The organism is Paraburkholderia sp. BR10882, from assembly GCF_040948855.1.
GTDB classification, from domain to species: Bacteria; Pseudomonadota; Gammaproteobacteria; order Burkholderiales; family Burkholderiaceae; genus Paraburkholderia; species Paraburkholderia nodosa_A.
Map to the genome: position 1 here is coordinate 223,432 of NZ_JBFPKP010000008.1, position 55,693 is coordinate 279,124.

Sequence of the window (55,693 nt, forward strand, 5' to 3'; positions counted from 1 at the left end):
AGCGCCGCATCGACGTGAACGGCACGCCGATGCGCATGCGCGTGCAGACGGCCGAAGTCGCCGGCGACGTGTTCGTGGTCGGCACGCTCGATCTGCCCGACGCGCAGCCCGCAACGCAGCAAAAGGCACTCGACTTCCTGCGCGCGGGCCTCGCGCGCAACGTGGGCGCGGCTGCCGAGACACACGCGGTGGGGGTGCCGCTCGCAATGGGCGGCTCGGTCGAGGGCGTCGAAATGCGCATGGCCGGCGAGGCGGGCGCCAACGGCGAGACGCGCACGATCCACGCGCGGCTCGTTGCAAAGGGCGCACGCGCCTATCAGGTGGCGATCGTCGGCCGTACCGAGCCGCCGGTCGAGCAGGTCGATCAGTTCTTCGGATCTTTCAAGCTGTACTGAGTTTTGGGAGTCCGCAGTACGCCTTCCGTCGCGATGTTTTGGTCACACAGCGGCGGGCGCTTGCGGGCCGAAGTGAAAGTTGCGCTGCAGGTAAACACGCTAATTATCGGATTTGATTGACGGTTTACTGGTTACCCACAGGAGCTGTGGGTAACTTTGTGGAAAACAACGCCCCGTTGGCCGGAAAGGGCCGTCCTGTGGGCTTTCTGTTAGTTTTGGCCGCTTTTCTGTAAATTCAGAAGAGTAGAAGAATCAATGGGTTACGAAAGCGATCGTGGCGTAATGCGAACCATGCTCAGATCCAGGGGCAGCATGACGAAATGTGCATAAGTCAAGTCTTGACTTCGACTTATTGGCGCTATTCACATTCCCTGCGGCGCAAAGCGGCAGCGCTCTCCGGCGAAACCGGCACTGCGGGTTACCGCTCGGTGAACACGCGCCGGTACTGCACGGCCTCCGCCACGTGGGCGGCTTCGGGCATCGCGGCGCCCGCGAGATCGGCGATCGTGCGCGCGACCTTGAGCACCCGGTAATGGGCGCGTGCCGACCAGCCAAAGCGCTCGCCCGCTTCGCGCAGCAGCGCTTCCCCGGCGGCGTCCGGCTGGCAGACTGCGTCGGTTTCGCGGCCGTTCAATTCGCGATTGGTTTTACTCTGGCGCGCCAGCTGGCGCTCGCGTGCCGCCTGGACGCGAGCGGCGATCGCGGCGCTCGATTCGGCGTTCGTGCTCGCGCGAGCGGCCAGTTCGGCGGGCGGCAGCGCTGGAATCTCGATCTGGATGTCGATGCGGTCCAGGAGCGGCCCCGACAGCTTGCGCAAATAGCGCGCGGCGCTTTCGGGCGTGCAGCGGCAGCGACCAGCGGGGTCGCCGCGCCAGCCGCACGGGCAGGGATTCATCGCGGCAATGAGTTGGCAGGCGGCCGGAAAGTCGGTTTGCCACGCGGCGCGTGAAATGGTGATCGCGCCCACTTCGAGCGGCTCGCGCAGGGTCTCCAGCACGTGGCGGTCGAATTCGGGCAGCTCGTCCAGAAATAGCACCCCTAAATGCGCGAGCGTGATCTCGCCCGGCTGCGGCGGATTGCGCCCGCCGATCAGCGCGGCGGCACTCGACGAGTGATGCGGCGCGCGAAACGGCCGCTTGCGCCACTGCTGCGGCGTGAAACCGACCGCGCTGGCGGAGAGCAGGGCGGCGGAGGCTAACGCCTCGTCGTCCGTCATGGGTGGCAGGAGCCCGGGCAGGCGTGCGGCGAGCATCGACTTGCCGGCGCCTGGCGGCCCGACCATCAACAGATGGTGCCCGCCGGCCGCCGCGACTTCGAGCGCCCGGCGCGCCCCGCGCTGGCCGACGACGTCGGCCATGTCAGGGGGCGTGGCGATGGGTCCAGTGTCGAGGGCGCTCGCGCGCACGGGGGCGAGGCGCGCTTCGGGATCGCCGCCCGCCAGATGGGCGCACAGGGAGCGCAGGTCTTCCGCGCCGTACACCGCGACATCTGGCACGAGCGCCGCTTCGGCAGCGTTTTGCGCAGGCAGATAAAGCTCGGGCATGCCGGAGCGCGCTGCTTCGCCGGGTTCAGTATCGGGAATCCGAAGGATGGCGCTTTCGCCTATGGGCTCGCGGCTGAACGCTGCCGCTTCGTCGAAATGCGCTGCGCGCGCTCTGTGCGCGCGTGCCGTGCCGCACGCCATGGCAAACGCGCCGCGCATGGGCCGCACGGCGCCGGTGAGCGAAAGCTCGCCCGCGAACTCCCGGTGTTCGAGCGCAGCAACCGGAAGCTGACCGCTCGCCGCGAGAATGCCGAGCGCGATGGGCAGATCGAAGCGGCCGGATTCCTTGGGTAGATCGGCGGGCGCCAGGTTGACGGTAATGCGCCTCACCGGGAAATCGAAGCCGCAGTTCGAGAGCGCGGCGCGCACGCGCTCGCGGCTTTCGCGCACTTCGAGGTCGGGCAGCCCGACGATGGAAAACGACGGCAGACCGTTGGCGAGATGGACTTCGACGGTGACTTCGGGCGCGCGGCCAGCAGCCGGCGCGCGGCTGCGCACCACGGCAAGCGACATGGGATTCTCCGGAAGGCTCGCATGCGGAAGTGGCGCGCGGTGTACGAAGCTTCGGACCGGGCTTCGTATGTGTTTCGCGCGCCGTGCATGCGCCAGGCTGGTGAGGCGTATGCCCCTTTACGGTTCCATTGCGACCACGCTACGGATCGCTTGCGGCGGGGCGGCAGCGGTGCTGCACTCAATTGCGCACAGGAGTGCGCAAGGAAATGATCAGGAGGACTGGCTAGTCACCGGCAGCTTCTGCTCGAGCTCGGCCACGCGGCGCTCGAGTTCTTCGAGGCGCTGGCGCGTGCGCACGAGCACCTGCGTTTGCGCGTCGAATTCCTCGCGCGTGACGAGGTCCAGCTTCGAAAAGCCTTGCGACAACATTGCGCGAACATTGCGTTCGACATCGCGCGCCGGCGAGTTCTTGAGCAGATCGCTCATGCGCGACTGCAGATCATTGAATACATCGTTAGGCTTCATTCGATTCCCCTTCGCTGCACAAAAAATGTGCAAGTTTTGTTTCGCCTGTGCCCCGCGGCGGACCGTGATCGATCTTGGTGCGAACTCGCAGGGCCACGGCCAGTGTGCGCGCAAGTGGTGCGCACCGCGGGCCCGTGTGCTTCGCGCTGTGGCGCGGCGGGCCATTTCCCGCCGCCATGCGGCGCCCGGCGCGGCAGCAATGCCTGAGAACACTGTAGCAACGTTCCCCGCGCCACGCCACCGCGCGCGCGCCACGCTGGCCGTTCGGCCAGGGCCTTGCGCGCCGCGCCCCTCAAGGCGCGGACCGCATTGTCCACGGCTTTGAGCGCGCTTGCATCGAAGTTCATCACACCGCCTTTACGCACGGAGTGCAGCAAATTGGCACGGGTGTTGCTAATACTGCCCCGCGCACCGAACGACAGGTTGGCTCACGGTGTGCCAGCGACGCGGCGAAGCATCACGCGCCGTTCGCCGGGCGCCCGTTGCAGAAGCAGACAAAGGAATGAAGCAAACCACAGCGAGGACTACATGAAACTCATTACAGCAATCATCAAGCCGTTCAAGCTCGATGAGGCGCGCGAAGCCCTTTCGGCGATCGGCGTTTCGGGGATCACGGTGACGGAGGTGAAAGGCTTCGGTCGCCAGAAGGGGCACACCGAGCTGTACCGCGGCGCGGAGTATGTCGTCGACTTCCTGCCAAAGGTGAAGATCGAAGCCGCCGTGGCCGACGATATCGTCGAGCAGGCCATCGAGGCAGTCGAACGCGCGGCCCGCACGGGCAAGATCGGCGACGGCAAGATTTTCGTCACCCCGATCGAACAAGTGATCCGCATCCGCACCGGCGAGACCGGCGCCGACGCGCTGTAAAGCCTAAAGAGACCGAGACAAGAGGAAAGAGGAAACCGAGATGCGCAAACTTTTGATGTCCCTGATGATGGCCGGCTCGCTGCTGGCCGGCGGCGTCGGCGCCGCGCTGGCGGACGACGCATCCGCGCCCGCCGCGGCCTCCGCGCCGGCCACCACCGCTTCGGCGCCCGATGCGTCCGCAGCCGCCCCGGCTTCGGCGCCCGCAGCCGACGCGGCTTCGGCCCCGGCAGCAGCAGCCAGCGCCCCGGCCGCCGCCGCAAGCGCCCCGGCCGACGCATCGGCTGCCGCCGCAGCCGCGGCGCCCGCCGCACCGACCGCGCCGTTCTCGGTCGATTCGTCGAAGATCAACTCCGGCGACACCGCGTGGATGCTGACCTCCACCGCGCTCGTGCTGTTCATGACGATCCCGGGCCTCGCGCTCTTCTACGGCGGCATGGTCCGCAAGAAGAACGTGCTCTCGACGCTCATGCAGAGCTTCGCGATCACCTGCGTCGTCACGGTGATCTGGACGGTGGTCGGCTACTCGATCGCGTTCACGCCGGGCGGCTCGTTCATCGGCGGCTTCTCGCGCATCTTCCTTGAGGGCATGAACTACATCAAGGGCGACAAGGCGACGACGCTTACCGTGAGCCACCTCGCGCCGACCATCCCCGAGACCGTGTACTTCGTCTATCAGATGACGTTCGCGATCATCACGCCGGCGCTCATTACCGGTGCGTTTGCCGATCGCATGAAGTTCTCGGCGATGCTCGTGTTCATGTCGCTGTGGTCGGTCATCGTCTACTCGCCGATCGCGCACATGGTGTGGGAGCCGACGGGCTGGCTCGCCAGCGCCGGCATCCTCGACTTCGCGGGCGGCACGGTCGTGCACATCAACGCCGGTATCGCGGGCCTCGTGTGCTGTCTCGTGCTCGGCAAGCGGGTTGGCTATGGCCGCGAAGTGATGGCTCCGCACAATCTCACGCTCACGCTGATGGGTGCGGCCATGCTGTGGGTGGGCTGGTTCGGCTTCAACGCGGGTTCGGCAGTCGCGGCTGACGGCCGTGCCGGCTTCGCGATGCTCACGACGCAAATCGCTACCGCCTGCGCCGCGCTCGGCTGGATGTTCGCGGAGTGGATCGCGAAGGGCAAGCCGTCGGTGCTCGGTATCGCTTCGGGCGCCGTTGCAGGTCTCGTGGCCATTACGCCGGCTTCGGGTTTCGTCGGCGTGCTGGGCGCAATCGTGATCGGTGTGGTGGCGGGCGTGGTCTGCTTCTGGTCGGCGACGTGGCTCAAGCACAAGTTCAACTATGACGACTCGCTCGACGCGTTCGGCGTGCACGGCATCGGCGGCATCATCGGTGCGCTGCTGACCGGCGTGTTCGCGGTGAAGGACATCGGCGGCGCGGATGGCAGCCTCATCCTGCAAGCCAAGGGCGTGCTCACGACCCTCATCTATAGCGGCGTGGTGAGCTTCGTCCTGCTGAAGGTGATCGACATGGTGATGGGCCTGCGCGTTTCGGAAGAAGAAGAGCGCGAAGGTCTCGACGTGGTGCTGCATGGCGAACGCGTGGAATAAGCGCGCCGCGTTAGACGGTTTGATCTAGCAGGGCAGTAAGCAGCGACCTGGGCCCGCCTTTTCGGCGGGCCCTTTTCTTTTGCGCGCTGCGGCGCCGGGTGTGGGCTTTGCTCCCGCGGAAGGGGGAATAAGCGCCGCGCACGCGCGTTCGCATAGTGCCCCTTCAATCCGTGTGCCCAATTGCGCCGGGCGGCGCGGGCGGTCCAGAATGGATATCCGGCTTGAATATCCGCGCGCGCGAAACGCTCGATTGACCCTACCGCGCCCAGGGAATTCATGACGGGGATTCACGAGGGCAATCCCGTCTTGCAACTGGCGCAATCGTCCCCAGATAAACGACCGGTTTCCCTACAATCAAAGCATTTCGTCCGCGAGTCACCCCTTATGGTCCCGCATCTGGTTACGGCGTTGAATGGCCCGCTCCTCGAACTGGAGCAGCGCATCCTCGACGCGACGCCGGCCATCGAGCGCTGGTTCCGCCTCGAATGGCAGGAGCACACGCCGCCGTTCTACGCCTCGGTCGACCTGCGCAACGCCGGCTTCAAGCTCGCGCCCGTCGACACCAACCTTTTTCCCGGCGCCTTCCACTGCCTGCCGCAGGAAGTGCTGCCGCTCGCCGTGCAAGCGGCCATGGCCGCCATCGAAAAGATCTGCCCGGACGCCAAGAACCTGCTGGTGATTCCGGAGATGCACACGCGCAACGCGTTTTATCTGGAGAATGTCGCGCGGCTCGCCACGATCATGCGCCAGGCGGGCCTGAACGTGCGTTTCGGCACCCTCGACGACACGATCGCCGGGCCGGTCACGATCTCGCTCGCGGACGGCCAGAAGATCGTGCTCGAACCGCTCGAGCGCTCGCAGCGGCGCCTCGGCCTGAAGAACTTCGACCCGTGCTCGATCCTGCTGAACAACGATCTTTCGGCCGGCATTCCGCCCGTGCTCGAAAACCTGCACGAGCAGTACGTGCTGCCGCCGCTGCACGCCGCCTGGGCGGTGCGCCGCAAGTCCACGCACTTCTCCTGCTATGACGACGTGGCGAAGAAGTTCGCGAAGATGGTGGGCGTGGACCCGTGGATGATCAATCCGTACTTCGCGCACGTGGAAGGCGTGGACTTCGAGGCGCGCACGGGCGAGGAGCCGCTCGCGACCGCCATCGACGCCGTGCTCAAGAAGATCGCGAAGAAGTACCGCGAGTACGGCATCACCGAAAAGCCCTATGTCGTCATCAAGTCCGATGCCGGCACGGACGGCCGCGGTGTGATGACGGTGCACGATGCCTCGGAGGTCGCCGCACTCACGAAGCGCGAACGTGCGAAGATGTCGGCCACGAAGGACGGGCTGGAAGTGCACGACGTGATCGTGCAGGAAGGCGTCTATACGTTCGAGCATATCGGCGACGAAGTGGCCGAGCCGGTCGTGTACATGATCGACCGCTATGTGGTGGGCGGCTTCTACCGCGCGCACGGCAGCCGCGAGCGCGACCAGAACCTGAACGCGCCGGGCATGCATTTCGTGCCGCTCGGCTTCGAGCACACGGCGCTGCCCGACACGCGCGCGAAAGCGGGGGCGGCGCCGCCGAACCGCTTTTACATGTACGGCGTGGTGGCGCGGCTCGGCTTGCTGGCGGCCTCGGTCGAGCTGGAGAAGACCGACCCCGAAGCGATCCAGGTCTGATCCAGCCGTCATCCTTCACACAATCGAACGCAGCGCCCGCCACCGTGCGGGCGTTGCCGTCATGAAAGCAGGCACCACACCAGGCGCCATGCCAGGCGTCAAGCAGCGACAGGACAGGGACAAGGCAGAGACGATATGGACATTCTCTTCATCGCCGATCCGCTCGAGCGGTTCAAGATCTACAAGGACTCGACCTACGCGATGATGGCCGAGGCCGCGAAGCGCGGCCACCGGCTCTTCGCGTGCGAGCCTCGGCACCTCGCATGGGTGAACGGCCAGGTGGAGGCCGACGTGCGGCGCTTCACGATCATCGGCGATACGGCGGACCTGCATCGCGAAACGTGGTTCGAAGCCACGGCCGATGCGCGCGCGCTCACCGGCTTCGACGCCGTCGTCATGCGCAAGGACCCGCCGTTCGACATGGAGTACGTCACGTCGACGTGGCTGCTGGAGATCGCCGAGCGCGCGGGCGCGAAGATCTTCAACAAGCCGCAGTCGATTCGCGATCACTCGGAGAAGCTCGCCATCGGCGAATTTCCGCAGTTCGTCGCGCCGACGCTCGTCACGCGCAGCGCGGCGCGCCTGCGCAAGTTCCATGAGGAGCACCAGGACGTGATCCTCAAGCCGCTCGACGGCATGGGCGGCATGGGCGTGTTCCGCGTGAAGGCGGACGGCATGAACCTCGGCTCGATCATCGAGATGCTGAGTCACGACGGGGCGCGCAGCGTGATGGCGCAGAAGTTCATCCCCGAAATCAAGGCCGGCGACAAGCGTATCCTGCTTATCGGCGGCGAGCCGGTGCCGTTTTCGCTCGCGCGTATTCCTCAGGGCAATGAAGTGCGCGGCAATCTGGCGGCGGGTGGGCTCGGCGTCGCGCAGCCGCTCACCGGGCGCGACATGGAGATCGCCAAAGCGCTCGGCCCGACGCTCGCGGCACGCGGCCTGCTGCTTGTCGGGCTCGACGCCATCGGCGACTGGCTCACCGAGGTCAATGTCACGAGCCCGACGTGTTTCCGCGAAATCATGGAGCAGACGGGCTTCGACGTGGCCGCGATGTTCATCGACGCGCTGGAGCGCGCGGCGGCCTGAATCTGCTTTCGAAACGGGGACCGGGCGCATTTGAAGCCCGCACCTGGAGCGCGGACTTGAAAGCCTCGCGTATGGCTGCATTTGCCGATTGTGGACGCCTTGCAGGGCAGGCGCCCCCTCCAGACCTTGACTGGCGGGCAGTTTTGGACCACGAAAGGTCGAGCGCGTACGCGGAGCCTGTGAATCGCGCGCGATATCTGTCGCCGCTGTGAGCAGAACCGCCTCGCGTGCGCGAAAATGACCCTGCTACAATGCCGCGAGCCCGCGTTCCGGGCTGGCAGGCGGGCGTCGACGAGACGCTTTGGCTGCCGCGCGGCGCGTGTTCCGACCCTGCGAGCTCACGGCTGGCTGCGGGGTTGGCGCTGCAGGACGCGATCTACGGGGTCGTCCGAGCATCAACCGGAGCCGTTTTTTGCAGTCAAGCTGACATGGCAGGGATTCTGATCATTGCGCACGCACCGCTCGCCACCGCGCTACGCGAGTGCATCGCGCATATCTATGGCGGTTGTCCGGCGCGCATCGGCGCGCTCGACGTGCTCCCCGACAGCGACCCGGCTGAAGTGGTCGCCAAGGCGAATTCGGAGATCGAGCGCCTGCGCGAAGAAAACGGCGCGCTCGTGTTGACCGACATGTTCGGCGCCACGCCTTCGAACATCGCGGCGCGCCTCGCCACGGTGCCCGAGGTGCGCGTGCTGGCCGGCGTGAATCTGCCGATGCTGGTGCGTGCCGTGTGCTACCGGGCAACGCCGCTCGACACGCTGGTCGAAAAGGCGCTGGCCGGCGCGAGCAAGGGCGTGCAGACCATCGGCCCGACCATGCCGCCCGTTGCTCCTGCGAGCGAATGCGCTTGCCCGCCCACGCCCTGCACCGAAACCACTGCGGAGGCGACAAAGCAGGCCGCGAATCCGGTAGCCGGCCAGAGCGCGAGCCAGCCAGCAGCCGCGACGCGCGGCGCGGCTTGCACCGGCGGCGTTGCGGCGGGCGTGTTCAGGCCGGCTGGCAGCACCTGAGCCGGCGGCGCGCCAGCGAAAGCCAACAACAAGGCACAGCGAAACAACCCAAGCTCACTTCCACACACCGCGTCCGGATCGACCTATGCTGCAACAAGAAACGACCATCGTGAACAAACTCGGCCTGCACGCGCGGGCGTCGGCGAAGCTGACGCAGCTCGCAGGCAACTATCAGTCGGAAATCTGGATGAGCCGCAACGGCCGCCGCATCAACGCCAAGAGCATCATGGGGGTCATGATGCTGGCGGCGGGCATCGGCAGCACGGTGATGATCGAAACCGAAGGCCCGGACGAGGCCGACGCCATGAGCGCGCTGCTCAAGCTGATCGCCGATAAGTTTGGCGAAGGCCAGTAAGACGCGCGTGGTCATTGCGCCTTGCTCGGAACGCCGCGGTTTGCCGCGGCGTTTTTGTTTGCGGGCGGCGACTGCTGCACAACGCCGCAGTCATGCGCGCACAGGTGCGCATGGCCACATTCCGCCGCGCTGGAATTTATAATCATCGCCGGGGTCTGAGAGAGCGCATTGCAGCGGTTTGCCGCAGCATCAAATAACCAGAGGAGGTGCGCGTGCCGTTCACGCTGCATGGAATTCCCGTATCACGCGGTATAGCCATCGGGCGAGCGTACCTGATCGCTCCGGCTGCGCTCGACGTCGACCATTACCTCATCGAGCACGCGCAGATCGAAGACGAAATCGTGCGCTTTCGCGCGGCGCTGCAGGCCGTGGAGCACGAACTCGACACGCTGCGCGCCGATCTCGCCGCCGACGCCCCTTCCGAAATGGGCGCATTTATCGGTGTGCACCTCATGATCCTGAACGACGTGATGCTCGTACAGGAGACCATCGATCTCATCCGCACGCGCCGCTTCAATGTGGAGTGGGCGCTTACCGAACAGCTCGAACGCCTCTCGCGTCACTTCGACGACGTGGAGGACGAGTACCTGCGCGAGCGCAAGGCCGATATCGAGCAAGTCGTGGAGCGCGTACTGAAGTCGCTCGCCGGCGCCATGCCGCCTTCGCTGCACGGCGGCTGCGACGAGATGATCGTCGTCGCGCACGACATCGCGCCGGCCGACATGCTGCAGTTCAAGGGGCAAACCTTCCAGGGGTTCGTCACCGATCTGGGCGGCCGCACCTCGCACACGGCGATCGTCGCGCGCAGCCTCGGCATCCCGGCCGCGGTGGGCGTGCAGCAGGCGAGCGCGCTGATCCGCCAGGACGATCTCATCATCGTCGACGGCGACCACGGCATCGTGATCGTCGATCCCGCGCCGATCGTGCTCGAGGAGTACACCTACCGTCAAAGCGAGATGGCGCTCGAGCGGCGCAAGCTGCAGCGCCTGAAGTTCTCGCCGACGCAAACGCTATGCGGCGCGAAGATCCAGCTGTACGCGAACATCGAGCTGCCCGACGACGCGCAGGCCGCGCTCGACTCGGGCGCGACGGGCGTGGGCCTCTTTCGCACTGAGTTCCTGTTCATGAACCACAAGAACCACTTGCCGGAGGAGGACGAGCAGTTCGCCGCCTACCGCCGCGCGGTGGAGCTCATGAACGGGCTGCCCGTGACGATCCGTACGATCGACGTGGGCGCGGACAAGCCGCTCGACGCCATGAATGCGGGCGACGGTTACGAGACGGCGGCGAACCCGGCGCTCGGCCTGCGCGCGATCCGCTGGAGCCTGTCCGAGCCGCAGATGTTCCTCACGCAGTTGCGGGCGATCCTGCGCGCCTCGGCGTTCGGTTCGGTCAAGATCCTGATTCCGATGCTCGCGCACGCGCAGCAGATCGACCAGACGCTCGACCTGATCCGCGAGGCCAGGCGCCAGCTCGACGACGCGGGCCTCGCCTACGATCCCAACATCCAGGTCGGCGCGATGATCGAGATTCCGGCGGCCGCGCTCGCGCTGCCGATGTTCCTGCGCCGTCTCGACTTCCTCTCGATCGGCACCAACGACCTGATCCAGTACGCGCTCGCCATCGACCGCGCCGACAACGCGGTGGCCGACCTGTACGATCCGCTGCATCCGGCCGTGCTGCAGCTGATCGCGCATACGCTGCGCGAGGCGAAGCGTGCGGGCGTGCCCGTTTCGGTATGCGGGGAGATGGCGGGCGACCCGTCGTTCACGCGTTTGCTGCTCGGCATGGGGCTTACCGAGTTTTCGATGCACCCGAGCCAGTTGCTCGTGGTGAAGCAGGAGATCCTGCGCTCGCAGCTCAAGACGCTGGAAAAACCGGTGGCGGAGGTGCTGGCCGCTTACGAGCCCGAGGAGCTGCAGGCCGCGCTGCAGCGTGTGGCCCAGGCCTGAGCGTGCACCTGCTGATACGCGAAAATGCGAAAAGCCCCGGCATGTCCGGGGCTTTTTTCTTGCCTTGGCTCGCGCGGGCCTCAGGCGTGCCGGAGACGCTCGCCGCACACCGGGCAATCCGGCTGCCGTGCCACGCGCATCGTGCTCCACTCCATGCGCAGCGAGTCGAGCATCATGAGCCGCCCGACGAGCGGCGTACCGATGCCGCCGATCACGCGCAGCGCCTCGGCCGCCTGCATCGCGCCGATGATGCCAACCGTTGGCGCGAATACGCCCATCGTCGAGCACGCCACTTCCTCGAATGGCTGATCTTCCGGGAACACGCAGGCGTAGCACGGCGAGGCGTCGTCGCGGAAGTCGAACGTGCTGATCTGTCCGTCGAAGCGCAACGCCGCGCCCGAGACGAGCGGCACGCCATGCTTCACGCACGCGCGGTTGATGGCGTGGCGCGTGGCGAAGTTGTCGGTGCAGTCGAGCACGACCGTCGCGCCCGGCACCTGCGCGTCGAGCCACGCATCGTCGATGCGTGTTTGCAGCGCGATCACCTTCACTTCGGGATTCAGGCGCGCGATGGCGTCGCGGCCCGACTCGACCTTCGCGCGGCCGACCGAAGCCGTCTCGTGCATGATCTGCCGCTGCAGGTTGGTGAGGTCGACGGTGTCGTTGTCGACGAGCGTGAGCGTGCCCACGCCCGAGGCCGCGAGATACATCGCCGCGGGCGACCCCAGGCCGCCCGCGCCCACGACGATCGCATGCGCGTCGAGAAAGCGCTGCTGCGCCTCGATGCCGATCTCGTCGACGAGGATATGGCGGGAATAGCGAAGGAGTTGGTCGTCGTTCATCGCGATGCGCTGGTTCGATGGCGCTGCGATGGACTCGAGAGCCTGAATGGCCCTGAATGGGGGAGCGCGCGCCGGGGAAATACCGTGCCGTTATTGTAACGACGCCAGCGGCTGGAGGAGGGGCGGCCTCGCGACCGGCGCACGAGGCGCACGGGTCGCGAGGCGGTACGGCGTGTTACTTCGCCGGCGCGGGAGCGGAGGCCGGCGCGGCGGAGCCCGGAGCCGGCGCCATGATGAGCGCGCCCGGCTTCACGGCGATCGGCGCGGAAGCCGAGGTCGGCGGCTTCTGCTGCGCGAGGCGGCGCTCCATCGGCGACTTCGATTCGGCCACCGGCTTGCCCTGGAGCTTGTTCAGCGCCTGCTGGAGCATGTAGTCGTCGGTAGAACCGAACTCGACCGGCTTGCGCTCGCGATCCTTCTGGCGCTGATCCGGCGTTTTCTTGTCGTTCTGCTCTTCGAGCTGACGCAGCATGTCCATGCGCTCCTGCTCGCGCACTTCCTGCTCCTTCTTCTCGTCCGGATCCTGCGTGTTGGCGAGGTGGTTCTGGTAGTCCACTTCGCGCGTGACGAGTGCGTCGTCCGGATCGCCGTCTGCGTACTGGTCGACCGCGATATCAGGACGGATGCCCTTGTTCTGGATCGAGCGGCCGCTCGGCGTGTAGTAGTACGCCGTGGTGAGACGCAGCGCCGTGTCGGCCGTCATCGGGCGCACGGTCTGCACCGAGCCCTTGCCGAACGTCGTCTTGCCGACGATCAGCGCGCGCTTCGAGTCCTGCAGCGCGCCCGCCACGATTTCCGAGGCCGACGCCGAGTAGGCATTGGTCAGCACGACCATCGGCACGGTCTTGAACTCGGCCGCCTCGCCCTTGAGCGGGTCGCCGTCGAACGACGGCAGGCGGTAGTTCTCGTAGGTGTCGCGGTAGACCTGCTTCGAGTCCGGGATCTGGCCGTTCGTCGAGACGACGACCGAATCCGGCGGCAGGAACGCGCCCGCAACGCCGACGGCGCTTTGCAGCAGGCCGCCGCCGTTGTTGCGCAGGTCGAGGATGATGCCCTTGAGGTTCGGCTCCTGGCGCGCGATATCTTGCAGCTTCTGGGCGAGGTCGGGGACCGTGCGCTCCTGGAAGCTCGTGATGCGGATATACGCGTAGCCCGGCTGCACGATCTTCGACTTCACGCTCTGGACCTTGATGATGGCGCGCGTGATGGTGAGCGGGAAGGTGCGGTCGTCGGTCTTGCGGAAGATCGTGAGCGTGACCTTCGTGCCCGGGTCGCCGCGCATCTGCTTGACGGCCTGGTCGAGCGTCATGCCGCGCACCGGCTTGTCGTTGATGCGCGTGATGAGGTCGCCCGGACGGATGCCGGCGCGGTAGGCGGGCGTGTCTTCGATCGGCGAGATGACCTTGATCAGGCCGTCTTCCGACGAGATTTCGATGCCGAGGCCCGCGAAGCGACCCTTGGTCTGCTCCTGGAGTTCCTGGTAATCGGTCTTGTCGAGATACGACGAGTGCGGGTCGAGGCTCGACACCATGCCCTTGATGGCGGCGGTGAGGAGCTTCTTGTCGTCCACCGGCACGACATACTCATGCTTGATTTGACCAAAGACTTCGGCGAAGAGCCTCAGCTGGTCGAGCGGCAGCGGTTCTACGACCGTCTGCTGGGTTTGCTGCGCCTCGGCGGAAATCTGCAGGGTGGCAAATACGCCGGTCGCGAGGCCAGCGGCGATCAGGCCGATGTTTTTCAGGTTCTTTCGCATAGAGTATGTTGCGTGCGGTCGAAAAGGCGCGTGGCAGCGTCTATTGGAAAAGCGACGGACAAGTATAACTGCACACCCGCCGTGGCTGTGTATATGGCGCGTACGATGGGGACTAAGACAGTGCCGCAGCCGCCAGGTTCGCAAACCGTGTGCCGCAATTTTGCTTCTGGCACGGTGCTGGCAGTGCGCTGGCAATCCTGCCAGACAGGCCCGGAAAGAGACAGAAAAGGGGAATGTGCAACGAATTCCATCGCGGCCAGAGTGCCGGGGCGAAGCCGCGCGGCGCTTCGCGTGGCGGGAGGGCATGGCCTGCGGACAGGCCGCCGGCCCGACGGACCGGCGGCTTCCTGAATCAACCAGGCATGGCCAGGATGCGGCCGATGAAGGGAAGCACCAAGCCTCAGCCCGCCTTCTTGCCCTGGTTCGCAACGGCGGCCTGCGCCTTCGCGATGGCTTCGGCGTCGCCCAGATAGTAGTGCTTGATGGGCTTGAGGCTCTCGTCCAGCTCGTAGACGAGCGGCACGCCGTTCGGGATGTTCAGACCGACGATGTCGTCATCCGAAATGTTGTCGAGGTACTTCACGAGCGCGCGGATCGAGTTGCCGTGCGCGGCGATTACCACCTTCTTGCCCGCCTTGATGGCCGGCGCGATCGACTCGTTCCAGATCGGCATCACGCGCGCGACCGTGTCCTTCAGGCACTCGGTGAGCGGCAGTTCCTCGCGCGGCACCTTGGCGTAACGCGGGTCGTTGTACGACGTGCGCGAGTCGGACGGCTCGAGCGCCGGCGGCGGCGTGTCGTAGCTGCGGCGCCAGACCAGCACCTGCTCGTCGCCGAATTTGGCCGCCGTTTCGGCCTTGTTCAGGCCCGAAAGCGCACCGTAGTGACGCTCGTTCAGGCGCCACGAGTGGACCACGGGCAGGTACATCTGGTCCATCTGGTCCTGCACGTGCCAGAGCGTGCGGATCGCGCGCTTGAGCACGGAGGTGTAGGCGATGTCGAACGTGTAGCCGGACTCCTTGAGCAGCTGGCCTGCCTGCTGCGCTTCGCGGTTGCCCTGCTCGGTGAGGTCGACGTCCACCCAGCCGGTGAAACGGTTTTCCTTGTTCCAGGTCGATTCGCCGTGGCGGATGAGTACGAGTTTGTACATGAGGATGCCGGTCGGTAGTGAAGGAAGCGGTAATCGGGGACGGAAGACGCAACACGGCAGCAGCGCCATGGCGGCGGTCCAGGTCCGGCGGGTGGCACGCCCGGGCTGGGGGGCGGTAACCCTGCGACAAACGGTTATTTTATAATGAGCGGATTGTCCGAATCCGATTTCGCACGATTTCTCCGACTTTCCCTTTTTCCGGCGGCCCCTCCGTGACGTTCTTCACCAATTACATCAACCTTGTACTCATCGCGATCGTCCTCATCTCAGGAGGGTTGCTCCTTTGGCCGACGCTCAAGCGCGGCGGCCGCGGCGGGGTTTCCACCGCCGAGGCGACGCAGCTCATCAACCGCCGCAACGCGGTGGTGGTCGACCTGCGTCCCGCGGGTGAGTTCGCGAAGGGTCATCTGCCCTCGGCGCGCCAGGTTGAATTCGGCGAACTCGAGACGAAGATCGGCCAGCTCGTGAAGAACAAGAGCAACCCGGTGTTGCTGGTCTGCCAGACGGGCCAGCAGTCGCACAAGGCGCTGCGCCTCGTGAAGGACGCCGGTTTTGCCGAAGTCCACGTGCTGGACGGCGGCGTGAACGCCTGGCAGCAGGCCGGTATGCCGGTCGTGAAACAAGGAGGTTCGAAGTGAGCAAAGTGGTCATGTACAGCACCCAGGTGTGCCCGTATTGCCAGATGGCCGAGCGTCTTTTAAAGTCGCGCGGCGTCGAACACATCGAGAAAGTGCTGATCGACCGGGACCCGGCGCGGCGCGAAGAGATGATGACGCGCACCGGCCGGCGTACCGTGCCGCAGGTTTTCATCGGCGAGACGCACGTGGGCGGTTACGATGACCTCTCCGCGCTCGACCGTGCGGGCGGCTTGATGCCGCTGCTCGAAGCCGCCTGAGGTTACGGGCGGATTCAAGGCCTGATTCGCAGCCCGATAGCCTTGCGGCCTCGGTCCGCAGGCGGGCTGCGCAGCGTGACGTAGCGACGCAGGGTTTCGGCCCGCGCGAGCCAGTGAGGCTTGCGCGGGCCTGTTGCCGTTCATTGCCGTAGCGCGGCGCATTTTCGGGACGCTGAGATGTCACGAGGATGCCGCCGCGATCCATTCAATCAGGGAAGCCATACACCATGTCTGACGAGAACAACCAGCCGTTCTTCAATATCCAGCGCATTTACCTCAAGGACATGTCGCTCGAGCAGCCGAATTCGCCGGCCATCTTCCTTGAGCAGGACATGCCTTCGGTCGAAGTGGAAGTCGACGTCAAGGCCGAGCGCCTCGCCGAATCGGTGTTCGAGATCATCGTCACCGGCACCGTCACGGCCAAGGTCAAGGACAAGGTTGCGTTCCTGATCGAAGCCAAGCAAGCCGGCATTTTCGACATCCGCAACATCCCGGCCGAACAGGTCGATCCGCTCGTCGGCATCGCATGCCCGACCATCCTGTTCCCGTACCTGCGCTCGAATATCGCCGACGCGATCACGCGCGCGGGCTTCCCGCCGATCCACCTGGCCGAGATCAACTTCCAGGCGCTCTACGAGCAACGCCTGCAGCAACTCGCCCAGCAAGACGGCGCAAGCAGCGCAACGCACTAAAGCGTACGTTGATCGTTTCCACGAACTACCGGTGCGGAGTATCGGAATGAACATCGCCGTTCTCGGCGCCGGAGCGTGGGGCACCGCGCTGGCAGGGCATCTCGCCCAGGCGCATCACACGCTGTTGTGGGCGCGCGATGGCGCGCTCGTCGACACCTTGCGCAAGACGCACGAAAACGCCCGCTACCTCGCGGGCGTCGCGCTGCCCAGCAATCTCGAATACGAAACGGATCTTGCCGCCGCGCTCGACCATGCGTCGGGCGAGGCGGATCTCGTCGTGCTCGCTACGCCCGTGGCCGGCCTGCGCGGCATGCTTTGCACACTGCGCGACATGGGCCGCGTGCCCGCGCACTTCGTCTGGCTCTGCAAGGGCTTCGAAGCGCAAACGCAATTGATGCCGCATCAGGTCGTGGCGGCCGAGCTGCCGGGCCATGCGAGCAACGGCGTGCTTTCGGGGCCGAGCTTCGCGCGCGAAGTCGGCGAGGGCCTGCCTGTCGCGTTGACGGTGGCGAGCGCCTCCGCCGATTGTCGCGAGCGCACGCTCGCTGCGTTCCATCACCGCGCGATGCGCATCTATACCGGCGACGACGTGGTCGGCGTGGAGGTGGGCGGCGCGGTCAAGAACGTGCTCGCGATCGCGACCGGCATTGCCGATGGTCTGGGCCTCGGCCTGAACGCACGCGCGGCGCTCATCACGCGCGGTCTCGCCGAGATGACGCGCCTTGGCGTCACGCTCGGCGGGCGTGCCGAGACCTTCACGGGGCTGACCGGCCTCGGCGACCTCATCCTCACCGCCACGGGCGACCTCTCGCGCAACCGCACCGTGGGCAAGCAGCTCGCGAGCGGCCGCACGCTCGACGATATCCTCGCCGCACTCGGTCACGTGGCCGAAGGCGTGCGCTGCGCGCAGGCCGTGCTGGCACTCGCGCGCGCGCACGGCATCGACATGCCGATCACCCAGGCGGTATGCGCCGTGCTGTTCGACGGTGTCACGCCGCGCGACGCCGTGAGCGCGCTGCTGCGGCGCGACGCGAAGGCGGAGTAGGGCGCTTCGGTCCTGCTGCGCCAGGTTTTGAGCACGCTTTGCGTGGGCCGGATCGCAAAGGAGGACCGTATGCTGACCATCGGAAACTGCCGCATCGAAGCGCAGGCCGTCGACATCACCACGTTGAAGGTCGATGCGATCGTCAACGCCGCGAACGAATCGCTGCTCGGCGGCGGCGGCGTGGACGGCGCGATTCATCGCGCCGCCGGGCCGGACCTGCTGCGCGAATGCGAGACGCTGAACGGCTGCCCGACCGGCGACGCCAAAATCACCGGCGGCTATCGCCTTCCCGTCAAACACGTCATCCACACCGTGGGCCCCGTCTGGTACGGCGGCGGCCGTGACGAAGCGCATCTGCTCGCGTCCTGCTACCGGCGCTCACTCGAGTGCGCGCGCGAGGCCGGCGTGACGAGCATCGCGTTTCCGGCAATCAGTTGCGGCGTCTACCGTTTTCCTGCCGACGAGGCCGTGGCGATTGCGGTATCGACCGTGATCGACGAGCTATCGAAATATCCGACGCTCGAACACGTGATCTTCGCCTGCTTCGACAATGCGATGCTCACGCGCTACGAGCGTGAGCTTGCGGCGCGCGGCAGGGCGTAGGGCGACGCGGTACAACGTACCCGCGTCATTCGCCGCCTTCGAATCCCGCTTGACGCCACGCTTCGAACACCACGACCGCAACTGTGTTCGAGAGATTCAGGCTGCGATTGCCGGGTCGCATCGGCAGGCGCACGCGTTGTGGCGTCGCAAAGCGCTCTAGCACCGCGTCGGGCAGGCCGCGCGTTTCCGCGCCGAACACGAACCAGTCGCCCGGCTGGAACGCATGCGCATGAAAGCGGCCCGATCCGCGCGTCGTGAACGCGAACATGCGCGACGGGTCCGGCGCTTCCTTGGCGATGAAGGCGTCCCAGTCGGCGTGCACGTGCATCTGCGCGTACTCGTGGTAATCGAGGCCCGCGCGGCGCATTTTCGCGTCGTCGAGGGGAAAGCCGAGCGGTTCGATCAGATGAAGCCGCGCACCGGTGTTCGCGCACAGGCGGATCACGTTGCCCGTGTTTGGCGGAATTTCGGGTTCGACGAGAACGACGTTGAACATGACGATGAAACTCTCTCGATGTCTTGAATAGTGTGAGGCCGATCAGTCTTTCGGCGTGCGCAGCGCGACGAAATTGGTCACGCGCCGTGCGCCCGCGGCCTTGAGCGTATGCGCGAGCGCGTCGAGCGTGGCGCCCGAGGTCATCACGTCGTCGACCACGCCCACGTGCTGGCCGGCAAGCGGCCGCGCGAGCGCGAAGGCCCGGCCGACGTTGCGGCGGCGCGTCTCGCGATCGAGCTTCGATTGCGGCGCCGTATGCAGGATGCGTCGTACGAGCGTGGCGTCCGCGGGCGTGCCCAACCGGCGCGCGAGCGGCCGCGCGATCTGCCAGGCCTGGTTGTAGCCGCGCTCGATCAGGCGTTCGCGCGAGAGCGGCACCGGCACGACGATCTCCGGCATGCCGTGCTCATCGCACATATCGTATGCGGCCAGCGCCAGGCGTCGCGCAAATTCCTCGCCGAGTGCGAGGCGCGCGCGAAACTTCAGGCCACGCGCGAGCAGGTCGAGCGGCGCGCGATAATCGGCGAGCGCGAGCGTGGCGTCGAACGCAGGCGGTGCGTCGGTGCAGGCCTCGCAGCGGTAGCGTGCGCGTCCCGCCGAACCGCGCCTGTGCGCGAGCGGCATCGCACAGACCGTGCAGCGCAGGCGCGGCTCATTCCAGTACGCGGCATCGCAGCACACACAGAGCGTGGCTCGCGTCAAATTGCCGCATAATGGGCACAGATTGGGCAGCACGAAGTGGGCAAGCTGTGACGGCAGCGCCCGCGCTTTTCGACAGACGCGCGCAACGCCCGCAAGACGAGTGCGGTGCGAAGCGGGCGGTGTGACGCCCGCTGCATTGCGTGCATCACGTGAAGAAGAGCGCGGCGGCATCGAAGGACGGCCCGGGCAGCGGGCTCGCGTGACTGAAAGGAAAGGAGTGAGCGAGTATACTTCGCAGACTTCGCCAATACGACCGACATGTCCCCGTCTCCCGCAAGAACTGGCCGTCCGGACTATGACACCCGGCACCTGCGGCGCATCTTCGATCGCCGTGCGGCGACTTTCGACGACGTTGCCTTCCTGCCGCGTGAAATCGCGCAACGCATGCGCGAGCGCCTCGAGTACATCAAGGTGAAACCTGCGGCCGTGCTCGACATCGCGTGCGGCCAGGGCGACGACCTGCCCGGCTTGCGCGAGCGCTTTCCCGAAGCGCCCGTGTTCGGCACCGATCTCTCCCTCGCCATGCTGCGCCGTGCCCGCGAGCACGACGCCCCCGACACGAGCTGGCGGCGTTTCCTGCCTGCATCGGTTGGACGCGCGCTCGGCTCGCGCGGTCCGCGGGTTGCGCAGGCCGACTTCGCCGAACTGCCGTTCGCGCACGGTGCGTTCGAGCTGCTGTGGTCGAATCTCGCACTGCATTGGCATCCGCGCCCCGACCTCGTGTTCGGCGAGTGGCAGCGCGTGCTTAAGGTCAACGGCTTGCTCATGTTCAGCACGCTCGGCCCCGACACGCTCAAGGAGTTGCGCGGCGCGTTCGCCGAAGTCGAAGCCGCGCACGGCGTGCCGACGCGCGCGCACGTCATCGATTTCGTCGACATGCACGATCTCGGCGACATGCTCGTCGAGAACGGTTTCGAGATTCCGGTCATGGACCAGGAAACGCTCACCATCACCTACAAGACGCCGGAGAAGCTGCTCGCCGACGTGCGCCGCTGGGGCGCGTATCCGTTCGAGCGCAACGGCGATGGCGACAGTGAGAACGGTGGCACCGCGCGGCGCCTGCACCGTGCGCTCGTGGCGGCGCTCGAGGCGCGCCGCTGCACGGACGGTCCGCACGCGGGCACGATCCCGCTGACCTTCGAGATCATCTACGGCCACGCGTGGAAGGCCGTGCCGCGCACGACCGCCGAAGGCCATGGCATCGTGCGCATCGAAGACATCGGCCGGGGTCCTGCAAGGAATCGGTAACGTGGTAAGGGGGCTTTCGTTATGCCTGAAATTAGCGCCGGAAAAGCCCTGGGGAAATGCTTGAAAAATCGCTGTAAAGCCCGTCTGGTATGGGCTCGCGGGCGATTGGGCCTTGCTTGTGAGGGCTGGGGATCGCGCCTATAATGCGTCAGTTTGCTGCGCGGAAGGGTCCCCAAATTCCGTTGTGGCAAGTCCAGATGTTCCCGTAGTTGTGCGAGGCGCGACGCGGCGATAGTCTGGCGAAGTTGCAAGTGGGGGAAGCGAGCGATGCAGGCGTCTGATCTGCTGGCGAGTCCGGAACCGGTCCTGAAAGACTGGATCATGAAGCGCAACTGTTCGGTTTCGCCCAGGCAATTCGTGTTCTTCTATGTTTCGCTGGCGCTGGTTTCCATCGCGATCGCCGTTCTGTTGTTGATCCACGGCGCCTGGCTGGTTTTGCCGTTTACCGGTATCGATCTGTTGGTAGTAGGCGGCGCTTTTGTCATCTATGCGCGCCATGCTGTCGATTACGAACGTATCAGGCTTTATCCGAACCGGCTGGTGATCGAACAGATGAGCGCCGACGCGCTCACGCAGTTCGAATTCAATCCCCGCTGGGTCCGGGTCGAGCCGGGCGCGACCCCACGCGACCCGGTGCGTCTCGTGTCCCGCGGTCAGGCGGTCGCTGTCGGGTTGCATCTGCCGCAATATCGGCGTGCGCAGTTCGCGCGGGAACTGCGTGCCTGGCTTGCGCGCGCGCCTTGATGCGCGGCGCGTGAGCTTGCCGGTTGGCGGTACGAGCGTCCCAGGGGGCGCCCTGGTTGCAAAACCTTCCTGCGGGGTCGAGGGTTTGAATGGAAATTATGGGTAAGGAAGCTATGAAAACAATCAAGCGAGCCCTCCAGGGCGTGCTGGCGTGCAGCGGATTCCTCGTCGCCGGCGCGGCACTCGCAGTCGGAGACAGCCCAGGCGGCCCTGCGGTCAACGAGATCAATTTCCAGCCGCCCGTCACGCGCATCGCCGAAGAGCTTTACAGCCTCCACATGATGATGCTGCTCTTGTGCGTCGTGATTTTCGTCGGCGTGTTCGGCGTCATGTTCTATTCGATCTACGCGCACCGTAAGGCGAAGGGCCACAAGGCCGCTCACTTTCATGAGAGCACCACGGTCGAAATCATCTGGACGGTGGTGCCGTTCATCATCGTCGTGCTGATGGCGCTGCCCGCCACCAAGGCCGTCGTCGCGATGAAGGACACCTCCAACGCCGACCTCACCGTAAAGGTCACGGGCTACCAGTGGAAATGGGGCTACGACTACGTGAAGGGGCCGGGCGAAGGCATCAACTTCCTCTCCACGCTCAGCACGCCGCGCTCCGAGGTGAACAACCGCGTGCCGATCACCGATACGTACCTGCAGGAAGTCGACAATCCGCTCGTGGTGCCGGTCAACAAGAAAATCCGCGTCATCACCACGGCCAACGACGTCGTGCACTCGTGGTACGTGCCCGCGTTCGGCGTGAAGCAGGACGCGATTCCGGGCTTCGTGCGCGACACGTGGTTCAGGGCCGACAAGGTCGGCACCTATCGCGGCTTCTGTACCGAGCTGTGCGGCAAGGAGCACGCGTTCATGCCGGTCGTCGTCGAGGTGCTCTCCGACGAGGACTACGCGAAGTGGGTCGATACGCAAAAGGCAAAGATGGCCTCTGCCAACGACGACCCGAACAAGACCTACACGCTGGCCGAGCTCAAGGAGCGCGGCGAAAAGATCTACAACTCGAACTGCGCGGTGTGCCACCAGCCCACCGGCAAGGGCGCGGGCGCGTTCCCGGCGCTCGACGGCAGCAAGGTCGTTCAGGGTCCGCTCGCGGAGCACGTGAGCATCGTCCTGCACGGCAAGAACGCCATGCCATCATGGGCGCCGACGCTCAACGACGTCGAGATCGCATCGGTCATCACGTTCGAGCGCAACTCGTGGGGCAACCACACCGGCGACATTCTGCAGCCGCGTCAGGTGGCCGACGCGCGTAACGGCAAGATGCCCGAGGGCGGCGGCACGACGGCGGCAGCGGGCGAGGGCGGTGCGAGCGGCGCGGCCGCGGCAAGCGGCGCGGAAGCCGCCAGCGGGGCGGCCGAAGCGAGCGCGGCGAGCGGCGCGGCCCCCGCAAGCGGCGCGGATCAGGCGTCGGGCGCAGCGGCGCCGAGCGCAGCCGCGTTGCCGGCGAGCGTCTACTTCGAAGTGGGCAAGAGCACGCTGCCCGCCGACGCGAAGGACGCCATCCAGGCGGCAGCCGACTACGCGAAGGCGCATCCGGACGCGAAGTTCACGCTGTCGGGCTACACCGATTCGAGCGGCAACGCCAGCACGAACGCCGACCTCGCCAGGCACCGGGCGCAAGCAGTGCGCGACGCGATGAAGGCGGCAGGCATTGCGGAAGACCACATCATTCTGAAGAAGCCGGAAACGATCACGGGCGGCGCGAACGCGAAAGAAGCGCGTCGGGTGGAGATCAGCGCGGCGGCCTGAACGGGCCCGCGCCATAAGAACAAGCAGCAAGAGACGCAAAAGCAATTCGCTTCAGCATTTCAATTGCATGGGGCTGGAGTCAGGCGCCAAAGCGCCAACTTCGGACCGACAGGAGATAAGACATGTCTAGCATCGGACACGATGTAGCTGGCGGGCACGGTCACGTGCACGGCGACCACGCGCACGCCACGCCCCACGGCTGGCGCCGCTGGCTGCTCGCGACGAATCACAAGGACATCGGAACGCTATATCTGCTCTTCTCGTTCGTGATGTTCCTCTCGGGCGGCGTCATGGCGCTCGCCATTCGTGCGGAGCTGTTCGAGCCGGGCATGCAGATCATGCGCCCCGAGTTCTTCAACCAGCTCACCACGATGCACGGTCTCATCATGGTGTTCGGCGCGATCATGCCGGCGTTCGTGGGCTTCGCGAACTGGATGATTCCGCTGCAGATCGGCGCCTCGGACATGGCGTTCGCGCGCATGAACAACTTCAGCTTCTGGCTGCTGCCCGCCGCCGGCTGCCTGCTGGTCGGCTCGTTCTTCTCGCCGGGCGGCGCGACCGCCGCGGGCTGGACGCTCTACGCGCCGCTTTCCACGCAGATGGGCCCGGGCATGGACTTCGCGATCTTCGCGCTGCACATGATGGGCGCCTCGTCGATCATGGGCGGTATCAACATCGTCGTGACGATCCTGAATCTGCGCGCGCCCGGCATGACGCTCATGAAGATGCCGATGTTCGTGTGGACGTGGCTCATCACCGCCTACCTGCTGATCGCCGTGATGCCGGTGCTCGCGGGCGCCATCACGATGCTGCTGTTCGACCGCCACTTCGGCACGAGCTTCTTCAATGCGGCCGGCGGCGGCGACCCGGTGATGTACCAGCACATCTTCTGGTTCTTCGGGCACCCCGAGGTCTACATCATGATCTTGCCGGCGTTCGGGATCGTTTCGCAGGTGATTCCGGCGTTCTCGCGCAAGCCGCTGTTCGGCTATAGCTCGATGGTGTACGCCACGGCGTCGATCGCGATTCTCTCGTTCATGGTCTGGGCGCACCACATGTTCGCCACCGGCATGCCGGTCACGGGCCAGCTCTTCTTCATGTACGCGACGATGCTGATCGCCGTGCCGACGGGCGTGAAAGTGTTCAACTGGGTCGCCACGATGTGGCGCGGCTCGCTCTCGTTCGAAACGCCGATGCTGTGGGCCGTGGGCTTCCTGATCGTGTTCACGTTCGGCGGTCTCTCGGGCCTGATGCTCGCCATGGCGCCGCTCGACATCCAGTATCACGGCACTTACTTCGTGGTGGCGCACTTCCACTACGTGCTGGTGGCGGGGTCATTATTCGCGTTGTTCTCAGGGTGGTACTACTGGGCGCCAAAATGGACCGGCTGGATGTACAACGAGACGCGCGGCAAGATCCACTTCTGGTGCTCGCTCATCTTCTTCAACCTCGCGTTCCTGCCGATGCACTTCGTCGGCCTGGCCGGCATGCCGCGACGCTATGCCGACTATCCGGCCCAGTTCACCGACTGGAACCAGGTGATCACGATCGGCGCCTTCGGCTTCGGGCTTTCTCAGGTGTACTTCCTGTTCTTTGTCGCGCTGCCCGCGTATCGCGGCGGCGGCGAGCTGGAACAGGCCGGCGACAAGCCGTGGGACGGCGCAACGGGCCTCGAGTGGACCGTGCCGAGCCCGGCGCCGTTCCACACGTTCGAGAACCCGCCGACGGTCGAGTAACCCGTCGAGTGGGTGGCGTCCGGCTGTGCGCAGCCGGACGCGAACGAAGCACGCGGTCTTCACGCAGTCTTCATCGGAGCACGTACGAGAGGCGATTCACGATGCAAGGAGAAGCCGCGGCCAGCCGCGCTGAACGCATGACCCGGGACCCACAAAAAAGACGCACGCCTGAGCAGATTCGCGCGGGCAATCTACGGCTCGGCCTGATTTTGCTGGTTGTCGTAGTCGGTTTCTTTGTGGCGGCCGTCGTCAAGCAGGTGTATTTCCCCGGCCACTGACGCGCAGGGCGTTTGCCGGAAGATCGTTCGAGGAAGTTCGATGTCCACGCAAGCTGGAAATGATCGTGCATTCAACCGGTCGATGCTCATCAAGCTCGCCGTGGTGGCGCTGCTCATGTTCGGTTTCGGTTTTGCGCTGGTGCCGATGTATCGAGCGATCTGCCAGGTCACAGGCATCAACAACCTGGTGCAGCGCGACGCCACGGAGCGCGAGGCGCGCAACACGCAGGTGGACATGACACGCACGATCTCGGTGGAGTTCGACGCGAACGCACGCGGGCTGCTCGGCTTCAAGCCGGAGCAGACGAGCCTCGACGTGCATCCGGGCGAAGTCATGACGGTGATGTACGACATTTCGAACAACGAAGGACGCACGATCGACGCGCAGGCCATTCCGAGCTACGCGCCGAAGCAGGCGACGGAGTACTTCCGCAAGATCGAATGCTTCTGCTTCACGCAGCAGGTCCTGAAGGCGAACGAGACCAAGCGCATGCCGGTGGTGTTCGTGATCGACCCGAAGCTGCCGAAAGACGTGAAGACGATCACGCTGTCGTACACGTTCTTCGAGCTGAACAAGCCGGCTGTGCCGCCGCCGCCGAAGCAATCGGCGGGCGCGTGAGCCTTCAGCGCCGAAGTCAACGATGCCAGGAGGCGAAAGGCGCATGAGTGACGAACATGGCGGAGCGGGGCCGGCGAAGAAGAAGGGCGGCATCCTGCAGTTGATGAAAGCGGTGGCGTGGTCCTTTCTCGGCGTGCGCAAGCGCGCCGACCTCGAAGACGACGCGGCGAACCTGCACCCCGTGCAGTTGATCATCGCGGGCATCATCGGCGCAGTGCTGTTCATCGTCGTGCTGCTGTTGATCGTGCACGCGGTGGTGGGATGAGCGAGTGCGCGCAACGCTGCGCACGAAGCAGTGAATAACGAGGACACACTCGGACAAATGCAGCCGGCGATGTCCGGTGCAACTGGAAACTGGAGAAACAGGCATGAGCGGCCAAAACGATAGCCCGTACTACTTCGTACCGCACCCGTCGCGGCATCCGATCAGCGCGTCCATTGGGCTTGTGGTCATGCTCGGGTCGCTCGCCTCGTGGATCAACGGCGAGTCGTGGGGGCCGATCGGTGTGCTCGTCGGCCTGCTGTGGCTGCTCTTCACGCTGTGGCACTGGTTCGGCGACGCCATCGCCGAGTCCGAAGGCGGCATGTACGGCAAGCGCGTCGATGTGTCGTACCGGTGGAGCATGAGCTGGTTCATCTTCTCCGAAGTGATGTTCTTCGGCGCGTTCTTCGGTGCGCTTTTCTACGCGCGTGCGATCGCCCTTCATCAGCTCGGCAGCCTCGACTACAGGCTGATCTGGCCGGACTTCTCCGCGGTGTGGCCGAACAACGGTCCCGCAGCGCTGGTCTCGCACTTCCGCTCGATGACGCCGTGGCCCGTGCCGACCATCAACACGGCGCTGCTCCTTTCCTCGGGCGCGACGCTCACCGTTTCGCACCACGCGCTGCGCGACAACCATCGCTCGAAGGCCATCGCCTGGCTCGCCGCGACGATCGTGCTGGGCGTGTGCTTCCTCTTCCTGCAGGCGTTCGAGTACATCCACGCGTACGGCGAGCTGAATCTCACGCTCGCTTCGGGCATCTACGGTTCGACGTTCTTCCTGCTCACGGGCTTCCACGGCTTCCACGTGTTCCTGGGCGGCACCATGCTGACCGTCGTGATGATCCGGCTCATTCGCGGCCACTTCACCGCGGAGCATCACTTCGCCTTCGAAGGCGCGGCATGGTACTGGCACTTCGTCGACGTGGTGTGGCTCGGCCTCTACGTCGTCGTGTACTGGCTGTGATGCGGGGTGCGCCGCGCAGGCCGCGGCGCGCGAGCCGGGAAAGAAACAAGGCGCCGCCCGACCTCGTCGGCGCGGCGCCTTGTGTTTTCCGGAATGCGGTTTGCGCGGCGGTGTTCGGTGACGGTCAGCGGTGCTCAGCGACCGTAGGGAATCCCGGTGGACTGAATCCAGCCCATCCAGTGCGCGAACAGGATGAACAGAAAGAGCGAGATGGAAAGGCCCACGCGCGTGGCGAGCGACCAGACCATCCGCTTGGTGCGGCCCCGGTCGTGCACCATGAAGTAGAGCGCGGAGATCATGCTCGCGATGATCAGCGCGAACGCAACCGGGACGAGTATGTGCATGAAGTTCACGGAATTTGGCATGCCTGAAAACGTCTGTCTCATTATCGCACCACGCTGCGTGGCGCGGGGTTCGATCACCGGTATGTCACGCATCGGACGTGCCCAATGAAAATCCGGCTCGTCCCCACGCTGCTCATCTTGATCGTGATGGCCGTGACGATCCGGCTCGGCTTCTGGCAGCGCGACCGCGCGCATCAGAAGGAGGCGCTGCAGGCGCAAATCACGCAGTACGAATCGTCTGCGCCGCAACCGGTGGGCGCAACGCTACTCGCGCTGAAGGACATCGAGTTCCATCGCGTGCGGGCGACGGGCACCTTCCTGCCCGAGCGCGTGGTGTATCTCGACAATCGTCCGTATAACGACCAGCCGGGTTTTTATGTCGTGATGCCGCTTAAACTCGAAGGCGGCGGCTACGTGCTGGTCAATCGCGGCTGGCTGCCGCGCAACATCGCGGACCGCACCGCGATCGCGCCCTATGTCACGCCGCCTGGGCCGGTCGTAGTCGAAGGCATTGCGCGCGCAAACGCCTCGCGTGCGTTCGAACTCGGTGCGGGTGGCTCTGCAGCGCATCAGAAGATACGGCAGAATCTCGGCGTCGCTTCCTACGCAGCGGAAACCGGGTTGCCGCTGCAATCGTTCGTGATCCAGCAAACCGGCTTCGTGCCGGCCTTCAAGGACGGGCTCGTGCGCGACTGGCCCGTGCCGGATACCGATGTCGAGCGCAACTACGGCTACATGCTCCAGTGGTGGGGCATGGCGCTCGCGGCCCTCGGTTTCGGTCTGTTTGCGGCCCGTAAAGCTGCGAAAAACGCTGCGACAAAAGCGCGCACCGAAGGCGAAGCCGGGCGGCACGCCGAAGAGCCCGAAAGGCAAGACGCAGGCAGCGCGAAGGACGCCTGATGATCCGTCGGACGAATCGATTCGATCCCGACATGATCCGGACAATGGCGCTGCGCGTGCAGCACATGGACAACTGAAAGCGACAGAAGCGAGGTTCCACGAGAGTGTCGACGCAATCCCCCCGTTCCGCCCAGGCCAGACAAGCCGCACAGCCGGCCGCCACGTCCGCGCAGAATCACGCGAAGCGGCGTGGCCGCTGGACGCTGCTCATCATCATGCTCATCTGCGGCGCGCCGATCGCGATTTCGTACTTCTCGTACTACGTGATCAAGCCGAAGGGCGGCTCGACGAGCTATGGCACGCTCATCGAGCCGCAGCGGCCCATTCCCGGCGCGCTCATGGTGACGGGCGACGACGGCCATGAAGTGCCGCTCGCCTCGCTCAAGGGCCGCTGGCTAATGATCTCGGTGAATGGCGGCGCCTGCGACGAAGCCTGCGCCACGAAGCTCTATTTCATGCGCCAGGTGCGCGCGACGCAGGGCCAGGAGCGCGAGCGCATCGTCCCGGTCTGGCTGCGCACCGACGACACGAGCGTCCCGGCGAAAGTGAAGGGCGCCTACGCGGACACGCGCGCGTTGCGCGCCGATCCGGTCGCCGTCGCGGCGTGGCTGCCCGCGACGCAGACGACGAACGACACCGACCACATCTATCTGGTCGATCCGAACGGCAACCTGATGATGCGATTCCCGGCGCAAGCCGATCCGTCGAAAATCAAACAAGACGTCACTAAACTGCTCAAGTGGTCCCGCATCGGTTAAGGTGCGCAGCGCGAGTCTGACAGAGAAGAGTAAGAGAGATGTTTATCCTGGAGCTGGGCCTGATCGGCCTGTGCATCGCGTTGCTGCCGCTCTCGTGGGTCTGGGTCAAGGCCGACGACAACAAGTTTCGCAAGCTCGTGTGGCTCACGACGTTCATGACGCTCGACCTCGTGATGTTCGGCGGCTTTACGCGCCTGACCGACTCGGGTCTCGGCTGTCCTGACTGGCCGGGCTGCTACGGCACGTCGTCGCCGTTCATCGCGCACGTGCAGATTGCCGCGGCGCATCTGGCCATGCCGAGCGGCCCCGTGAGCATGACGAAGGCGTGGATCGAGATGATCCACCGCTATTTCGCCATGGCGATCGGTGTGCTGATCATCGCGCAGATGGCGATTGCCTGGCGCGCGCGCATCAAGCGCCTGCCGCTGCATGTGTCGCCGTGGTGGCCCACGGCGCTGCTCGGGCTGATCCTCGTGCAGGGCGTGTTCGGCGCGTGGACGGTGACGATGAAGCTGCAACCCATCATCGTCACGACGCACCTGCTGCTCGGCCTCACGCTGCTCGGCTCGCTCGCCTGGCTCGCCGCGCGCATGACGCCGCTGCCCGCGTACGAGCCGGACGCCGCGCGCTGGCGCATGGCCGCGCTGGCGGCGCTCGTGCTGCTCGTTTTGCAGATCGCGCTGGGCGGCTGGGTGAGCACGAACTACGCGGTGCTGGCCTGCACCGACTTCCCGACCTGCAACGGCGCGTGGATTCCGCCGATGGATTTCCATCACGGCTTCCACGTGTGGCGCGCGCTCGGCATGGACGGCAACGGCGACGTGATCACGCAGGACGCGCTCGTCGCAATCCACTGGACGCACCGCACCTTCGCGTTCGTCGTGATCGCTTATCTGGTATGGTTCGCCCTCAAGTTGCGACGCTATGCCTCGCTGCGACGCCCGGCAAACTGGATCATGATCGTGATCTTTATCCAATTTCTGACAGGGCTATCCAACATCGTGCTGCAGTGGCCGCTGCCCGTGGCAGTGGCGCACAACGGTGGCGCGGCGATCCTGCTGCTTTTGGTCGTCGTGCTAAACTTTCGAATTGCTTGTAGCCGCCCCGGCCGCGCCGTTCTCCCTGCGCGCGACACCGCTGCGGTGTGATCCCGCCCTATGGAAAGTACAACCCTATCCCAGACGCCCGGTAGCCGGATTTCCCAATATCTCGCGCTCACCAAGCCGCGCGTCACGCAACTCGCCGTGTTTTGCGCCGTCATCGGCATGTTCCTCGCCGTGCCCGGCATGGTGCCCTGGAAGCAGCTGATCGGCGGCACCGTCGGCATCTGGCTCACAGCCGGTGCGGCCTTCGCGATCAACTGTCTCGTCGAGCAAAAGGTCGATGCGCGCATGCGTCGGACTGCCTGGCGTCCTTCGGCGCGCGGCGAGATCACGAGCACGCAGATCCTGATCTTCTCGGCGGTGATCGGCGGCCTGGGCATGTGGGTGCTGTACACGTTCACCAATGCGCTCACCATGTGGCTCACGGTCGCGACCTTCATCGGCTACGCGATCATCTACACGCTGCTGCTCAAGCCGGCCACGCCGCAGAACATCGTGATCGGCGGCGCCTCGGGCGCCATGCCGCCTGCACTCGGCTGGGCCGCGGTGACGGGCCACGTGCCCGGCGACGCCTGGATTCTCGTGCTGATCATTTTCGTGTGGACGCCGCCGCACTTCTGGGCGCTCGCGCTCTACCGCCGCAAGGACTACGAAAACGCCGGCCTGCCGATGCTGCCCAACACGCACGGCGAGAAGTACACGCGTCTGCACATCCTGCTCTACACCGTGATCCTGTTCGCGGTCACGCTGATGCCGTACATCTCGGGCATGAGCGGCGTGCTGTATCTGGCTTCGGCCGTGCTGCTCGGCGCCGTATTCCTCGCCTACGCGTGGAAGATCTACGTCGAATATTCCGACGCACTGGCGCGCAAGACTTTCCGCTATTCGATCGTCTACCTCTCGTTGCTGTTCATGGCGTTGCTCGTCGACCATTACGTGCATGCGCTCATCGCGGCGTAACGACATGGCCCACCGCACGCTTGCGCGCTTCGTGCGCGCCACGGTCGTCGCGCTTGCCGCTGCAGGCGCACTCGGCGGCACGCTGGTTCTCGAGGGCTGCGGCCAGCAGCCGCCCGCGTTCTCGAACCTCGACATCACCGGCAATACCCAGTTCGGCAAGGACTTCGCGCTGCCCGACACCAGCGGCAAGACGCGCACGCTCGCCGACTTCAAGGACAAGGTGGTCGTGCTGTTCTTCGGCTACACGCACTGTCCGGACGTTTGCCCGACCACCATGGCCGAGCTTTCGCAGGCGCTCCAGCAGCTCGGGCCCGATGCGGCGAGGCGAGTGCAGGTGCTGTTCGTCACCGTCGATCCCGAGCGCGACACGCCGCACATCCTGGGCCAGTACGCGGCCGCGTTCAATCCGACCTTCATCGGGCTGCGTCCGGCCAACGAGGACCAGCTCAAGCAGGTGGCGAAGGATTTCCGCGTGTACTACGCGAAGGTGCCCGGCAACACGCCGGATAGCTACACGATGGATCACACCGCCGCGAGCTACGTGTTCGACACGACCGGCAAGCTGCGCCTCTTTGCGCGCGACGGGCAGGGCGTCACGCCCTGGCTGCACGATCTGAAGATCCTTCTCGGCTCGAATCCCGACTAAGGGAAGCGCGGCGTGTGCGCCTCGAGAGGCGAACGCGCGCCGCACGCCTCAGGGCTGCGCGCGCATACCAGTATGCGAATTCATTATTTCCCGAAACCGGTTCCATATGAGACGATTTATATCGTCCGGCAGATGGCGCTCAACGCCACGGAACCGGAGCAATACCAAAACCACGCAGGAACATCCTCTTCATGCAGCGCAGAAATCTGATTAAAGCACTCCTCGCCGGCATCGCCGCCACCACGCTCGCAGCCAGCTTCGGCGCACGCGCCGACGACCAGGTCATCAAGGTCGGTACCGTTTCGGGTCCGGACGCGCAAGTCTGGGCCGTCGTCCAGAAGGTCGCCAAGCGCGAAGGCCTGAACGTCAAGGTCGTCGAATTCAACGACTACGTGCAGCCGAACGCCGCGCTCGACGCCGGCGAGCTCGACGCCAACAGCTTCCAGACCGGCCCGTATCTCGACAGCCAGATCAAGCAGCGCGGCTACAAGCTCGTGAACGCGGGCCTCACGTACATCTCGCCCATCGGCGTGTACTCGAAGAAGCTCAAATCGCTGAACGATCTGCCGCAAGGCGCGAAGGTCGCCGTGCCGAATGACCCGTCGAACGAAAACCGCGCGCTGCTGCTCCTGCAAAGCAAGGGCCTGATCAAGCTGCGCGCTGGCGCGGGCGTCAACGGCAACAACGCGACGCCGCTCGACCTCGCCGAAAACCGGAAGAAGATCAAGCTCGTCGAACTGGACGCCGCGCAGCTTCCGCGTGCGCTCGGCGACGTGGACGCCGCCGTGATCAACACGAACTACGCGCTCGCGGCCGGCCTGCAGCCGACCAAAGACGCGATCGCCATCGAGGACATCCACAGCCCGTACGCGAACCTGATCGCCGTTCGCACCCAGGACAAGGACAAGCCTTGGGTGAAAAGGCTGGTCGCCGCGTACCAGTCGGAAGACGTGCGCCAGTTCATCAAGAACGAGTTCAAGGGCTCGATGGTTCCGTCGTTCTAAGGGACCTTCGAGCAGCGGCTGCCTGCGTCCAATCGACGCGGGAGCTCCCGAACGCCGTGGCGACCGCCACGGCGTTTTTTATTGCGCGTGCACGATCGCGGTCTCCGCGACGGTTCCTGCTGCAGTCGCGTCCTGGTCCTACGGCGGTACTACGGTGGGCCTATGTCAGCTAACCTGTTGATGCCACCCTGGTCCCATTGTGGCGCCCCCAAGATACCCTCCAGGGTAAATCCTGATGTCGAACTGCACCCCGCCGGAGCCTTGTGTATTCGTTTAATGCATTGATTTTTAACGATGTTTTTTAGATTCCCTGCGGTGTGGTGGCCTCTGTTGACTGGTCTTATTGTGGTTATATAATGGGCTCGCTTTCACACCGGACCAATCTGCACCACCGGCACTGCCACGCAGCGTGCCTGTCCGGCCCCCCACGATCGTCCAACCGCTGGCGCCAAGTCCATGGAAACCCGTTGGTCTGCCCTGATGCCCGATGCGCGCAATGTGACGCCGCTCTATCTGCAGCTGGCGCGCAACCTTGCCACGGCCATTCACTGCGGCGTGTGGTCGGCCGGCGAAGCGCTGCCTTCGGAGCGCACGCTGTCGGACGCCATCGGCGTGTCGCGCATCACCGCGCGCAAGGCGATCGAGCTGCTCGTGGAGCAGGGGCTGATCCGGCGCGCACGCGGTGCGGGCAGCTTCATCACGCCGCGCGTGGAAGATCCGCTTTCGCGCCTCACGGGCTTTACGAAGAAAATGGAGCAGCGCGGCTTCACGCCCGACTCGGTGTGGCTCGCGCGCGAGGTCCGGCCCGCGCACCGCGAAGAGATCGTGCAGCTCGGCCTCTCGCCGGGCGCCTCGGTCGCGAGCCTGCGCCGCTTGCGCCGCGCCGACGGCACCGTGATGGCCGTCGAGCATTCGGCGCTGCCCGTGTCGATCGTGCCCGACCCGGAAGCCATCGAGGGCTCGCTGTATGCGTATCTCGAGCAGCACCGCGTGCCCGTGGTACGCGCCCTGCAGCACTTTCGCGCGGTCAACGCGACGGGCGAGATCGCCGCGCTGATGGGCGTCGAGCCGCGCGCGGCGCTGCTCGTCATCACGCGCGTGGGCTTTTCCGCCGATCAGCGCGCCATCGAGCTGACCGACACCTATTGCCGCGACGGCTACTACGACTTCGTTGCGGAGCTGCGCCAGTGAGCGCCGCCGCAGTCTCTCTCATGCACGTCACCGAAACGTCCTACCGCGCTTCGATGCGCCTCATCGGAAAACTCTCATGCTGAGCGGAAACATACTCACCCCTGAAGGCTGGATCCACGGCACGCTGTCGTTCGAGAACGGACGCATCACCGCGATCACGGGCGAGGCCACCGATCCGGCGAACAACGACGCGCCCTACATCCTGCCGGGCTTCATCGACCTGCACGTGCACGGCGGCGGCGGCGCCGACGTGATGGAAGCCGGCGACGCGATCGAAACCATCGCGCGCACCCACGCCCGCTACGGCACCACGAGCCTGCTCGCCACCACCATGACCGCCCCGCGCGACGAGCTGATGAACGTGGTCGCGGGCCTCGGCAACGTCACGCGCAACCGCACGGTGGGTGGCGCGCGCGTGCTGGGCGTGCACCTCGAAGGGCCGTACATCAATCCGGGCAAGCTCGGCGCGCAGCCCGACGCCGCCGTTTCGGCCGTGCTCGACGAAGTGCTCAAGTACCTCTCGATCGCGCCGATTCGCGTGGTGACCGTGGCGCCCGAGATCGCGGGCCATATCGAGATCATCGGCGAGATGGCGGCGCGCGGCGTGCGCGTGCAGATCGGCCACTCGCTCGCGACCTATGACGACGCCCTGGCCGCGCTCAAACACGGCGCCTGCGGCTTCACGCACCTTTTCAACGCGATGTCGCCGCTGCACCATCGCAACCCGGGCGTAGTCGGCGCGGCGCTCGCGCATGCCGAGTACGCGGAGATCATTCCCGACCTGCTGCACGTGCATCCGGGCGCGATCCGCGCCGCGCTGCGCGCCATTCCGCGCCTTTATGTGGTGACCGACAGCACCTCGGCCACCGGCATGCCCGACGGCGAATACCGCCTCGGCAGCCAGCACGTGACGAAGTGCCTTGGCGGCGTGCGCCTCGCCGACGGCACGCTCGCGGGCAGCACCCTCACCATGGACCAGGCGCTGCGCAACCTCGTCTCGATCGGCTTGCCGATCGCAGACGTGTCCGCGCGCCTGTCGCGCTATGCCGCCGATTACCTCGGCATCGAAGACCGTGGCCGCCTCGCGCGCGGCGCATGGGCCGATGTCAACGTGTTCGATCGCGAGCTGGCGCTCACCGCGACCTACGTCGAAGGAGAATCGATTGTCGAATATGCTTAAGGAAGCGCTGGCCTCGGCCAGCGTTGTCGCCGCGCAACTCGCGGACACCTCGCGCGTCGAGGCGCTCGCCCGCGCGCTCGAGGCCGAACCGCGCCATGTCGCGCTCACCGTCGCGCGCGGCAGTTCGGACCACGCGGCGAGCTACTTCGCTGCGCTCACCATGAGCCGCATCGGCATACCGGTCGCCACGCTGCCGATGTCGATCGCAACGCTCCAGCAGGCGCCCTTACGCGTGCGCAGCCAGTTTGCCCTCGCTTTCTCCCAATCAGGTAGGAGTCCTGATCTGGTTGCGACGATCAAGGCGCTGCGCGAAGCCGGTGCGCTGACGGCGGCGATGGTCAACGTCGCGGGCTCGCCGCTCGCCGAGGCCGCCGGCATGGAGCTGCCGCTGCTCGCCGGTCCCGAGCTGAGCGTGGCGGCCACCAAGAGCTATATCGCGATGCTCGCGATGTCGGCGCAACTCGTCGGCTTCTGGCAGCGCGACGCCGCGTTCCTCGACGCCGTGCGCGCGCTGCCCGACGCGCTCGATCGCGCGGGCACGCTCGACTGGTCGAAGGCCGTCGAAGAATTGCGCGACGTGAAACAGATGATTGTGATCGGTCGCGGTCCGGGCCTCGCCGTTGCGCAGGAGGCTGCGCTCAAGCTCAAGGAAACCTCGGGCATTCAGGCCGAAGCGTTTTCGAGCGCCGAGGTGCGCCACGGCCCGATGGAGCTGATCGACCGCGATTACCCGCTGCTCGTGTTCGCCCCGCGCGGGCCGGAGCAGGCGGGCCTGATCGAGTTCGCCCGCGACATGGAAAAGCGCGGTGCGCGCGTGCTGCTCGCGGCGCCCGCCGACGTGGCTGGCGCTGCGCTGCCGCTCGAAACGGCTGCCGACGCGGCACTCGATCCCATCGCGGCCATTTTGTCGTTCTACGTGATGGCGGCGGGCCTTGCCGCCGCGCGCGGCCGCAATCCTGACGAGCCGCGTTACCTGAACAAAGTCACCGAAACACACTAGATTGGAAAGCGAATGGAACGCATCGAGGAGTCTCGCCTGATGGATCCGCATACTCGCGCCGAGGGGCACATCGTACTGGTCTCTCCGCTCACCGGCCCGGTTGTGCCGCTCGCGTCGGTGCCCGATCCGGTGTTCTCGGAAGGGTTGTTCGGCGACGGCATCGGCGTCGATCCGCTCGTCGGCCGCGTCGTCGCGCCGTGCGACGGCATCGTCGTGCATCTCGCACGCACCGGCCACGCGGTCACGCTGCAATCGGCGGAAGGCGCACAGGTGCTCATGCACGTCGGCATCGACACCGTCGAGCTGAACGGCAAGGGCTTCACGCCGAAGGTCGCGCAGGGCGCTCAGGTGCGGCTCGGCGACACCTTGATCGAGTTCGATCTCGACGTGGTGGCGTGCAATGCACCGAGCCTCGTTTCGGTCGTCGCGATCGCCAATTCGGATGCATTCGAAGTGATCGAGCGCGCGGGCGCGGGTCACGTCGAAGCGGGCAAGTCCGCGCTGCTCGTGCTGCGCGTGCGTGACGGCGCGGAGATCGCAGCCGCCCATGAATTGATCGCAAACGAAGTGCGCCGCAGCGTCACACTTACGCATGCGGGCGGCCTCCATGCGCGGCCCGCGGCGCGGGCGCGCGAAGCGGTGCGCGGCATCGACGCGCGCGTCGAGGTGCGCTTCGGCGAGCGCAAGTCCGCCATCGAGAGCGTCGTCGGCCTGCTCGCCCTCGGCGCGGGCGAGGGCGCGACCATCGAACTCGTCGGCATCGGCCTGGAGGCGCAGCGCGCCGTGGACGCGGTCGCGAACGAGCTCCTGCGCGAAGCGCCCGGCGAGCACGGCGAAGCGCCGGCGCGGCAGCAGTCGCCCGCGCCCGTGATGCAGGAAGCCGCGGCCGCCGTGGCGTCCTCCGCCGAGCCGGGCGTGCTCGCGGGCGTGTGCGCCGCGCCGGGCGTCGCGGTCGGCAAGCTGGTGCGCTGGGACGAAGCCGAACTGACGCCGCCCGAACTCGCGAGCGGTACGTCGGCCGCGGAAAGCCGCGCGCTCGACAAGGCGATCGCCGCTGTCGACGCCGAGCTGAACCAGAGCGTGCGCACGGCGTCGCAGCGCGGCGCGATCGGCGAGGCGGGCATCTTCACGATGCACCGCGTGCTGCTCGAAGACCCGACGCTCGTCGACGCCGCGCGCGACGCGATCAGCCTCGGCAAGAGCGCGGGCTACGCGTGGCGCGAAGCGATTCGCGCGCAGATTGCGGTGCTCGGCAAGGTGGACGATCCGCTGCTAGCGGAGCGCGCCGCCGACCTGCGCGACCTCGAAAAGCGCGTGCTGCGCGCGCTCGGTCTGTCGAACGCGGCCGCGCGTACGCTGCCCGAAGAAGCCGTGCTCGCCGCCGACGAATTCACGCCTTCCGATCTCGCCTCGCTCGACCGCAAGCGTGTGATGGCGCTCGTGATGGCGCGCGGCGGCGCGACCTCGCACGCCGCGATCATCGCGCGCCAGGCCGGCATTCCGGCGCTCGTCGCGCTCGGCGACGCGCTGCATGCGGTGCCCGAGGGCACCGAAGTCGTCATCGATGCGAGCGCCGGCCGCTTTGCGTACACGCCGAGCGCGCTCGACATCGAACGCGCGCGCAGCGAAAAGCAGCGCCTGGCCGGCGTGCGCGAAGCGAACCGCCGCACGTCGCACGAGGCCGCAGCCACGCGCGACGGCCACGCGGTGGAAGTCGCCGCGAACATCGCGACGCTGGAGGATGCCAACACGGCGGTGGATAACGGCGCGGACGCCGTGGGGCTGCTGCGCACGGAGCTGCTCTTCATCCATCGCCAGGCCGCGCCCACGGTGGACGAACATCTTCAGAGCTACCAGGCCATCACGGACGCACTGGCGGGCCGCACGGCGATCATCCGCACGCTCGACGTGGGCGCGGACAAGGAAGTCGACTATCTCACGCTGCCGCCCGAGCCGAATCCGGCGCTGGGTCTGCGCGGCATCCGCCTCGCGCAGGTGCGGCCCGATCTGCTCGACGATCAGCTGCGCGGACTCGTTGCCGTGAAGCCGGCGGGCAAGGTGCGCATCCTGCTGCCGATGGTGACCGACGTGGGCGAACTCGTGCGTCTGCGCGAGCGCATCGACACATTGGCACGCGAAGCGGGCCGCACGGAGCCGGTCGAAGTGGGCGTGATGATCGAGGTGCCCTCGGCGGCGCTGCTCGCGGACCAGCTCGCGCGCCACGCCGATTTCCTCTCGATCGGCACCAACGATCTCACGCAGTACACGCTCGCGATGGACCGTTGCCAGCCTGACCTCGCGGCGCAAGCCGACGGGCTGCACCCGGCCGTGCTGCGTCTCGTGGCAGCGACGGTCGAAGGCGCGAACAAGCACGGCAAGTGGGTCGGCGTGTGCGGTGCGCTGGCGGGCGATCCGCTCGCGGTGCCGCTGCTCGTCGGCCTCGGCGTGACGGAGCTTTCCGTCGATCCGGTTTCGGTGCCGTCGATCAAGGCGCGCGTGCGCAAGCTCGACTACAACGACTGCCGCCAGCGTGCGCAGAACGCCCTCGCACTCGAATCGGCGCAAGCCGTGCGTGCGGCAAGCCGCGAAAGCTGGCCGCTCGATTGATGATTTCTGTTTCACCCACCCTAAGTAATCCTTGGAAACATGCCGGCGTGCGCAGCGATCGCGCGCCGGCTTCTCTCACCCACACACGTCAAGCAAGAGATAGAGACTGGAGGCAGTTCAATGGATGGCAATCCGTTTCTCAAGATTCAAAGCCTCGGCCGCGCGCTGATGCTTCCCATCGCAGTGCTGCCGGTCGCCGGCATCCTGCTTCGTTTCGGCCAGGCCGACATGCTCAACATCAAGATCATCGCCGACGCGGGCGGCGCGATCTTCGATAACCTGCCGTTGCTGTTTGCGATCGGCATTGCGGTGGGCTTCGCCAAGGATAACAACGGCGTCGCCGGCCTCGCGGGTGCGCTGGGCTATCTGGTCCAGACCGCCGTGATGAAGGACATCAACGACAAGCTCAACATGGGCGTGCTGTCGGGCGTGGTGGCCGGCGTCGTCGCGGGCATGCTGTACAACCGCTTCAAGGACATCAAGCTGCCCGAGTTCCTCGCGTTCTTCGGCGGCAAACGCTTTGTGCCGATCGTCACGGGGCTCACGTGTCTCGCGCTGGGTATCGCGTTCGGCTACGTCTGGGGACCGGTGCAGGGCGTGATCGACACCGCCGGCCACTGGCTCACCACGGCGGGCGCGATCGGCACCTTCGTGTACGGCTTGCTCAACCGGCTCCTGCTCGTCACGGGTCTGCACCACATCCTCAACTCGCTCGTGTGGTTCGTGTTCGGCTCGTTCACGCCGGCAGCCGGCGGTGCGGCGGTCACGGGCGACCTGCACCGCTTCTTCGCGGGCGACCCCACGGCGGGCAGCTTCATGGCCGGCTTCTTCCCGGTGATGATGTTCGGCCTGCCGGCAGCGTGTCTCGCGATGCTGCACGAAGCGCCGAAGGACAAGCGCGCGATGGTGGGCGGCCTGCTGTTTTCGATGGCGCTGACCTCGTTCCTCACGGGCGTGACCGAACCGATCGAGTTCACGTTCATGTTCCTCGCTCCCGTGCTCTACGCGATCCACGCGGTGCTCACGGGGCTGTCGCTCGCGATCTGCTCGCTGCTCGGCATCAAGCTCGGCTTCACCTTCTCGGCCGGCGCGATCGACTACGTGCTGAACTACGGGCTCTCCACGCACGGCTGGTATGCAATTGCGCTCGGCGTGGTCTATGCGGTCGTGTACTACGTGCTGTTCCGCTTCTTCATCCGCCGCTTCAATCTGCCCACGCCGGGCCGTGAAGCTTCGGCGGGCGATACGGCAATCGCCTCGTCGATGTCGGGCGTTGCGGTGGCAGCCGGCGGCGCGGCGGCGGCATCGCTCTCGCGTGCGGCGCGTTACATCGATGCGCTGGGCGGCGCGGCCAACCTCAAGGTGGTCGATGCCTGCACGACGCGTCTGCGTCTCACGGTGGCCGATCCGGCACATGTTTCCGAGCCGGCCTTGAAGGCGATCGGCGCGCGCGGCGTGCTCAAGCGTGGCGGCGAAAGCGTGCAGGTCGTCATCGGGCCGGAAGCGGACATCATCGCCGATGAGATTCGCGGAGAGATCGCCCGCGGCGGTTCCGCGGCTGGCAAGGCGGCTCCCGCGGCGCCGCCTGCGGCACAGGCTGTTCTGGCTGCTCAGGCGAGCGCGAGCGCGGATATCGCGCATGGCCCGCTCGATCCGAATCCGTCGCGCTGGCTCGCGGTGTTCGGCGGCGTTGGCAACATCGTTTCGCTCGACGCGGTGGCGGCCACGCGCCTGCGCGTGATCGTGCGCGACCCGGCGGCCGTGGATCGCGAGAAGCTCGGCGCGCTCGACGCGGTGTGGACTTCGGCGGATACGCTGCACATCGTGGTCGGCGACGCTGCGCCGCGCTATGCACGCGAGCTGGCGCTCCAGCCGGCGTAATCGATTCGTTGTATGCCTGTGAAAGACGCCGCGGCACCTGCCGCGGCGTTTTCGTTTCCAGCGCCGCTCAGTCGCCTGGGCGCTCAGTACAGCGTATGGTGGTTGTCCTGTATCGCGCTGGCGGTGATCTTGCCGCGCATCACGCGATAGACCCACGCCGTGTAGGCGAGCACGATCGGCAGAAAAATGATGACGGCTACCAGCATGATCTCGAGCGTCATCCTGCTCGAGGTTGCGTCCCAGACGGTGAGGCTCGAACGCGGGTCGAGCGAGGAGGGCATGATGAACGGGAACATCGAAAAGCCCGCAGTCAGAATCACGCCGACGATCTGCAGCCCCGTGCTCACGAACGCGAGCCGCTCGAAGCGCGAGCCCGCGAGCGCGAATGCGAGCACGCCGCCGAGCACGCCCACGGCAGGGGCGAGCGCCATCCACGGATAAAGCCCGTAGTTCGCGAGCCAGAGCCCGGGCCCCGCATCGACACGTTTCAGGAGCGGATTGGCCACGGTATCGAGCGGCGCCGGCGACGTGATCGTATAGCCGCCGATGAGCGTCGCCACGAGCGCGCCCGCCACGAGAAACAACACGATCGTGAGCGCCGAGAAAAGCCGTAGCGCCTTCGAAGCGCGCATGGCGACGACGCCATCGGTCTTCCTCTTCAGGAACGCCGCGCCGTGCGCGGTGAGCATGCAGAGGCTCACCAGCCCGCAAACCAGCGCGAACGGGTTGAGGAGTGCGAAGAAGCTGCCGTGATACGTCACGCGCAGGTCCGTGTCGTAGGCGAACGGCACGCCCTGGAGCAGATTGCCGAACGCCACGCCGAACACGAGCGCCGGCACGAAGCCGCCGATGAAAAGACCGCAGTCCCAGCCCTGGCGCCATCTCACATCGACGCGCTTGCCGCGATAGTCGAAGCCCACGGGACGGAAAAACAGCGAGAACAGCACGAGCAGCATCGCGAAGTAGAAGCCCGAGAACGACGCCGCATAGGCGAGCGGCCACGCGGCGAACATCGCGCCGCCCGCCGTGATGAACCACACCTGGTTGCCTTCCCACGTCGCGCCGACCGCGTTGATGACGATGCGGCGCTCCTCGTCGGTCTTGCCGACGAAGGGCAGCAGCACGGCCGCACCCATGTCGAAGCCGTCGGTGAGCGCGAAGCCGATCAGCAGCACGCCGATCAGCACCCACCAGATCAACTTGAGCGTTGCGTAGTCCATGGCGTGTTTCCCCGCGTCTTTCGGTGTCTTGCAGCGATCACGAGACCTTGCCGCTGGTAGCCAGCGCGGCCGTCTGCTCGTGGAAGTAGCGACCGGTATGCAGCGACGAAGGCCCGAGGCGCGCGTACTTGAACATCAGCGTGATCTCGATGATGAAGAGTAGCGTGTAGAAGATCACGAAGCCCGCGATGCTCAGCATCACGTCGCCGGGTGCGAGGCTCGAAGCCGAAAGACGCGTGGGCAGCACTTCCGCGATGGTCCACGGCTGGCGGCCGGTTTCCGCGACGACCCAGCCGAACTCGGCGGCGAGCCACGGCAGCGGAATCGCCACCAGCGCCCAGCCGAGGAACCAGCGGCGGCTGTCCTTGAGCAGCGAGCGCTGCGCACAGAACCAGAAGGCGAGTACGAAGGTCACGAGAAAGAGGATGCCGAGACCCACCATCACGCGAAACGACCAGAACACCGGCGCGACGGCCGGAATCGCCGTTCGCGACGCGGCCCTGATCTGGCCGGAAGTCGCGTCGACCACGTTCGGCGTGAACCGCTTCAAGAGCAGGCCGTAGCCGAGATCGGCCTTGTGCGCCTCGAACACGTCGCGCGTTTCGGTGTCGGCGGTGCCTTCCTTCATCTTTTGAAGCGCGGCGTAGGCGAGCATGCCATTGCGGATGCGCACTTCGGCGCGGCCCATCAGGTCTTTCAGGCCGATCACGGGCGTGTCGATCGAGCGCGTGGCGATGATGCCCATCAGCCAGGGAATGCGGATCGCGTAGTCGGTGCGCTCTTCCTTCTGGTTAGGCAAACCGAATAGCGTGAACGGCGCGGGGGCGGGCGCGGTTTCCCATTCGGCCTCGATGGCGGCGAGCTTGACCTGCTGCACCACGCCGTCGGTGTAGCCCGATTCGTCGCCGAGGATCAGCACGCATAGCGTGGACGCAAGGCCGAAGCCCGCGGCGATCGCGTACGAGCGCAGCGCGAACTCGACGTCGCGCCGGCGCAGCAGGTACCACGACGAAATGCCGAGCACGAACATCGACGCCGTCACATAGCCGGCCGAAACCGTGTGCACGAACTTCACCTGCGCGACGGGGTTGAAGATCACCGCGAACAGGCTGGTGAGTTCCATGCGCATGGTTTCGTAGTTGAACGACGCACCCACGGGGTTCTGCATCCAGCCGTTGGCGATGAGAATCCACAGCGCCGAGAGGTTCGAGCCGAGTGCGACGAGAAACGTGGTGAAGAGGTGTGCGCCTTTCGACAGGCGATTCCAGCCGAAGAAAAACACCCCGACAAAGGTCGATTCGAGGAAGAACGCCGCGAGCCCTTCCACGGCGAGCGGCACGCCGAAAATGTCGCCCACGTAGTGCGAGTAGTACGACCAGTTGGTGCCGAACTGGAACTCCATCGTGAGGCCGGTGGTGACGCCCATCGCGAAGTTGATGGCGAAGAGCTTGCCCCAGAACTGCGTCATGTCCTTGTAGATCTCCTTGCCGGTCATCACATAGACGGACTCCATGATGACGAGCAGCCACGAGAGGCCGAGCGTGAGGGGCACGAACAGGAAGTGGTAGAGCGCGGTGATGGCGAACTGAAGACGCGAGAGTTCCACCGATTCAATCGTGGGCATGACGGTCTCCTCGCGGGGGCGGCATGGTCGGGGATTGGGACAATGACGGCTTGAGCGCCGTAGACTCGGGCACGGCCAGGATGGCCTGCGCGACAGCGGCAGGCGGCATGCTCATGTCTTCTGCCTGCGGATGATTGAAGAACGCGTATTTGAGCGCCATCAAGAGGACGAGCTTGACGGCAAGAACGAGGGCAATATCGCGCGCGAAGGTGGGGCCGCGCATCCACTGGAGGATGCGCGTGCGCAGCAGCGACGATGTGCGCTGGCGTTGACCGGATGCCGGGATCATGGCGACGGGTGCCCTCGAACGCGTTACGAGGCCAGACCGCGGCGCGGCCTCTGGCTCACCACCTCGAAATCATCTTAGGGTGGAATCAGCGAGGCCGGTGCGAAGGTGCGCAGCGTGTGGTGCGCGCAAAAGAAAAACCCCGTTCGCGGGAACGGGGTTTTCGGTGTGCCGGTGAGACCTGGCGACGCTTACGCGTAGTCGGCGAGGGCGGTGCGCATCTTCTTCATGGCGCTCGCCTCGATCTGGCGAATGCGCTCGGCCGAAACGCCGAACTCGTCGGCCAGCTCGTGCAGGGTCGAGCCGCCCGAACCATCGTCGTCCACGTTGAGCCAGCGCGCCTCGATGATGCGGCGGCTGCGTGCGTCGAGCGCTTCCAGCGCGCTCGCAATGCCGTCCGACTGCAGGCGGTCGCGCGAACGTGCGGCGAGCACGGCGCTCGGCTCGCTGTGCGAGTCGGCGAGCCAGGCGATCGGGGCGAACGACTCCTCGCCGTCTTCGGTCTGGCCTTCGAGCGCGATGTCGGCGCCCGACAGGCGCGTTTCCATCTCCACGACCTCTTCGCGCTTCACGTTCAGTTCCTGCGCGAGGCCGTCGATCTCTTCCGGCGTGAACGACTGCAGGCCCTGCTTGTGGCTGCGCAGGTTGAAGAACAGCTTGCGCTGCGCCTTGGTCGTGGCGACCTTCACCATGCGCCAGTTGCGCAGGATGTATTCGTGGATCTCAGCCTTGATCCAGTGCATGGCGTACGACACCAGGCGCACGTTCTGCTCGGGGTCGAAGCGCTTCACGGCCTTCATCAGGCCGATGTTGCCTTCCTGGATCAGGTCGGCGTGCGGCAGGCCATAGCCGAGATAATTACGCGCGATCGACACCACGAGGCGCAGGTGCGACAGCACCAGGCGGCGCGCGCCTTCAAGATTGTTCTGCTCGCGAAACTCGGTCGCGAACTGACGCTCTTCTTGTGGCGTCAGCATCGGGATCCGGTTCACGGCCTGAATATAAGCGTCGATGTTGCCCAGCTGGCCGGGCAACAGGGAAGCATTCGCGAGCGCCAATGAGCCCCCGGCCTTGGCCGACGACGGGCTCAGCGTACTCGGAAGGGTCATGGTCATTGCGTTGCTCACGTAGCGAACTCCTCAGGAATCTTGCGAAAGTCAGACACCGACTCCACGGTGGATGTTAGCACTCTGAATCCCCGAGTGCTAATACTTGGAGTCTGTAGGGGCTTCAAGGTTCTTTGATTCCTATCGAAATGGTTGTATCGATAGATTACACTAAACGCCGGCAATCAAGCAGGGCGGGGCCCGGCGCCCGGCGCTGGCCTGCGCAAGGGGCAGGCCGAAGGAACACTCTAGTACGGGACAGCGTCCGGCGCGAAGTGCGCGGGAAATAAGGGGTGAAATCAGCGACGTTCGAGGGGCCGCGCAGCGCCAGGACCTTGTCACACAATCTGAGAAATAGACATCGGATAAAGCGGAAAGTGCTGCGCTGCGACATCCGGGCGCGGCCGCGGAGATGTCGCTACGCCAGGCGCAGTTCTCACCGGGCGCGTGGCGTATGCACCATAGATGGAGGCGATGTCTTTGATCGCAAGTATCCTTGTGCCAAAACCTGGTATAAATTTCAGCCAGACGTATGCAGAAATCTTCGGCGGAGATCTGCGCTCAGGCGCGGGCCAACGCGCAAGGGGCTCGAGCGATGGCGGCAAAACTGATCGATGCGATTCGCGGACTTGAGCGCGAGCGCTTTCGCGCGATGGTCGACGGCGACGGCACGTCGCTGGACCAGTTGCTGTCCGATCACGCGACCTTCGTCCACACCAACGGCAAACGCGAGACCAAGCAGCAGTTCATCGACGCGATCACGGCCGGCCGCCGCCGCTACCGCCAGATCGAGATCCAGTCGCAGGACGTGCTGCACGCGGGCAACGAGGCCTGCGTGGTCTCCGGCCGCGTGTTGATCGAGATGGAAGCGAACAACGGTGCGCTGCTCTTTCCGATTGCCTATACGGCGATCCAGACGCAGGAAGGGGGCCACTGGCGTCTGCTCGCATGGCAGGCGACGCGTTGCGCGATCGAGTGATGACCGGTAAGTCCACTCGCTGAAACGCCGTGTAGGCGCTTCAGGCGCACGCCGGCGGCCCGTTTTGCCGCCGGCGCTCAACAATGCCGCCGATTTCCCTGCTGAAACCCAAACTGCTTCGCGCACAGCGCGCGACACGCGCGAAAGGCGTCAGGCCGCCGCGCGCCGATCCACTTGCGGCCAGGCCGCGCGGTTCACCGCGCTGACCACTGCCGCGACGCACGCATGGACCGCGTCTTCGCCCACGCCGACGCCGTGGCGCAGCGGCTGGCCGCCCACGCGCGCGCCGACGAACACGGCCGTACCGCCCTGCGAGGTGCGCTCAGTCTCGAACGACGTGATTTCAATGTGCTCGCCGGCGAGTGCCGCGATGGCGGCGGCCACAGCTTGCGCATGTGCCTCATCGCTGCTCGTGGCAGCCGGCATGGCCACATCACGGCCTTCCCAGCGCACGCGGCCCGAACCGGCGTTGGCAACCGGCCCGCGCGTTTCGAAGTACTCACGCGCGAACAGTGCGCAGACCGCCTCGCCCGTGATCTCTTCGCCAGACGTATCGGCGACGGTCTGCACGGCGTGGCTGAACTCGATCTGCACGCGGCGCGGCGGCGTGAAGCCCATGCCGCGCTCGAGCAGATAAGTCGCGCCACCCTTGCCCGACTGGCTGTTCACGCGGATCACCGCGTCATAACTGCGGCCGAGGTCGGCGGGATCGATCGGGAGATACGGCACTTCCCAGACGGCGTCGGGCTGCTGCTGCGCGAAGCCCTTGCGGATCGCGTCCTGGTGCGAGCCCGAGAACGCCGTGAACACGAGGTCGCCCGCATACGGATGACGCGGATGCACGGGCAACTGGTTGCAGCGCTCGACCACGCGGCGCACGGCGTCGATGTCCGAGAAGTCGAGGCCCGGGTCGATGCCCTGGGTGTAGAGGTTCATCGCGAGCGTGACGAGATCGACGTTGCCGGTGCGCTCGCCGTTGCCGAACAGGCAGCCTTCGATCCGGTCCGCGCCCGCGAGCAGCGCCAACTCGGCGGCGGCCACCGCCGTGCCGCGGTCATTGTGCGGATGCACCGACAGCACGATGCTGTCGCGGTACGCGAGATTGCGGTCCATCCACTCGATCTGGTCGGCGTAGACGTTGGGCATCGCCGCTTCGACGGTCGCCGGAAGATTCACGATCATCTTGTGATCGCGCGTCGGGCGCCACGTCTGGGCCACCGCGTCGCAGACTTCGCGCGCGAAGGTCAGCTCGGTCATGCTGAAGGTTTCGGGCGAATACTGGTAAATCCAGTGCGTTTGCGGGTTCTTGTCGGCATGTGCGCGGATGATGCGCGTGCCTTCGACCGCGAGCGCTTTCACTTCCTCCTTCGACTGGCCGAACACGATCTTGCGGAACGACGGGCAGATCGCGTTGTAGAGGTGGACGATGGCGCGCGGCACGCCTTCGAGCGCTTCGAACGTGCGTGCAATCAATTCTTCGCGCGCCTGCACGAGCACTTCGATCGTCACATCGTCGGGAATGCGTTTTTCGTCGATCAGCTTGCGCACGAAATCGAAGTCGGTCTGCGAAGCGGACGGAAAGCCGACTTCGATTTCCTTGAAGCCGATCGCGACGAGCATTTCGAAGAATTCGGTCTTCTGCTCGATGCTCATCGGCTCGATCAGCGACTGGTTGCCGTCGCGCAGGTCGGTGCTCATCCAGATCGGCGCGCGCTCGACGGTGCGCGCGGGCCATTTGCGGCCGTTCAATCGGATGGCGGGGAAGGGGCGGTACTTCTCGGCGGGATTACGCAACATGACGAGCCTCGTTCTTCATGGTGTCGTTTGCGATGGTGGTCGGCAGCGGGCGGTTGGCGGGCTGGCGACGGAGCACGATGCGCGAAACCTCACGCGTACGGGCGGAAACCTCGGACGCGAAGAAGACGGCCACGGTGACGGCGGTAACCGGCGCGGCGAAAGCGGACGTGAACGATGCCCATGCAACGTGCATTTTGACCTCGCGACTCGTCCGAACGGTAAGCGGACGAATGCAGACGACAAGTTGTAGAGATACAGCGGATTTGGGGTACTGCGAGAACTGCTTTGGGAGGACCGCGGTGACCGGAGGAGGGGTCGTTGCGGCGCTACACCAGCTTTAGGCCAGGCGTAGCGATAGGGCCGATAGTCGGCCGAAGGTAATTCGGAGGGTGTTCGGGTAGGAACGCATTCGTCCAATGTAAATCAGGGCGGCTGCGCGTGTCAACAGCGAATTTGCTGGTGGGCGCGTGAAGATGCGTGAAGATGGCCGATGAAGCGCGCCGATACGCTTGCGGCGGACCACGCGCGTCGCCCGCCCCGCGCGGCCCTCGGCGGCTTGAGCGCCGGGTTTTCGGGTTCGATCGTCAGCGCTTCGCGATGCGTTTGATCGTCTCGATCTGGCGCGAGAGCGCATCCGGCACCGGCGCTTCGCCGCGCTGCACAGCATCGATCCAGGCGGCTGTAGTCGGTGCATCGCGGCCTTCGGGGAGATCGATTTCGGGCGCGCCGGGCGACGAGCGCTCCGGTTCGACCAGCGTTTCGCAGATGCCGTCGTGCAGCCAGTCGACCTGCACCTGGCGGCGGGTATCGGCGACGGCTTCGCCCTCAGTGCCGCGCGCGAGCAACGCGCCGCCCACCGCCGCTTCCGGATGCGCCGCGAAGAGGGCGCTGAGGCTTTCGCGGTACGGCGGGTGCGTGTAGTTCACGAGACGCAGGCCCGGCTCCGCGAACGGCTGCAGCAGCTTCACGAGCGTATGCGTGGAGTTGCGCACGCCCATGCGCCGGCGCATCGAGAGCAGGCGCGCGAGTTTGGGCGCGAGCGTGTCGATCGACGAAAACGCCACGCGGCCCGACGCCAGTTGCGCCTCGATTTCGGCGTGATCGCGTGCTTCGGGACGATTCAGCGCCGCGAAGATTTCCGCGCTCGTGACACGACCCGGATCGGTCACGACGCCGTGCACGAGCGTCGGCACACCTTCGCGCGCGAGCAGCAAGGCGAGCAGCGGCACGAGATTCGGCTGCTTGCGCGCGCCGTTGTAGCTTGGGATCGACACAGGCCGATAGTCGCCTCGCGGCACCGCGAGCGGCGCGAACGAGGCGTGCGCCGCGCAGAGCATGGCGGCCAGCTCATCCGCGGTTTCGCCCTTGAGGCGGTAGGCGAGCAGCACCGCGCCTAGCTCCAGCTCGGGCACGCGGCCGTCGAGCATGGCGGCGTAAAGGGCGTGCGTGTCTTCGGACGAAAGCGAGCGAGCGCCGTGCGGTCCGCGGCCGATCTCCTTGATGAAGCGGGCGCACGGGAAGATGTCGGTGGAGTCGGCGGCGGTCATGGGCGCGGTTCGTTCGACGGCGTGCCGAGGGCCGCCGTCGTATTGAAATGGGGATGCGGGAAGTATCGCACGAGCACGCGGTGCCTCGCCGGGCACGCATCGCCGGCCGCGCCCGGCCGGCCGCGTGAAGACGCCGCCGCGCACGCCCACCGCCGCGCGTTACACTCGCGATTGTTCTGACGGCGCAAGCCGCGCGATCGACAGGCACCCGTGCTTCGTGCACGCGCCATCACAAAGACGGAGAACTCCATGACGTACGTATTCGAACCGGCGGCACTCGCCTCGGTGCCGGTGGCAGGCACCGACACGCGTTTCCCGGTGCGGCGCATCTATTGCGTTGGCCGCAACTACGAAGCGCATGCGCGCGAGATGGGCCACGATCCGAACCGTGAACCGCCGTTCTTCTTCTCCAAGCCCGCCGACGCCGTGCTCTACGTTGCACCGGGCTCGACCGCCGAATTTCCGTACCCCGCACAATCGCAGAACGTGCACTTCGAGATGGAACTCGTCGCGGCAATCGGCAAAGGCGGCAAGGACATTCCGGTCGCGAGCGCGCTCGACCACGTGTTTGGCTACGCGCTCGGCCTCGATATGACACGCCGCGACTTGCAGGGCGAGGCGAAGAAGCTCGGTCGTCCGTGGGATACGGCCAAGGGCTTCGACCATTCGGCGCCGATCGGCCCGATCCATCCGGTTTCAAAGATCGGCCAGCTCGAGAAGGGCGAAATCTGGCTCGCAGTCAACGGCGAGGAGAAACAGCGCTCGGATATCTCGCAGATGATCTGGCCGGTTGCCGACACGATCGCGTTCCTTTCGACGCTGTTCGAACTCAAGGCCGGCGACCTGATCTACACGGGCACGCCCGAAGGCGTGGGCGCCGTGGTCAAGGGCGATCTGATGACGGGCGGTGTGGCAGGAATCGGCGAATTCGCCGTGCGGGTCGTCTGAGCGGCGCGCGCCGCAGCACGATTCAAGAGGAGCAAGAGAGGAGCATGAAGCTTTACAGCTATTTCCGCAGTTCGGCATCGTATCGGGTGCGAATTGCGCTGAATCTGAAGAACCTGTCGTACGAGTACGTCCCGGTTCACCTCGTGCGCGACGGCGGCGAGCAGCTCAAGCCCGCCTATCGCCAGGTGAATCCCGATGCGATCGTGCCGTCGTTCGTCGACGACGAAGGGCACACGCTTCAGCAGTCGCTCGCGATCATCGAATATCTGGAAGAGACGCATCCCGAGCCGCCGCTGCTGCCGAGGTCCCCCATCGATCGCGCTCATGTGCGCTCGCTCGCGCTGCAGGTGGCGTGCGAGATTCATCCGGTGGACAACCTGCGCGTGCTCAAGTACCTCAAGCACACCGTAGGCGCCGACGACGCGACGAAAGACGCGTGGTACCGCCACTGGATCGAGGCGGGCTTCGCGACGCTCGAACAGCGGCTCGCCAGCGATCCGCGCACCGGCAAGCTCGCTTTCGGCGACACGCCGACCGTCGCCGATCTTTGCATCGTGCCGCAGGTCTACAACGCGAACCGCTTCAAGATCGACACGACGCGTTACCCGACCATTCAGCGTATCAACGACTACGCGCTCACGCTCGACGCGTTCGCGCGCGCCGCGCCGGGCGTGCAGCCGGACACGGAATGAGCGCATGACCGGTTTGCGCTGGCCGCGACAATGAAAAAGGGCGTCGTTCGTGAGAACGACGCCCTTCGTACATTCAAAGCCGGGTAATCGCGCGCTATCAGCTGCCAAGCAGCGCGTCGGCGAATTCTTCGGCCACGAACGGCTGCAGATCTTCGACCTTTTCGCCCACGCCGATGAAATACACGGGGATCGGGCGTTGCCGCGCGATCGCGGCGAGGATGCCGCCCTTGGCGGTGCCGTCGAGCTTCGTGACGATGAGGCCGGTGAGGCCGAGCGCGTCGTCGAAGGCCTTGACCTGTGCGAGCGCGTTCTGGCCCGTGTTCGCGTCGATCACGAGCACCACCTCGTGCGGTGCGCCGTCGAACGCCTTGCCGATCACGCGCTTGACCTTCTTCAGCTCGTCCATCAGATGCAATTGCGTGGGCAGGCGGCCAGCGGTGTCGGCCATCACCACGTCGATGCGGCGCGCGCGCGCGGCGCTCACGGCGTCGAAGATCACCGCTGCCGGGTCGCCGCTTTCCTGCTGCACGACCGTCACGTTGTTGCGCTGGCCCCAGATGGCGAGCTGTTCGCGCGCGGCAGCGCGGAACGTGTCGCCGGCGGCGAGCAGCACGCTCTGGTCGAAGCTTTGCAGATGCTTGGCGAGCTTGCCGATGCTGGTGGTCTTGCCCGCGCCGTTCACGCCCGCGATCATCATCACGAGCGGCTGCGCGCGGCCGAGCATGAGCGACTTCTCGAGCGGCTTCAGCAGGCCGATGAGCAGCTCGCGCAGGGCGTTCTTCACCTGCTGTGCGTCGGTCAGGCGCTCGGCGCGTACCTTCTGGCGCAGCGTTTCGAGCAGATATTCGGTCGCGTCGACGCCCGCATCCGACATCAGCAGCGCGGTTTCGAGCTCTTCGTAGAGATCGTCGTCGATCTTCGCGTTGACGAAGATGCTCTGGATGTTCGAGCCGGTTTTCGAGAGCCCCGACCTCAGGCGCTTGAGCCACGATTGCCTGGCTTCGGGCTCGAGCGCGGGCGGCGGGACAATCTCGACGGTTTCCGGTTCGTCGTCATTGTCGACGGCTTGCTGCGGCTCGACCGGAGCGGTCACGGCCGGTGGAGCGGAGGGCGCGGGCGACGTTTGGTGCGGCGCGCTGGCGGCCTCATCAACGGCCTTATCAACGGCCTCGTCCGGCGCCTCGAGGGCGGCTTCGTCCTGCGCATTCTCGGCCGGCGCGTTCTCGGCGTCCTTCGAGCCGCGGAATCGTTTGAAGAAACTGAACATGGTCTGGGGTGGGTCAGGCGCGCTGCGGGTCGGACCGAGGGGCGGTCAGCGACGGCATGGAAGAGGTAACGCGCGGAAAACATGGCATTTTATCAGGCGCGTTAGCTGGAGTCGCTGCGGCATCGCGGTGGGAGCGTTGCGGCGCGCACGCGGCACCTGCGCGCCCCTGTGGTAACGTGCGCGCATTGGAGGGCGCGATGCGAAAGCGTCGAACCCCACAGTCGAGTTCCGCCGGCAAGTTGACTGCCAGCGGTCAAATGCACGCAGCGGTACGACCCAACGCATGACCCGTTCCTCACCTTCACGTGGCCAAGGCGGCCGCACCCATCAGCCCGATCCCCGCGCACGTGGCGGCGGCGGTGCGCACACGATCCGCATCATCGGCGGCGACTGGAAGCGCACGCCGCTGCCGGTGCTCGACCTCGACGGTTTGCGTCCGACCCCCGATCGCGTGCGCGAGACGGTCTTCAACTGGCTTGGCCAGCGTCTCGACGGTCTGCGTTGCCTCGACCTTTTCGCGGGCAGCGGCGGCCTCGGCTTCGAGGCGGCGTCGCGGGGCGCCGCGCGCGTCGTGATGGTGGAGCGCAGCGCGCGCGCCGCCGCGCAACTGCGCTCGAACCAGGCGCGCCTTGGCGCGCGCATGATCGAAATCGCAGAAGCCGACGCACTGCGTCTCGCGGCCAATCTCGCGCCAGGCTCGTTCGATGTGGTATTCCTCGATCCCCCGTTCGGCGACACCGCGCTGCTCGAGCGCTCACTCGAACTGGCTGCGCCGCTCGTCGCCCCGGACGGATGGCTTTACGTGGAGTCAGGTGAGCGTATCGATCCCAGTGCGCGGCCCGTGCTGGCGGGCTGGAGCGTGGTGCGCGAGGGCCGGGCCGGCGCCGTTCACTATCATTTGCTGCAGCGCGAAAATGAGGAATAATGCGCGTTCGATAAGAAGCGGCGGGCGGCCTGGCCGTCACGCACGCACGTGCGCATGCGTCGCCACGGCACTGCATTGCGCCCCATTTCTGTTGAGAGGAGAAGCCTCATGGTAGTCGCCGTGTACCCCGGTACCTTCGACCCGCTCACGCGCGGCCACGAAGATCTCGTGCGGCGCGCGTCGAGCATTTTCGACACGCTGGTAGTCGGCGTTGCGGACAGCCGCAACAAGAAGCCTTTCTTCTCGCTCGACGAGCGGCTCGAGATTGCCCACGAGGTGCTCGGCCACTATCCGAACGTGCAGGTCATGAGCTTCAAGGGGCTCCTGAAGGACTTCGTGCGCACCAACAACGCACGCGTGATCGTGCGCGGCCTGCGCGCGGTGTCGGACTTCGAGTACGAATTTCAGATGGCGGGCATGAACCGTTACCTGCTGCCCGACGTCGAGACGATGTTCATGACGCCATCGGACCAGTATCAGTTCATTTCGGGCACGATTGTGCGCGAAATCGCCCAGTTGGGCGGCGACGTGAGCAAGTTCGTGTTTCCGTCCGTGGAAAAGCGCTTGCAGGACAAGGTGGCCTCGATGGGCGCCCCGGTTACGAAGGTGTGAACGCCCGGCCAAAGCAGCGTAAACTGTCGGGCTAAGCAACGTGTGAGCCGGCCTTCGCGCCGGCGGGAAGTGAGAACAGCATGGCCCTGACGATTACCGACGAGTGCATCAATTGCGACGTGTGCGAGCCCGAGTGCCCGAACGACGCGATCTCGATGGGCCCGGAAATCTATGTGATCGACCCGAAGAAGTGCACCGAATGTGTCGGCCATTTCGATGAGCCGCAGTGCATCCAGGTGTGCCCGGTGGAGTGCATTCCCAAGAATCCGGAGCATGTCGAGTCGCCCGAGCAGTTGATGCAGAAGTACCACGCGCTGACGGCCGCCAAGAACAACGCCTGAATCGCGCAATTCTGCGGAAAATAAAAAACGCGCCAACTGGCGCGTTTTTTATTTCATCCTGCCGTCTTCTTACGCGACGATGGCCTTCAATGCGTCGATGAGCGTGTCGCACTCGGGATCCGTGCCGATCGAGATACGCAGATGCTGGTTCACGCGCGGCGCGTTGAAATGGCGCACGAAGATCTCCTTTTCGCGCAGCTTTGCCGCAATTGCCGCCGCGTCGTGCGCAGGATGCGTCGCGAACACGAAATTCGCCGCCGAAGGCACCACGTCGAAGCCGAGCGCCGTGAGCGCGGCCGTCAGGCGCTCGCGGCTGGCGATCACGCGCGCGCTCGTGGTCTTCAGCCACTCGCCGTCTTCGTAAGCGGCAGTCGCGGCGGCTTGCGCCAGGCGGTCGAGCGGGTACGAGTTGAAGCTGTCCTTTACGCGGTTGAGCGCATCGATGAGATCGGGGTGGCCGAACGCGAAGCCCACGCGCATGCCCGCGAGCGAGCGTGATTTCGAAGTTGTGTGCACGACCAGCAGGTTCGGATAGCGGTCGATCAGCGCAATCGCCGACTCGGCGCCGAAATCCACATACGCTTCGTCGATCACCACCACGGATTCCGTGTTCGCCGCGACAAGCCGCTCGATTTCCGCGACCGGCAGCGCGTGACCCGTGGGCGCATTCGGATTCGGGAAAATCACGCCGCCATTGGGCTGGCGGTAATCGTCGACGCGAATCGTGAACTGTTCCGTGAGCGGCACGGTGCGGTACTCGACCTCGTAGAGCCGCGCGTAGGTCGGGTAGAAGCTGTAGGTGATGTCGGGAAAGAGGATCGGCTCGTCGTGCTTGAGCAGCGCCTGGAAGGCGTGAGCGAGCACCTCGTCCGAGCCGTTGCCGACGAACACCTGCTCCGCGCGGATGCCGTGATGCGCGGCCACGGCGGCGCGCAGACGCTTCGCGACGGGGTCGGGATAGCGGCGCAGCGACTCGCCCGTCTCGCCCAGTTCGTGGCGGATCGCCTCGAGCACACGCGGGGAGGGCGCATACGGATTCTCGTTGGTGTTGAGCTTGACCGGCTTCGCGAGCGCGGGCTGCTCGCCCGGCACGTAGGGCACGAGCCGGTTGACGATGTCACTCCAGTAACGACTCAAGACGCTCTCCTTGTTTCAACCGTTGCGATGCAGCTGCATCACCGCGCGTTCGGCCTCGCCCTTCACGAACGTCGGCATCACGGCGAGCGCGCGTTCGATCGATGCGTCGATGACCTCCTGCTCTTCGCGGCGCGGCGGCTTGAGCACGAAGTTCGCGACATCGGGCTTTGCACCGGCGCGCGCGCCTTCGGGGATCAGGTCGCGCGGATGGCCGATGCCGATGCGCAAACGCCAATACTGCTGCGTCGACAGATGCGCGGATATGTCCTTCAGGCCGTTGTGGCCGCCGCTGCCGCCGCCGAGCTTGAGCTTGACGGTGCCGGGCGGCAGATCGAGTTCGTCGTGCGCGACAAGGATTTGATCGGGCAGGATCTTGAAGAACGCCGCGAGAGCGACGACCGATTGCCCCGAGCGGTTCATATAGGTCT

The 55,693-nt window shown here is 65.7% G+C and carries 56 protein-coding genes (2 of these 56 running past the window's edge); 38 read left to right on the forward strand and 18 right to left on the reverse strand.

Translation table 11 applies throughout. The features are described 5' to 3' along the window. A protein-coding gene (locus AB3X99_RS21755) for a hypothetical protein (RefSeq protein WP_368618100.1) crosses the window boundary here: on the forward strand, nt 1–395 show its 3' portion. 154 nt of this gene lie to the left of the window's left edge; 395 of the gene's 549 nt are visible here — the last part of the coding sequence; its start codon lies beyond the left edge, outside the window; the stop codon is at nt 393–395. A 418-nt stretch (nt 396–813) separates the two neighbouring features. Here AB3X99_RS21755 and AB3X99_RS21760 read toward each other — a convergent pair whose 3' ends face one another. Together AB3X99_RS21760 and AB3X99_RS21765 are read right to left on the reverse strand one after the other, a co-directional pair. Continuing rightward, the gene (locus tag AB3X99_RS21760) at nt 814–2,451 is read right to left on the reverse strand and encodes a YifB family Mg chelatase-like AAA ATPase (RefSeq protein ID WP_368618101.1); all 1,638 of its coding nucleotides are present in this window, start codon (nt 2,449–2,451) and stop codon (nt 814–816) included. Between the two features lie 210 nt (nt 2,452–2,661). After that, a complete protein-coding gene (locus tag AB3X99_RS21765) occupies nt 2,662–2,916 on the reverse strand; it encodes an accessory factor UbiK family protein (protein WP_368618102.1) in 255 nt (84 codons plus the stop codon). Nucleotides 2,917–3,444: 528 nt separating this feature from the next. Between AB3X99_RS21765 and AB3X99_RS21770 the strand changes: the two genes are divergently transcribed. From AB3X99_RS21770 to ptsP (AB3X99_RS21800), 7 genes are all read left to right on the forward strand, one after another. Further along, nucleotides 3,445–3,783, forward strand: a complete 339-nt coding sequence (locus tag AB3X99_RS21770; RefSeq protein WP_028201804.1) for a P-II family nitrogen regulator — start codon at nt 3,445–3,447, stop codon at nt 3,781–3,783. A gap of 40 nt (nt 3,784–3,823) precedes the next feature. Further along, complete coding sequence (locus tag AB3X99_RS21775) at nt 3,824–5,341, forward strand: ammonium transporter (protein ID WP_368606415.1); 1,518 nt, start codon at nt 3,824–3,826, stop codon at nt 5,339–5,341. Between the two features lie 384 nt (nt 5,342–5,725). Further along, a complete protein-coding gene (gene gshA / locus AB3X99_RS21780) occupies nt 5,726–7,015 on the forward strand; it encodes a glutamate--cysteine ligase (RefSeq protein ID WP_069264972.1) in 1,290 nt (429 codons plus the stop codon). Between the two features lie 135 nt (nt 7,016–7,150). Next, complete coding sequence (gshB, locus tag AB3X99_RS21785) at nt 7,151–8,104, forward strand: glutathione synthase (protein ID WP_368618103.1); 954 nt, start codon at nt 7,151–7,153, stop codon at nt 8,102–8,104. Nucleotides 8,105–8,532: 428 nt separating this feature from the next. Next, complete coding sequence (locus AB3X99_RS21790) at nt 8,533–9,114, forward strand: PTS sugar transporter subunit IIA (protein WP_368618104.1); 582 nt, start codon at nt 8,533–8,535, stop codon at nt 9,112–9,114. An 85-nt stretch (nt 9,115–9,199) separates the two neighbouring features. Further along, a complete protein-coding gene (locus tag AB3X99_RS21795) occupies nt 9,200–9,469 on the forward strand; it encodes an HPr family phosphocarrier protein (protein ID WP_042270095.1) in 270 nt (89 codons plus the stop codon). Between the two features lie 212 nt (nt 9,470–9,681). After that, nucleotides 9,682–11,421 (forward strand): phosphoenolpyruvate--protein phosphotransferase, encoded by a 1,740-nt coding sequence (gene ptsP, locus AB3X99_RS21800; RefSeq protein WP_069265236.1) that lies wholly within the window; start codon nt 9,682–9,684, stop codon nt 11,419–11,421. A gap of 80 nt (nt 11,422–11,501) precedes the next feature. Here ptsP (AB3X99_RS21800) and AB3X99_RS21805 read toward each other — a convergent pair whose 3' ends face one another. From AB3X99_RS21805 to gpmA, 3 genes are all read right to left on the reverse strand, one after another. Further along, nucleotides 11,502–12,263, reverse strand: a complete 762-nt coding sequence (locus AB3X99_RS21805; RefSeq protein WP_368618105.1) for a ThiF family adenylyltransferase — start codon at nt 12,261–12,263, stop codon at nt 11,502–11,504. 175 nt (nt 12,264–12,438) lie between these two features. Further along, nucleotides 12,439–14,019 carry a S41 family peptidase gene (locus tag AB3X99_RS21810; protein ID WP_342949544.1) on the reverse strand — a complete coding sequence of 527 codons (1,581 nt, stop codon included), beginning with the start codon at nt 14,017–14,019 and terminating at the stop codon, nt 12,439–12,441. 400 nt (nt 14,020–14,419) lie between these two features. Beyond that, nucleotides 14,420–15,169 carry a 2,3-diphosphoglycerate-dependent phosphoglycerate mutase gene (gene gpmA / locus AB3X99_RS21815; RefSeq protein ID WP_069264960.1) on the reverse strand — a complete coding sequence of 250 codons (750 nt, stop codon included), beginning with the start codon at nt 15,167–15,169 and terminating at the stop codon, nt 14,420–14,422. A 212-nt stretch (nt 15,170–15,381) separates the two neighbouring features. On the opposite strand from gpmA, the gene AB3X99_RS21820 reads away from it, so the two are divergent. The 5 genes from AB3X99_RS21820 (at nt 15,382) to AB3X99_RS21840 (ending at nt 18,404) form a co-directional block, all read left to right on the forward strand. Beyond that, complete coding sequence (locus tag AB3X99_RS21820; RefSeq protein ID WP_042270087.1) at nt 15,382–15,807, forward strand: rhodanese-like domain-containing protein; 426 nt, start codon at nt 15,382–15,384, stop codon at nt 15,805–15,807. Next, complete coding sequence (gene grxC / locus AB3X99_RS21825; RefSeq protein ID WP_042270085.1) at nt 15,804–16,064, forward strand: glutaredoxin 3; 261 nt, start codon at nt 15,804–15,806, stop codon at nt 16,062–16,064. The genes AB3X99_RS21820 and grxC overlap by 4 nt, the downstream gene beginning before the upstream one ends. 227 nt (nt 16,065–16,291) lie before the next feature. After that, nucleotides 16,292–16,756, forward strand: a complete 465-nt coding sequence (gene secB / locus AB3X99_RS21830) for a protein-export chaperone SecB (protein WP_042270084.1) — start codon at nt 16,292–16,294, stop codon at nt 16,754–16,756. Between the two features lie 46 nt (nt 16,757–16,802). Next, on the forward strand, nt 16,803–17,801 hold the full coding sequence (locus AB3X99_RS21835; RefSeq protein ID WP_069264958.1) for an NAD(P)H-dependent glycerol-3-phosphate dehydrogenase: 999 nt from the start codon (nt 16,803–16,805) through the stop codon (nt 17,799–17,801). 69 nt (nt 17,802–17,870) lie between these two features. After that, nucleotides 17,871–18,404, forward strand: coding sequence for an O-acetyl-ADP-ribose deacetylase (locus AB3X99_RS21840; RefSeq protein ID WP_342949542.1), 534 nt, complete (start codon nt 17,871–17,873; stop codon nt 18,402–18,404). A 25-nt stretch (nt 18,405–18,429) separates the two neighbouring features. Here AB3X99_RS21840 and trmL read toward each other — a convergent pair whose 3' ends face one another. Next, complete coding sequence (trmL, locus tag AB3X99_RS21845; RefSeq protein WP_069264956.1) at nt 18,430–18,900, reverse strand: tRNA (uridine(34)/cytosine(34)/5-carboxymethylaminomethyluridine(34)-2'-O)-methyltransferase TrmL; 471 nt, start codon at nt 18,898–18,900, stop codon at nt 18,430–18,432. Between the two features lie 42 nt (nt 18,901–18,942). Further along, nucleotides 18,943–19,773, reverse strand: a complete 831-nt coding sequence (locus AB3X99_RS21850) for a phosphoribosyltransferase family protein (RefSeq protein WP_368618106.1) — start codon at nt 19,771–19,773, stop codon at nt 18,943–18,945. Nucleotides 19,774–19,860: 87 nt separating this feature from the next. On the opposite strand from AB3X99_RS21850, the gene AB3X99_RS21855 reads away from it, so the two are divergent. The 8 genes from AB3X99_RS21855 (at nt 19,861) to AB3X99_RS21890 (ending at nt 27,210) form a co-directional block, all read left to right on the forward strand. Then, on the forward strand, nt 19,861–20,850 hold the full coding sequence (locus AB3X99_RS21855) for a methyltransferase domain-containing protein (protein ID WP_069264950.1): 990 nt from the start codon (nt 19,861–19,863) through the stop codon (nt 20,848–20,850). Nucleotides 20,851–21,117: 267 nt separating this feature from the next. Next, nucleotides 21,118–21,594 (forward strand): DUF2244 domain-containing protein, encoded by a 477-nt coding sequence (locus tag AB3X99_RS21860; RefSeq protein WP_069264947.1) that lies wholly within the window; start codon nt 21,118–21,120, stop codon nt 21,592–21,594. Between the two features lie 89 nt (nt 21,595–21,683). Continuing rightward, the gene (coxB, locus tag AB3X99_RS21865) at nt 21,684–23,351 is read left to right on the forward strand and encodes a cytochrome c oxidase subunit II (RefSeq protein ID WP_368618107.1); all 1,668 of its coding nucleotides are present in this window, start codon (nt 21,684–21,686) and stop codon (nt 23,349–23,351) included. Between the two features lie 122 nt (nt 23,352–23,473). Beyond that, entirely contained in the window at nt 23,474–25,087 is a 1,614-nt protein-coding gene (ctaD, locus tag AB3X99_RS21870) for a cytochrome c oxidase subunit I (RefSeq protein WP_069264943.1), read from the forward strand. A 137-nt stretch (nt 25,088–25,224) separates the two neighbouring features. Beyond that, entirely contained in the window at nt 25,225–25,365 is a 141-nt protein-coding gene (locus tag AB3X99_RS21875; RefSeq protein ID WP_368618185.1) for a cytochrome oxidase small assembly protein, read from the forward strand. A gap of 40 nt (nt 25,366–25,405) precedes the next feature. Beyond that, on the forward strand, nt 25,406–25,984 hold the full coding sequence (locus AB3X99_RS21880) for a cytochrome c oxidase assembly protein (protein ID WP_069264941.1): 579 nt from the start codon (nt 25,406–25,408) through the stop codon (nt 25,982–25,984). 43 nt (nt 25,985–26,027) lie between these two features. Beyond that, complete coding sequence (locus AB3X99_RS21885; RefSeq protein WP_069264939.1) at nt 26,028–26,249, forward strand: DUF2970 domain-containing protein; 222 nt, start codon at nt 26,028–26,030, stop codon at nt 26,247–26,249. A gap of 103 nt (nt 26,250–26,352) precedes the next feature. Further along, nucleotides 26,353–27,210, forward strand: a complete 858-nt coding sequence (locus tag AB3X99_RS21890) for a cytochrome c oxidase subunit 3 (RefSeq protein WP_069264937.1) — start codon at nt 26,353–26,355, stop codon at nt 27,208–27,210. Between the two features lie 134 nt (nt 27,211–27,344). Here the strand turns inward: AB3X99_RS21890 and AB3X99_RS21895 are convergent, their stop codons facing one another. Further along, on the reverse strand, nt 27,345–27,554 hold the full coding sequence (locus tag AB3X99_RS21895) for a twin transmembrane helix small protein (protein WP_368618186.1): 210 nt from the start codon (nt 27,552–27,554) through the stop codon (nt 27,345–27,347). A 105-nt stretch (nt 27,555–27,659) separates the two neighbouring features. Here AB3X99_RS21895 and AB3X99_RS21900 point away from each other — a divergent pair, with 105 nt between their 5' ends. The 11 genes from AB3X99_RS21900 (at nt 27,660) to nagE (ending at nt 40,784) form a co-directional block, all read left to right on the forward strand. After that, the gene (locus AB3X99_RS21900) at nt 27,660–28,454 is read left to right on the forward strand and encodes an SURF1 family protein (protein WP_368618108.1); all 795 of its coding nucleotides are present in this window, start codon (nt 27,660–27,662) and stop codon (nt 28,452–28,454) included. A 104-nt stretch (nt 28,455–28,558) separates the two neighbouring features. Continuing rightward, the gene (locus AB3X99_RS21905; protein ID WP_368618109.1) at nt 28,559–29,212 is read left to right on the forward strand and encodes an SCO family protein; all 654 of its coding nucleotides are present in this window, start codon (nt 28,559–28,561) and stop codon (nt 29,210–29,212) included. A 38-nt stretch (nt 29,213–29,250) separates the two neighbouring features. Beyond that, nucleotides 29,251–30,360: a COX15/CtaA family protein gene (locus tag AB3X99_RS21910; RefSeq protein WP_342949536.1), complete on the forward strand. Its 1,110-nt coding sequence runs from the start codon at nt 29,251–29,253 to the stop codon at nt 30,358–30,360. Nucleotides 30,361–30,369: 9 nt separating this feature from the next. Next, nucleotides 30,370–31,275 (forward strand): heme o synthase, encoded by a 906-nt coding sequence (gene cyoE / locus AB3X99_RS21915; RefSeq protein ID WP_069264928.1) that lies wholly within the window; start codon nt 30,370–30,372, stop codon nt 31,273–31,275. A 4-nt stretch (nt 31,276–31,279) separates the two neighbouring features. Continuing rightward, nucleotides 31,280–31,921: an SCO family protein gene (locus tag AB3X99_RS21920; RefSeq protein WP_368618110.1), complete on the forward strand. Its 642-nt coding sequence runs from the start codon at nt 31,280–31,282 to the stop codon at nt 31,919–31,921. Nucleotides 31,922–32,112: 191 nt separating this feature from the next. Further along, on the forward strand, nt 32,113–32,925 hold the full coding sequence (locus AB3X99_RS21925; protein ID WP_368618111.1) for a MetQ/NlpA family ABC transporter substrate-binding protein: 813 nt from the start codon (nt 32,113–32,115) through the stop codon (nt 32,923–32,925). A gap of 456 nt (nt 32,926–33,381) precedes the next feature. Continuing rightward, the gene (locus AB3X99_RS21930) at nt 33,382–34,116 is read left to right on the forward strand and encodes a GntR family transcriptional regulator (protein ID WP_324148451.1); all 735 of its coding nucleotides are present in this window, start codon (nt 33,382–33,384) and stop codon (nt 34,114–34,116) included. Between the two features lie 76 nt (nt 34,117–34,192). Beyond that, the gene (nagA, locus tag AB3X99_RS21935) at nt 34,193–35,296 is read left to right on the forward strand and encodes an N-acetylglucosamine-6-phosphate deacetylase (RefSeq protein ID WP_368618112.1); all 1,104 of its coding nucleotides are present in this window, start codon (nt 34,193–34,195) and stop codon (nt 35,294–35,296) included. Further along, on the forward strand, nt 35,289–36,296 hold the full coding sequence (locus AB3X99_RS21940; protein WP_368618187.1) for an SIS domain-containing protein: 1,008 nt from the start codon (nt 35,289–35,291) through the stop codon (nt 36,294–36,296). Before nagA ends, AB3X99_RS21940 begins: the two co-directional genes overlap by 8 nt. 12 nt (nt 36,297–36,308) lie before the next feature. Further along, nucleotides 36,309–38,903 carry a phosphoenolpyruvate--protein phosphotransferase gene (ptsP, locus tag AB3X99_RS21945; protein WP_368618113.1) on the forward strand — a complete coding sequence of 865 codons (2,595 nt, stop codon included), beginning with the start codon at nt 36,309–36,311 and terminating at the stop codon, nt 38,901–38,903. 120 nt (nt 38,904–39,023) lie between these two features. Further along, nucleotides 39,024–40,784 (forward strand): N-acetylglucosamine-specific PTS transporter subunit IIBC, encoded by a 1,761-nt coding sequence (gene nagE / locus AB3X99_RS21950; protein WP_368618114.1) that lies wholly within the window; start codon nt 39,024–39,026, stop codon nt 40,782–40,784. A gap of 83 nt (nt 40,785–40,867) precedes the next feature. Here the strand turns inward: nagE and cydB are convergent, their stop codons facing one another. From cydB to rpoH, 4 genes are all read right to left on the reverse strand, one after another. Then, complete coding sequence (gene cydB, locus AB3X99_RS21955) at nt 40,868–42,004, reverse strand: cytochrome d ubiquinol oxidase subunit II (RefSeq protein ID WP_368618115.1); 1,137 nt, start codon at nt 42,002–42,004, stop codon at nt 40,868–40,870. A gap of 37 nt (nt 42,005–42,041) precedes the next feature. Further along, nucleotides 42,042–43,628, reverse strand: a complete 1,587-nt coding sequence (locus AB3X99_RS21960; RefSeq protein ID WP_069264906.1) for a cytochrome ubiquinol oxidase subunit I — start codon at nt 43,626–43,628, stop codon at nt 42,042–42,044. Continuing rightward, nucleotides 43,615–43,917, reverse strand: coding sequence for a cytochrome oxidase putative small subunit CydP (cydP, locus tag AB3X99_RS21965; RefSeq protein ID WP_368618116.1), 303 nt, complete (start codon nt 43,915–43,917; stop codon nt 43,615–43,617). Before cydP ends, AB3X99_RS21960 begins: the two co-directional genes overlap by 14 nt. Nucleotides 43,918–44,105: 188 nt before the next feature. Continuing rightward, nucleotides 44,106–45,041 (reverse strand): RNA polymerase sigma factor RpoH, encoded by a 936-nt coding sequence (gene rpoH / locus AB3X99_RS21970; RefSeq protein ID WP_069264904.1) that lies wholly within the window; start codon nt 45,039–45,041, stop codon nt 44,106–44,108. A 574-nt stretch (nt 45,042–45,615) separates the two neighbouring features. Here rpoH and AB3X99_RS21975 point away from each other — a divergent pair. Further along, nucleotides 45,616–45,999: a nuclear transport factor 2 family protein gene (locus tag AB3X99_RS21975; RefSeq protein WP_028201838.1), complete on the forward strand. Its 384-nt coding sequence runs from the start codon at nt 45,616–45,618 to the stop codon at nt 45,997–45,999. A gap of 150 nt (nt 46,000–46,149) precedes the next feature. Here the strand turns inward: AB3X99_RS21975 and leuA are convergent, their stop codons facing one another. The 3 genes from leuA to ybiB form a co-directional block, all read right to left on the reverse strand. After that, nucleotides 46,150–47,796: a 2-isopropylmalate synthase gene (gene leuA, locus AB3X99_RS21980; RefSeq protein ID WP_368618117.1), complete on the reverse strand. Its 1,647-nt coding sequence runs from the start codon at nt 47,794–47,796 to the stop codon at nt 46,150–46,152. Further along, entirely contained in the window at nt 47,786–47,989 is a 204-nt protein-coding gene (locus AB3X99_RS21985) for a hypothetical protein (protein WP_069264900.1), read from the reverse strand. Before AB3X99_RS21985 ends, leuA begins: the two co-directional genes overlap by 11 nt. 391 nt (nt 47,990–48,380) lie before the next feature. Next, nucleotides 48,381–49,343, reverse strand: a complete 963-nt coding sequence (gene ybiB / locus AB3X99_RS21990; RefSeq protein ID WP_368618118.1) for a DNA-binding protein YbiB — start codon at nt 49,341–49,343, stop codon at nt 48,381–48,383. A 249-nt stretch (nt 49,344–49,592) separates the two neighbouring features. Between ybiB and AB3X99_RS21995 the strand changes: the two genes are divergently transcribed. Continuing rightward, nucleotides 49,593–50,291: a fumarylacetoacetate hydrolase family protein gene (locus AB3X99_RS21995; RefSeq protein ID WP_342949527.1), complete on the forward strand. Its 699-nt coding sequence runs from the start codon at nt 49,593–49,595 to the stop codon at nt 50,289–50,291. Nucleotides 50,292–50,335: 44 nt separating this feature from the next. Then, nucleotides 50,336–50,983 (forward strand): maleylacetoacetate isomerase, encoded by a 648-nt coding sequence (gene maiA, locus AB3X99_RS22000; RefSeq protein ID WP_368618119.1) that lies wholly within the window; start codon nt 50,336–50,338, stop codon nt 50,981–50,983. 97 nt (nt 50,984–51,080) lie between these two features. Here maiA and ftsY read toward each other — a convergent pair whose 3' ends face one another. After that, nucleotides 51,081–52,250, reverse strand: coding sequence for a signal recognition particle-docking protein FtsY (gene ftsY / locus AB3X99_RS22005; RefSeq protein ID WP_368618120.1), 1,170 nt, complete (start codon nt 52,248–52,250; stop codon nt 51,081–51,083). 283 nt (nt 52,251–52,533) lie between these two features. On the opposite strand from ftsY, the gene rsmD reads away from it, so the two are divergent. From rsmD to AB3X99_RS22020, 3 genes are all read left to right on the forward strand, one after another. Beyond that, nucleotides 52,534–53,175: a 16S rRNA (guanine(966)-N(2))-methyltransferase RsmD gene (gene rsmD / locus AB3X99_RS22010; protein ID WP_368618121.1), complete on the forward strand. Its 642-nt coding sequence runs from the start codon at nt 52,534–52,536 to the stop codon at nt 53,173–53,175. A gap of 108 nt (nt 53,176–53,283) precedes the next feature. Continuing rightward, the gene (gene coaD / locus AB3X99_RS22015; protein WP_069264884.1) at nt 53,284–53,787 is read left to right on the forward strand and encodes a pantetheine-phosphate adenylyltransferase; all 504 of its coding nucleotides are present in this window, start codon (nt 53,284–53,286) and stop codon (nt 53,785–53,787) included. Nucleotides 53,788–53,867: 80 nt separating this feature from the next. Then, nucleotides 53,868–54,128, forward strand: a complete 261-nt coding sequence (locus AB3X99_RS22020) for a YfhL family 4Fe-4S dicluster ferredoxin (RefSeq protein ID WP_368618122.1) — start codon at nt 53,868–53,870, stop codon at nt 54,126–54,128. 69 nt (nt 54,129–54,197) lie between these two features. Here the strand turns inward: AB3X99_RS22020 and hisC are convergent, their stop codons facing one another. Together hisC and pth are read right to left on the reverse strand one after the other, a co-directional pair. Then, a complete protein-coding gene (hisC, locus tag AB3X99_RS22025) occupies nt 54,198–55,265 on the reverse strand; it encodes a histidinol-phosphate transaminase (RefSeq protein WP_368618123.1) in 1,068 nt (355 codons plus the stop codon). A 15-nt stretch (nt 55,266–55,280) separates the two neighbouring features. Beyond that, on the reverse strand, nt 55,281–55,693 hold the 3' portion of the coding sequence (gene pth / locus AB3X99_RS22030) for an aminoacyl-tRNA hydrolase (RefSeq protein WP_321923210.1). Its footprint extends 190 nt past the window's final position; only the last 413 of its 603 coding nucleotides appear in the window; its start codon lies beyond the right edge, outside the window; it ends in the stop codon at nt 55,281–55,283.

Coding starts and splice junctions, on each gene's coding strand:
- AB3X99_RS21760 (WP_368618101.1), bottom strand. CDS start 2,451: ATGTCGCTTGCCGTGGTGCGCAGCCGCGCGCCGGCTGCTGGCCGCGCG.
- AB3X99_RS21790 (WP_368618104.1), top strand. CDS start 8,533: ATGGCAGGGATTCTGATCATTGCGCACGCACCGCTCGCCACCGCGCTA.
- AB3X99_RS21890 (WP_069264937.1), top strand. CDS start 26,353: ATGAGCGGCCAAAACGATAGCCCGTACTACTTCGTACCGCACCCGTCG.
- AB3X99_RS21850 (WP_368618106.1), bottom strand. CDS start 19,773: ATGCCGCCGCGCTCTTCTTCACGTGATGCACGCAATGCAGCGGGCGTC.
- cydB (WP_368618115.1), bottom strand. CDS start 42,004: ATGGACTACGCAACGCTCAAGTTGATCTGGTGGGTGCTGATCGGCGTG.
- AB3X99_RS21920 (WP_368618110.1), top strand. CDS start 31,280: ATGGCCCACCGCACGCTTGCGCGCTTCGTGCGCGCCACGGTCGTCGCG.
- AB3X99_RS21840 (WP_342949542.1), top strand. CDS start 17,871: ATGCTGACCATCGGAAACTGCCGCATCGAAGCGCAGGCCGTCGACATC.
- ybiB (WP_368618118.1), bottom strand. CDS start 49,343: ATGACCGCCGCCGACTCCACCGACATCTTCCCGTGCGCCCGCTTCATC.
- AB3X99_RS21765 (WP_368618102.1), bottom strand. CDS start 2,916: ATGAAGCCTAACGATGTATTCAATGATCTGCAGTCGCGCATGAGCGAT.
- coxB (WP_368618107.1), top strand. CDS start 21,684: ATGGAAATTATGGGTAAGGAAGCTATGAAAACAATCAAGCGAGCCCTC.
- AB3X99_RS21835 (WP_069264958.1), top strand. CDS start 16,803: ATGAACATCGCCGTTCTCGGCGCCGGAGCGTGGGGCACCGCGCTGGCA.
- AB3X99_RS21875 (WP_368618185.1), top strand. CDS start 25,225: ATGACCCGGGACCCACAAAAAAGACGCACGCCTGAGCAGATTCGCGCG.
- AB3X99_RS21985 (WP_069264900.1), bottom strand. CDS start 47,989: ATGCACGTTGCATGGGCATCGTTCACGTCCGCTTTCGCCGCGCCGGTT.
- AB3X99_RS21810 (WP_342949544.1), bottom strand. CDS start 14,019: ATGCGAAAGAACCTGAAAAACATCGGCCTGATCGCCGCTGGCCTCGCG.
- gshA (WP_069264972.1), top strand. CDS start 5,726: ATGGTCCCGCATCTGGTTACGGCGTTGAATGGCCCGCTCCTCGAACTG.
- nagE (WP_368618114.1), top strand. CDS start 39,024: ATGGATGGCAATCCGTTTCTCAAGATTCAAAGCCTCGGCCGCGCGCTG.
- ctaD (WP_069264943.1), top strand. CDS start 23,474: ATGTCTAGCATCGGACACGATGTAGCTGGCGGGCACGGTCACGTGCAC.
- nagA (WP_368618112.1), top strand. CDS start 34,193: ATGCTGAGCGGAAACATACTCACCCCTGAAGGCTGGATCCACGGCACG.
- rsmD (WP_368618121.1), top strand. CDS start 52,534: ATGACCCGTTCCTCACCTTCACGTGGCCAAGGCGGCCGCACCCATCAG.
- coaD (WP_069264884.1), top strand. CDS start 53,284: ATGGTAGTCGCCGTGTACCCCGGTACCTTCGACCCGCTCACGCGCGGC.
- AB3X99_RS21995 (WP_342949527.1), top strand. CDS start 49,593: ATGACGTACGTATTCGAACCGGCGGCACTCGCCTCGGTGCCGGTGGCA.
- AB3X99_RS21885 (WP_069264939.1), top strand. CDS start 26,028: ATGAGTGACGAACATGGCGGAGCGGGGCCGGCGAAGAAGAAGGGCGGC.
- AB3X99_RS21900 (WP_368618108.1), top strand. CDS start 27,660: ATGAAAATCCGGCTCGTCCCCACGCTGCTCATCTTGATCGTGATGGCC.
- ptsP (WP_368618113.1), top strand. CDS start 36,309: ATGGAACGCATCGAGGAGTCTCGCCTGATGGATCCGCATACTCGCGCC.
- AB3X99_RS21925 (WP_368618111.1), top strand. CDS start 32,113: ATGCAGCGCAGAAATCTGATTAAAGCACTCCTCGCCGGCATCGCCGCC.
- AB3X99_RS21960 (WP_069264906.1), bottom strand. CDS start 43,628: ATGCCCACGATTGAATCGGTGGAACTCTCGCGTCTTCAGTTCGCCATC.
- leuA (WP_368618117.1), bottom strand. CDS start 47,796: ATGTTGCGTAATCCCGCCGAGAAGTACCGCCCCTTCCCCGCCATCCGA.
- AB3X99_RS21795 (WP_042270095.1), top strand. CDS start 9,200: ATGCTGCAACAAGAAACGACCATCGTGAACAAACTCGGCCTGCACGCG.
- AB3X99_RS22020 (WP_368618122.1), top strand. CDS start 53,868: ATGGCCCTGACGATTACCGACGAGTGCATCAATTGCGACGTGTGCGAG.
- AB3X99_RS21910 (WP_342949536.1), top strand. CDS start 29,251: ATGTTTATCCTGGAGCTGGGCCTGATCGGCCTGTGCATCGCGTTGCTG.
- maiA (WP_368618119.1), top strand. CDS start 50,336: ATGAAGCTTTACAGCTATTTCCGCAGTTCGGCATCGTATCGGGTGCGA.
- trmL (WP_069264956.1), bottom strand. CDS start 18,900: ATGTTCAACGTCGTTCTCGTCGAACCCGAAATTCCGCCAAACACGGGC.
- AB3X99_RS21930 (WP_324148451.1), top strand. CDS start 33,382: ATGGAAACCCGTTGGTCTGCCCTGATGCCCGATGCGCGCAATGTGACG.
- ftsY (WP_368618120.1), bottom strand. CDS start 52,250: ATGTTCAGTTTCTTCAAACGATTCCGCGGCTCGAAGGACGCCGAGAAC.
- AB3X99_RS21855 (WP_069264950.1), top strand. CDS start 19,861: ATGTCCCCGTCTCCCGCAAGAACTGGCCGTCCGGACTATGACACCCGG.
- AB3X99_RS21805 (WP_368618105.1), bottom strand. CDS start 12,263: ATGAACGACGACCAACTCCTTCGCTATTCCCGCCATATCCTCGTCGAC.
- gpmA (WP_069264960.1), bottom strand. CDS start 15,169: ATGTACAAACTCGTACTCATCCGCCACGGCGAATCGACCTGGAACAAG.
- secB (WP_042270084.1), top strand. CDS start 16,292: ATGTCTGACGAGAACAACCAGCCGTTCTTCAATATCCAGCGCATTTAC.
- AB3X99_RS21770 (WP_028201804.1), top strand. CDS start 3,445: ATGAAACTCATTACAGCAATCATCAAGCCGTTCAAGCTCGATGAGGCG.
- AB3X99_RS21940 (WP_368618187.1), top strand. CDS start 35,289: ATGCTTAAGGAAGCGCTGGCCTCGGCCAGCGTTGTCGCCGCGCAACTC.
- AB3X99_RS21775 (WP_368606415.1), top strand. CDS start 3,824: ATGCGCAAACTTTTGATGTCCCTGATGATGGCCGGCTCGCTGCTGGCC.
- AB3X99_RS21860 (WP_069264947.1), top strand. CDS start 21,118: ATGCAGGCGTCTGATCTGCTGGCGAGTCCGGAACCGGTCCTGAAAGAC.
- AB3X99_RS21895 (WP_368618186.1), bottom strand. CDS start 27,554: ATGCACATACTCGTCCCGGTTGCGTTCGCGCTGATCATCGCGAGCATG.
- cyoE (WP_069264928.1), top strand. CDS start 30,370: ATGGAAAGTACAACCCTATCCCAGACGCCCGGTAGCCGGATTTCCCAA.
- AB3X99_RS21880 (WP_069264941.1), top strand. CDS start 25,406: ATGTCCACGCAAGCTGGAAATGATCGTGCATTCAACCGGTCGATGCTC.
- AB3X99_RS21975 (WP_028201838.1), top strand. CDS start 45,616: ATGGCGGCAAAACTGATCGATGCGATTCGCGGACTTGAGCGCGAGCGC.
- cydP (WP_368618116.1), bottom strand. CDS start 43,917: ATGATCCCGGCATCCGGTCAACGCCAGCGCACATCGTCGCTGCTGCGC.
- gshB (WP_368618103.1), top strand. CDS start 7,151: ATGGACATTCTCTTCATCGCCGATCCGCTCGAGCGGTTCAAGATCTAC.